We start from the raw sequence: 57671 nt of genomic DNA on the forward strand, positions 1-57671 counted from the left end.
CTATGCCGGAATTGTTGCTGTTGTTTGGATACTAGAGCCAATGATGTATTTTCCGATTTTAGGTGTCTCTGGAACGTACATTAGTTTTCTCACAGGGAACGTAGGTAATATGTGCCTACCTTCTGCTGCCGCTGCTCAAAATGCAATTGGTGCTGAACCAGGGACAAAAAAAGGAGAAATTACGGCAACCCTCGGTATCGGAGCAGCCTCATTAGTAAATAAGATGTTTCTTATTCCGATTATTCTTGGTGGGTCAGTTCTTATATCTGTAATTCCAGAGAATATCCAGCAAATTTTCCCCCTTATTTTACCGGCGATCTTCGGTGGAGTATTGGCCCAGTTCGCAATTAAAAAGCCAATTTACGGAGTTATCGCATTAACGATTGGGCTTATCGTCAATTTAACACCGCTTGTTGTTTATATAAAAATGTTACTTTGTCTCGTGTTAACTGTCACCATTTGTATTTTAATAGAAAAGAAAAAAGAAGCTAAGGCATAATAAAGGAGTGGGTCGTATTGAGTAAATCAAATTTATTGCAATGGATAGAAGAGAATAAAGACACTTTCACAGACATGGCACAAAAAATTTGGGACAATCCTCAGCTTGCGTACGAAGAAGACTATGCTGCGAATGTACAAATGACAGCATTAAAAGAGGCTGGTTTTCACATACAAACTCCTGTTGGCGATCTTAATACAGCATTTATCGCTGAATATGGGAGTGGCAGACCAATTATAGGCCTGCTAGGTGAGTTCGATGCTTTACCAGGACTTTCTCAACAAGCTAGTTATGTGAAAGAAGAGGCTGTCCCTGATGGGCCCGGTCATGGTTGTGGCCATAATTTACTTGGTACTGCTGGTGTGGAGGCTGTTATCGCCGTAAAGGAAAAAATGGATCAGGAAGGGTTAATGGGTACGATTCGTTATTATGGCTGTCCAGCAGAAGAGGTTCTTTCAGGAAAAACGCATATGGTCAAAGCAGGTGTTTTTGATGGTTTGGACTCTGCACTCACATGGCATCCTGGCAATTCTAATACGGTTATGAATATGAGTATGCAAGCGATGGTCTCCGTTAAATTTCATTTCAAAGGGATTACTGCACATGCTGCGGCAGCACCTCATGCGGGCAGAAGTGCACTTGATGGTGTAGAGCTCATGAATGTCGGAACAAACTACTTACGAGAACACGTTCAAGATGGAACACGAATCCATTACGTCATAACAAATGGAGGGATGGCACCTAATATTGTTCCTGAAGAAGCGAGTGTCTGGTACTTTTTAAGAGCAGCTTCAAAGGATCAGGTGGATGACATTTTCAGAAGAGTAAAAAATATCGCCAAAGGGGCGGCGTTGATGACTGAAACAGAGGTGGAATCTGAAATTTTGGCGTTCCCTTACGATACCCTTCCAAATGATAGTTTAAATGAATTAATGTACAGTAATATGGAAGAAAGCGGTTCACTTGTCTTTACCGAAGATGAACAATCATTTGCAGAACAGTTGGTAGAAACGATAAAAACAAAAAACACGACTGGGACATTTGGTAATCAAGTAGACGGCTTACTCCCTAAAAACTTCTTCTATGATAAACAGCTAGCTGGAAAATCCATTCAAGGTTCAACCGATGTAGGTGACGTGAGCTGGATCACGCCAATGGGGATGATTAGCACGACATGTGCGCCTGTTGGTGTCCAACTTCACTCCTGGCAGGCTACTGCTTCTTTTGGAACATCCATTGGCTATAAAGGTATGCACTTAGCCGCAAAAACAATGGCCTTAACAGCTTATGATCTATTATTGAATAAAAACAATGTGCTCGAAACAGCAGCCGAAGAATTTAACGAACGCACAAGAGGGAAGAAATACAAGGCTGGTATTTAAAGGATTGAGATCGGTTCTATTGTTATTCCTTATTGAATTTACGAATAAACCGTCGAAACAAAACCAGAAAGCGGGAGAGGAGCCCCGCCTTCTGGTTTTGTGGATTTAACTATTCGATCAATTTGAACACGAACCGTTCACCCGGTTGAATGCAGTCAATTAATAGGAGGTCCTCTTTTACAACGTGACCTATAAGATTTACAGCTGAATCAGCTGGTAAATCGCTTTTTACGATCTGTAACTCTCCTTGATACCTTCCATACTGTGCGTTGTCGATCGTAATGCTTCCTCTCATACGAGCATGATTCTTGGTTGAGTCAGCTGGTTGAATGTTCATTTTTCCTTTTTGAGCATAAGACCTCGATGTTTCTGAACGAATGACATCTCTTGCGGGGTCTAGTCTTTGGCGGTGCTCTTGATTTAAAATGGTTTTTTCATTTTCTGTCATTGGTGAAAAGGCAGCTCTCAACGTTACAACACCGTCATCTTGATAGTGACGAAAGATCTCGCTGCTTTCTTGAGAAATTTCAGGGTCACCAATGAAAACATGATCGATTTCACACGAATCCCATAGTTCCTTTGCTGCGGCAAAAGGAGAGGTGGTGCGGTGTTTTTCTAGCGTTGGAAGCCCCTTTTGTAATGGACCGCGAAATACTAAATCTCCAGGTACAAAGGCCATCGTAGTAAAGCCAAGCGAGTGCAGCCATTTATTCGTTTTTATAAAGGCTTCTTTATCTAACCCTGTTTCTGGGCGCGGGTAATAGTTATGCCAAACTTCACTGTTTTCTTTTACCAGCCCTTGTGAGAATAAATCATCAATGAATTCTTGTGTTAATGTACTCGCATTAAGACAAACGGTCATTTCCTTTGAAATGTTGACGATGGATTGAGCGTCAAACCCATAATCGACTCGCAGACCTGTAATCCCTTTTTGGAGGAGGTCACTAAGATTGTCTAAATCGACATGTAAGTGCGATAACGACGCGGGTGAAACGTCTGCGATCAGCCCCATTTCTAATTCCTTTGTTTGTTGACCTAAACCTTCGATCGCGTTGATATACATCGTAGGGTCGTCTTCTGGAATATGCAAAGAGGTAAAGACCGACCGGAACCCTGCTTGCTTCATTCTTTTTAAATAGTCCTCTTGGTAGCGTTGAGATTGTTGACCTAAAAAAACAGATACACCTTTCAAAGCAACCCCTCCATTTCGTAGATTAAGATAAAAAAGCTAGAAAGGCTGTACCCATAATGATACAGCCTTTCTTTTTTCAAAAAGTTATTGAAGGTTTTCAGCCATTTCTTCTTTATATCCGAATAAATAGGTGAATAAAAATCCGAATGCATAAGAAATAACGAGCCCTAAGAAATACATAAAGTATTGATTATCTGCAATTAACGGAATAAGGGACAAACCTGAAACGCCAATGCCTAAAGAGGAAGTAGTCATCAATGCTTGGAAAGCACCACCGATCGAAGCGCCTAAACAGGCCGTGATAAATGGGCGTCCTAACGGAAGTGTTACCCCGTATAGTAGTGGTTCGCCAATTCCTAAGAAACCAACTGGAAGGGCACCTTTGACAGTGTTTTTCAAGCGTTGACTTTTTGTTTTGACTAAAACAGCAATCGCTGCACCGACTTGCCCGGCTCCTGCCATAGCTAAAATGGTGAGAAGCGGAGTGGCTCCGTGTGCGCTAATAAATTCTAAGTGAATCGGTGTTAGCCCGTGGTGCATCCCTACCATAACAAGAGGGAGGAAGGTACCTGCTAAAATGGCCCCTGCAAAAACACCACCAATATCAAGTACAGAGTTAATTCCCATTGTTACGCCGTCAGCGATCACTCCACCAACAGGTTGAAGGACGACGATGGTTGCAACACCGACAAGTAAAACAGTGATAAAAGGTGTTAGTATAATATCTAAAGAACTTGGTACGACTTTTCTAATTCGTTTTTCAATGAATGCCATAAACCATGCTGCTAATAATACTGCGAATAAACCGCCCCGTCCAGGAACAAGCTCTTCACCAAACAACGTGATGTTCTCGAGTGCGGGGTTAATAATTAAAATCCCGGCAATCGCTCCTAATGCAGGAGTTCCGCCAAATTCTTTCGCCGTGTTCCACCCGACTAAAATGCCGAGGTAAGTGAAGATTCCTCCGCCGATTACGAGTAGGATTTGGAGCCAAGTTGTTTCTGGGTCGGCTCCGGCATTTTGTGCAAAACTGGCTCCACCATTAATTAATCCGGACGCTACAAGAGCAGGAATAAGTGGAATAAAGATACTGCCGATTCTTTTTAGGAAGTTCTTAATTGGCGTGTTATTCTTTTTCTTGATCGAGCTTTTCATATCTTCTGCTACGTGGTCTGAGTTTTTCACTTCACCGAGAGTAAGGCCTGTAATGTTACAAAGCTGTTCTGCTACTTTATTAACAGTCCCTGGACCGACGATCACTTGAAGTGTATCATCCTCGACGACACCCATGACGCCTTCAACTTTTTTAAGTTCTGCTAGATTGATTTTTTCATAGTCATGGACTTCCATACGAATACGAGTCATACAGTGGGCTACTCGTTTGATGTTGTCTTTCCCGCCGGTATGATCTATAATCCCTTGCACAATCACATCTTCTTTTTTCATAATAAATCAATTCCCCCCTTATCTTTATTCTTGAATTGCGTGTTTCACAAATCCGTTTGCTTCTTCTAGCTTTTCTTTTGCTTCGTTCTGGTTGCAATCTGCCAAAATCATGACAATGGCAACTTTTACAGTACCATTTGCTTCTTCAAGTTTGTTTGAAGCTGTTGTTTCATCAACACCTGTGGCTTCCATAATGATTTTCTGTGATCGCTTTCTTAATTTCTTATTTGTTGGCTGTAAATCAACCATTAAATTTTTATACACTTTCCCCAGTCCAATCATTGTTGCGGTAGAAATCATGTTAAGAACGAGTTTTTGCGCTGTACCCGCCTTTAATCTCGTTGAACCCGTTAAGACTTCACTTTCAGTAGCGACTTCGATTGGATACTTTGCTTCACGTGAGATTGGTGCACTCTCATTACAAGCGATGCTTCCAGTCACTGCGCCCACTTGCTTCGCATATTGTAATGCACCAATGACGTAGGGAGTACGACCACTTGCGGCAATTCCAACCACGACGTCATTTTTATTGAGTTTAATAGATTTTAAATCTTCTTCTCCGAGAGTGAGAGAGTCTTCTGCTCCTTCAACAGCATGGATGAATGCTTTTTCTCCTCCAGCTATTAACCCAACGACGAGGCTGGAGTCTACCCCAAACGTCGGAGGGCATTCTGCAGCGTCAAGAACGCCTAAACGCCCACTCGTTCCAGCGCCTACATAAATAAGGCGTCCCCCGTTTTTAATTCCTTCTATTGTCTGATCTACGAGCATTGAAATTTCATTTAATTGCTTTTGAATGGCTTCTGGAACACGACGATCCTCTTCATTCATAAGGCTTAAAATTTCAAAGGTCGTTCTTTCATCTAGATCCATTGATTTTTCATTACGCTTTTCAGTACCTAATTTTTCTAACATAACAAACCTCATTTCTAAAAATACCATTTTGAATACGCTTTCATTATATGATTTACGAAATTGAAAATCAATATATTTTTTATATTTACTGAAATGTAATTTCAACCATGCGAAAAGAAAAGCATGGGAAAGGATCCCATGCTTCAATGTTTAGCGCCTTTTTTCTCTCGTTTTTTCACGTGACTTGTCAAACGCTTCTAATAAATCCTCGCCAATTCGATGAAAAATAGACACGTATAAGCTGTCGATAAGGTTTAGCTGACTTGTTCTTGATGCAATACTTCCTATTCGTTGTTCCACTTCAATATCTGGCATTAGCAATTGGATATCGGACTGTTTATAAAGCGGGGAAGTATTTGAGGATGTGATCGCAATAAGCATGATTCCCCGTTCTTTCGCATAATTGGCCAGTTCCATGACCTCTTTTGTTTTCCCCGATGTACTCATACAAATGAGAACATCTTCAGGACCCATCATCGTAATGAAAGGGACCATATAATGATAATCTGAGGAAGCTAAGGAATGAAACCCTAGTCGCATAAATTTGTATTGTCCATCAATACACGATGTGAAAGAACCTCCGACGCCAAACAAAGCAATTTTCTTAGCCTTACTCATCGTTTCTACAGCCTTAGAAAATTCCTGAGAACTTATCGTATTAAACGTCATTTCTAAAGCCATTTGGTTCAGTGATGATACTTTCTGAAATAACATCGGCGGTGAGTCATCAGAATCTAAAAGAGAAGCACTATTTACATAAGCCTGTCCTCTCGTCAACTCTTTTGCAAGGGCTAGCTTAAACATGCGAAAACTATCAACACCTACTCTTTTACAAAAACGAACGATACTGGCTTCACTCGCATGAGCTTGCTGGGATAATTCTTTCGTCGTCATATTAGGAATGAACTCTGGATTCTCCAACACATATTGGGCGACTTTCTTTTCTGCTGTTGAAAAAGAAGATAGTTGTTGTTCAATCTTCATCAAGACCATCGTCTGGTGCATTATTATCACATCTTTTTAAAGAATTCTTGTTTATATTGTTTGTTCAAATTTTAACACGCACTTATATTATTATTGTTTTTACCAATGAAATCAAGTTGACCTTGTTAAACGTGAAACAAATGACGGGAAGAGCTCTTGGGTCTTAAAAGTCCATTTTCATAAGACTAGGAAGCATGTCTATACCGATTTACTAGATAATGAATATACCTGATAGTATGAGGAGGTGAGGAAAAATGGTCAAAATATATTTAGATCCTGGCCATGGGGGTTCTGATTCAGGAGCTACCGGAAATGGGATGCAGGAAAAGAACCTTACCTTAGATATCTCTCTACGAATTCGTGACATTCTCGAAAACAACTATCAAGATGTAGATGTCAGAATGAGTAGAACAACAGATACAACGCGGAGTTTAAGCGCGCGTACGGATGATGCAAATAATTGGGGAGCCGATTACTTTTTATCGATTCACGTGAATGCATTTAATGGATCTGCACAAGGGTATGAAGACTACATTCATAGCAGCTTATCTGATTCCTCTCAAACAGCACAGCTGCGTGATATTATGCACGAAGAAATTATGAAAGTGAACAACCTTTCTAACCGTGGAAAAAAGAAGGCGAACTTTCATGTGTTGCGAGAGACAATTATGTCAGCGATATTAACTGAGAACGGGTTTATTGACAATGCGGATGATGCGGAGAAATTAAGTGATTCAAACTGGCGGCAAACCGTTGCCCAAGGTCATGTAAATGGTTTAGAAAGGGCGTTTGATTTACAACGAAGCAACAACAGTCTGCACAGAGTAATAGTCGATGGCGTTCAAGAAGGAGCTTACGGAGAAGAGCAAAATGTGTTGAATGCGGTTCAACGTCATTTGGGCTCAGCAGATAGAATAGTCGTGGAAAGAGTGTGAAAGACGCTTGAGGAAAAATTCCTCAAGCGTTTTTTTCGTCATTCTACTTCAGAGATGGTTATTCTACCAAAAGCAGCGCTAATTCTGTTTGAAATGAACTTTATTCTACATAAAAGTGGATTAATTTTACACAAAAGGGGATTAATCTACATAAAACAGGATTAATTTTACACAAAAGGGGATTAATCTACACAAAACAGGATTAATTCTACACAAAAGGCGATTAATTCAACATAAAACACCACTAATTCTACAAAAGAACGATGCGCCCACTCGCTCAAAAAAAATTTCTGTTGAAAAATAACGTAATTTCTACAAAAGAGAAAGAACCACTGCTGAAATGATAATTCTACTCAAAAGAAGATTATTCTACCAAAAGCAGCGATAATTCCGTTTGAAATGAACTTTATTCTACATAAAAGGGGATTAATTCTACACAAAAAAAGATTAATTCTACATAAAACAGGATTAATTCTACACAAAAGGCGATTTATTCAACATAAAACACCACTAATTCTACAAACTAACGATGCCCCACTCGCTCATTGTTGGGGAAAATGAAACAATAAGGTACGATGTAGATGACGAAAACATAAAGGAGCAGATCCCATGATACTTGAAGTCATCGTGCAACACCCTGAAGAGGCTAGAGATGCTGAAAGATATGGTGTTGATCGTTTAGAATTAGTGACATCAATTGGTGAAGGTGGCCTCACACCAAGCTATGGCATGATCCAAAGAGTTATAAAGCAAGTGAAGATCCCAGTTCAAGTGATGGTCAGACCTCATAGTCGGTCCTTTGTCTATACAGAAGAAGATTTGCAAATTATCAAGGAAGACTTGGGCGTGATGAGGAAAATCGGTGTTCAAGGGATCGTGTTTGGCTGTCTCGATCGCAATGGGAATATTGATGAACAGACGCTTCATCAAGTGTTAGAAATTGCAGAAGACATGGATGTGACATTCCACCGTGCTTTTGATGGAGCGAAAGATTTAAAGAGTGCTTATCGAACACTTACTAAATATAAACATCAGATAAGTCGCGTGTTAACTTCTGGAGGGCAAGAGGCTGTTAAAGAAACAGCTCCTTTAATAACGTTGATGGACCTGCAAAAGGAGTTGGATGGGCCGGAAATCTTAGTTGGTAGCGGGCTCAAACAACCGACTTTTAAGGAGGTTGCTCATGCAATAAAAGCGAACGAATACCATTTTGGTTCTGGTGTGAGAGTGGATGGTTCGTTTGCAAAGCCGATTGATGAAGCGAAGGTGAAGTGGTTTCGTGAAGTGGTAACTAGTGAAGTATAATCGATCGAGATACGTAACACTGAAGTACTTTTAAGAAAAAGCGTTGCCTAAGTATTTTTGGGCAGGGCTTTATATGTTTAGATTCATTTTAGTCTAATAGGTCGTATAGGTTTTTGAGAGAATGAGTTAAAATCTTTCATTCTCTCATTTTTGGGGTTAAAACTGCTGAGAACAGTCATTGCTCTTACTACTCTTCCCTCTCAATGGATCCATTGAGAGGGAAGCGCAATCATATTTTCCCTATAAATTCCTTCCTTTTTCTCCTCACTCTATATGATAAAATTATAGGAAAATCGACAGAAATTGGGTGGTCAAAAGTTATGTTGAGAAACTGGCTTCGATGATCTTTCATCATGCAATGAAATCCCCGGATAAAGAGTACGAAGACATTGTAGAAGGTTACTTTATTGTAGGAAAAATTGAGCAAGGCAAGCTCTGGGTAGATGAAGCGCTTGGCGAGCGGGAAAGCATTGGCCCCATTACGGTCACAAGAGAAATTTCAAGCCTATGTCAGGAAGGTTGGAGTATCTACCTTGTACTTGGTGAAGATAAAGGTAAATGGTATATTTTAGAAAGCGGAAATGTGTACCGTATTAATGAAAAGAGGGTGTCTCTGGAGAAACCCTCTTTTTTAAGAGCTAAGAATTTGTAAGAGGGCAGCTACCTTCACGCCGCTCGTCTCAAGGGAAAAGCATCCTTGAGACTTTAAAACATGCGAGCTGACGCTGTTTTTAATAAAAGACCGCTATGCGGTTTTTCTTAATAGTTATGAAAGCATAAAAATCTACGTTTCGATGTCTAGCTCCAGGCGCCACCGGCTCGTGTCAAATAACCTGCCCGATTAAAAGTAAAAAGCACTTTTTATCGGACAGAACATTTGCATGTCGCCGATTAGCAGGCGCCTTGCGCTTTTCTTTAAATTACAACTGAGGATCTTCGTAATAATAATCAACCGGCTGTGGGGCAACTTGAGAACGCTCTAGTGCTGGAGTATCCGGTCTTGCGGCGTGGTATACAGCTGCGCCGACGATCTTTGTGACATCTTCAAGCTTGTCGATGTCGATGTTTTCTATCGTATCGTCCGGTGTATGATACCATGGTTCAAGTGGCGTATGAATAAATAACGCTGCTGGGATGCCTCGTTCGTAAAACGGTACGTGGTCACTGCGGCCAAGCATGCTAAACGGAGGGATATCATTTTGAGACACGCGCGCCCCTGCAGATGCAGCGAGGTCAGTAACCGTATTTTGCTCACCATCAACGGTAAACATCGTTAAGTCACCAGCATCGGCACTACCGATCATATCTAGTTGGAACATCCCAACTGTTCTTTCGACTTCATCTTCTGTCATTGTCGAAGCGTAGTGACGAGAACCAACTAATCCTCTTTCTTCAGCGCCAAAGGCAATAAAGCGGATTTCGCTATCGACTGGTGCATTGGACATAACACGAGCAAGCTCTAGTAATGCTCCTGTTCCAGAAGCATCATCGTTTGCACCAGGAGATCCAGGAACAGAGTCATGGTGGGCACCGACGATGAGCATTTGTCCACTGTCTTGGTTCGCATTGTTTGGTGTTTTTGTCGCAATGACGTTGTAGGACGTGAACCCTAATTGATCAAAGGGCTGGATTTCAACGTTGTCATAGCCATAGCTTTCAAACTCTTCTACTAAATAATCAACCGTTTCAAGTTCAGCGTCGGTTCCCGCTACACGAGGTCCGATGTTTTCAGATAAATGGTAAACGTGGTCATACACGTTATCGACATCTATTTGTTTAATGATCCGGTTATCGAAGGCTTGCCCCGCTTTATCATTCGGTGGTGCGGCAAAAGTGGACATTGGAATCATTGAAAACATCAACGCAAAAACGGCAACGACCATCATATGTTTTTTTATCATTGTCTAGTCCCCTCTCTTAAGCTTTCATCTTCGTTTAATAGGTAGTCTTTTGTATTCATAGACTTCGCACGGTTTTTATTTCCGTTTTGTCCTGGTATATCCTTACGGGCAAAATCATAAATCGCAGAACCGATAAGTTCTCCTGCCTCTTGGATGCGGTCCTGGCTAATTTTATCGATTGTATCAAATGGCGTGTGATACCAAGGCTCAAGTGATGCTGTTTCAGGCTCTCTTCGAATAAAGTTAGCAGCATCAATTCCCGCTTCGTAAAACGCAACGTGGTCAGAAGCTCCGCGCTCAAAGAGTACAAGGGTATCATTATCTAATCTTTCAGCTGCAGCACTAGCAGATTGCCAAACTTGGTTCGGAGCGCCGTCTACGACATTGACATAGAGACTAGTCGCATTCTCCCAATTCGTACCGACCATATCTAAGTTAAAGTTGGCAGCACTTCGGTTGATTTCGTCATCAGATAGCTGACTTACATAATATCTCGATCCTACTAAACCGATTTCTTCAGCTCCGGCAAAAATGAAGCGGATTTCTTTTTCAGTTGGGTAGGCCTCCATAATTCTTGCAAACTCTAAAACGACTGACGTTCCAGAAGCGTTGTCGCTTGCACCTGGAGAGTACGGTACGCTGTCATAGTGAGCGGTTACGTAAACAATCTCAGGATCTTCGACTGGCTTTCCTTTAGGCTCTTTAACCGCGATCACGTTTTGTGACGTTTGATCTGTCACTGCGCTGATTCGTAGGGAAGCTGTAACGTCGTCTTCAGAAAGAAGCATTTCTCCATCTGCTTGAGTGACTGCGACTACAGGAATAGACGCTTCGTTTCCACCTAAGCTCGGTGTGGGAGGGACGAGACCTTCAGCATTGTCATAAATAATGACACCTGCAGCCCCCGCTTCTGTCGCATTGGCAGCCTTTTCCCAGAAACTAAACTCTCCTCGTTCAATAAGGGCAATGTTGCCTTCTACATCAGCCGGGAAATCATCTTCATAACCGAGACCGGCATGGACAACTTGCCCACTGACACCCTCTCCGTCGGTTGATGCGGAGCCAGTTCCAATGCGAATCGCGAGTTCATCATCGGAAAGTGACGTTTGCAAATGTCCTTCTAGACGATCGGCAATATCAAACTCCTGCGTTGAAACCTCATAGCCATATTGCTCAAGCTCACCTTGAATGTAATCGGCTGATTCTCGTTCCTCGTCGGTTCCAGCTACACGAGGGCCGATCTCTTCGGCTAAGTGAGAGATGTGGTTCATGGCACGATCAGAGTCGAACCTCTCAGTAATTCGCCGGTCAAATGCTGAACCCGATTTACCGGGAGCTTCTGCGTAAGCCGTTGAATCAGAGACAACTCCTGCACCCTGAGGAACAGCAAACAACCCCGAAAAGGCCATCAGTGCTCCTAAAAAAACAAGCGTGATTTTTTTAGTCATAAAGTGAAAACCTCCTATTTTAAATGTAAAAGCGCGTGGTTTGTAGGAAACCAGCTATTGAAGTTGAGAGAAACGTTTAAAATGGGAGCAGATCTCTAAATCGAGCTCTACTCTTGATCTTTAATACCCCCCTCTCGATAAACAAATTTAGTTAAACGAAATAATAGCTTACAAGAATATTGTCTAAAAATAGGGTAATCTTGCCAATAGGACAAACTACCTTTTAATCGGAATATTGAGATAATTATAGGTGGGTTTGACTAGGCCGTAAGGATGAAAAGTTAAAGTGGGGGGTTCTACCAAACGGTGTTACTTTCCGCTGAATTTGTGGTTCTACTTAAAATGAAGATTATTCTACCAAAAGCAGCAGCTATTCTACATGAAGTGGGATTGATTCTACACAAAATCTAGATAATTCTACCAAATGTTGTGCTCGCAGTTTTTAAACGTTAAAGAATCAAACATCAATATATGATGTAATAACCTTATTTTTTATGTAATTTATTAATAACTTCTTTCCTGCGAATTGACTTCGTAAAAGTCTTTACATAAGGTTAACGAAAAATAGTGAGATAATTCAAAAATCATTTGTGAACATTTGAAGGTTAATTCGTGAAAGCGTTTTTATATGGTGGATTTTGTGCGAAGGGGGTGGAAAAAGGTAGATGGTAGTGATCTAGGTGATATGGAGCTCTAGTTTTATTATTCAAATTTGAGAATGAGGGTGGTTATAAGTGATGAGACAAAGGTTATTATTGGTGTCGTGTTTCGTTTTGTTATTATTGATCGGTGTTTTTCCTAGTATAAGCATGGCTTCTGCTCCAGAGTCTTCATACTGGTATCCAGAAGATTTACTAGAATGGGATCCGAATGATGATCCGGATTCAGAATTTAATAGGAGTTCGGTACCACTAGCTGAAAGAGATAGCTTTTTTCCAATTAATGATACACAGCAAACAGATGCTAAATTAGTGGCGCTATCAGCGTTAAATCAAAATACGAGCGGTGTTCCTTCGCAAGGTGGGAGCGATTTTTTTGCGAATACATTTAGTTTTTGGCAGTACGTGGACCTTATGGTATATTGGGCGGGCTCTGCAGGAGAAGGAATTATCACTCCACCTAGTGCAGACGTCACGGACTCAGCGCATCGAAATGGGGTACAAATATTGGGGAATGTATTTTTCCCACCTAAGGTCTATGGAGGTCAGGAAGAGTGGGTTGAGCAAATGTTAACACAGCGAGAGGACGGCTCTTTTCCTGCAGCGGATCAGCTTTTAGAAGTCGCAGAGTATTATGGTTTTGATGGATGGTTTATCAATCAGGAGACAGAAGGTGGCAATGTAGAAACAGCGGAGAAAATGCAGGACTTTTTAATTTATCTGCAGGATAATAAGCGAGAAGATATGCATATTATGTGGTATGATTCGATGGTTTCCACAGGAGAGATTAGGTGGCAAAACTATTTAACGGACAATAATAAAATGTTTTTACAAGACGAAGATACGAGAGTCGCAGATAGTATGTTCCTTAACTTTTGGTGGTGGAATGAAAGCCAAGAGAGCTCCTATGATAAAGCGGTTGAAATTGAGCGAAACCCGTATGATTTGTATGCCGGAATTGATGTGGAGGCAAATGGGACAGACACCTATGTGAATTGGGACAATTTGTTTCCTAAAGAGAATAACCCATTTGCATCATTAGGCATTTACCGGCCGGATTGGGCTTTTAAATCATCATCAAATATGGAAGAGTTTTATCAAAAGGAAGAAGAGTTTTGGATTGGGGAAGCAGGAGATCCAAGACATACTGAAGAAAATGAAAGCTGGAAAGGGATGGCTCATTATTTTACTGAAAAAACAGTGATAAATGAGTTGCCTTTTACTACCCACTTTAATACTGGTAGCGGTACCTTTTTTGCAGTAGACGGGGTTGAAAAAACGAGCAAGTCTTGGAATAACCGTAGTTTACAAGATATATTACCGACATGGAGATGGATTACGGAAAGTGAAGGGGAGCCATTGGATGTCGATTTTGATTGGGACGAAGCTTACTATGGTGGGAGTTCTTTACAGGTTTCTGGTTCGCTATCGAAAGAAAATGCAACCGATGTGAAGCTTTATAAAACGAAGCTGCCTGTGAAAAAGCATACAGAGATTTCACTTACCTATAAAACAACCGAAAAAGATACGAATATGCAAGTCGGTGTGAGTTTTGTAGATTCACCAGAGGAGTTTACGTTTTTTGATGTGAAGAAGAAAAGTCACGGAGACTGGAGAACGGATCGGATAAAGCTACACAAATATGAAGGAAAAGAAATCGCTGCCATTTCTCTTTCCTTTGATTCTGAGTCTGAAATCGAAGACTATCAAATGAATATTGGTGAGCTATCGGTTTACAATAAACACGATCGTAAGGAAGCTCCAGGAGAACCATCTAATCCTGAAGTAATTGATACGTCATTTGCAGATGGAATCTATGCAAACGTCCGATTATCGTGGGAGCATGATGAAGATATCCGTCACTATGAAATTTACCGTACATTATCCAATGGTGAGCGAGAGTTTTTAGGGGCGACACCGAATCAAGCGTATGCGATTTCTGATTTAAGGCGAGAAAATAAAGAAATGAATACGACGCTTGAGATCGTTGCTGTAAATGAGCATCTTGTGAGAAGTCGTCATCATTTAGAGGTTCCTTTTAACTGGCCGGACTACCCAACGCCAAATGCAGATTTTAGTGTCAGCAAAACTGTGGCACAGCCAGGAGAGGAGATCGAGTTCTACAATCGGTCTTCAGAAGTAACTGAAGAAGTAGAGTGGCACTTTGAAGGTGGGACACCGTCAACTAGTGAAGTAGAAAATCCCATCGTTCGTTTTGAAGAAGAGGGGACTTACTCAGTTACGTTGACAGCAAAAAATACGGAAGGCGAGGATGTATTAGTAAGAGAAGACTATATTACGATCACTGAGGATGCCCAAGATATCGTAAATGTCGCTTTAAATAAACAGGCGACTGCTAGCGGACAATGTGCACCAAACGAAGGTCCGATGAATGCGATCGACGGTAAAGTTACTGATAACAGCAAGTGGTGTGCGATAGGTTCTGACCACTGGTTGGAGGTAGATTTGCTAGATGAATATGAGCTGTCAAGCTTTGTTGTCAAACATGCTGAGGCTGGAGGGGAACCAGCTGCGTTTAATACAAGGGAGTTTACTATTGAGACGAGTAGTGACGGTGAACATTGGGAACCGTTAGTGTCCGTTCATAACAATACGGAGGCTATTTCTGAGCATACGATCCCGCTTACGACTGCTAGATATATCAGACTATCGGTTCAGCAGCCTACCCAAGGTGGAGATCAAGCAGTGCGGATTTATCAACTAGAAGCATATGGATATTAATAATACTAGATAGGGAAGGAAGAGAAATCTTCTTTCCTTTTTTATTGAAGATAAGGAAAGTTTATAGAGCGGACAGCTACCTTCACGCCGCTCGTCTCAAGGGCTTTTGGTAGAATTCCTTGACTTTTGTGTAGAATAAACTCTCCATTGTGTATAATAATCCCTCTTTTGTGTAGAATTCACTTACTTTGATGAAGTTGTAAAGCATCCTTGAGACTTTAAAACATACGGCGGAAGCTAACGCTGTTTTTCTTATGGAGTAAAAGCTTAATTCCAGGTGCACTCAACACATTAAAATTTTTTAGTTTTAATGCAATTTTTAAAGAACTTAGATAGATGTTATTCAATCTTTGTTAAATATAGCTATCATTATAGATAAGTAAATGAAAGCGATTTCTTGAGGGGGGAAAGCATGAGTTTAATTTTTCCGAAAGGCTTTTTATGGGGAAGTGCCACATCAGCTCCACAGTTTGAAGGAGCTTCATCAATCGGGGGGAAGTCAGAGACGGTTTGGGATTATTGGTTTAGCACCTCTCCGGAACGTTTTCATGGAGGAGTAGGGCCAGAGCGGACATCTGATTTTTACCATCATTTTGAAACCGATATTGAAAATATGAAAAAGATTAACATGAACTCATTGCGCACTTCGATTTCATGGGCGAGATTATTACCAGATGGGGAGCGGATCAATGACGAAGCGGTGAGCTTTTATCGTGAGGTTTTTAAGAGCTTAATAGCAAACAATATCAAGCCGATCGTCAACTTATATCATTTCGATATGCCGCTGCGTCTTCATTTACAGGGGGGATGGGAAAATAAAGAGGTTGTTTATGAATTTGCGTATTATGCAAAAACAGCTTTTGAGCTATTTGGCGATCTGGTTAGTGATTGGGTGACATTTAATGAGCCAATGGTACCGATTGAAATGGGTTATTTAAATGATAAACATTTACCGGCAATATACGACCTAAAACGCGCTGTGAAGGCAGCTTTTCATACGATGCTGGCTCATTCACATGCAGTAAAACAATTTAAAGAGGTAATAAAAGAAGGGCGGATCGGGTTGATTTTAAACTTAACGCCAACCTATCCGAAGAGTTCAGAACCTGAGGACGTGCAAGCGGCGAATTGGGCAGACTTATTTTTTAACCGTAGTTTCTTAGATCCTGCTGTTAAAGGGGAATATCCGGTGGAACTCATCACTTGGGCAAAGCAAATCGGTGTACTCCCGGAATACGAGTCGGATGATGTGAAAGTGATAAAAGAGAATCCCATTGATTTTCTTGGGGTTAATTATTATCAGCCTAAAAGAGCCCAACGTCCAGTAAATAAAGATCATACTAGCGTTCTCTCTCTTCATCATTACTTTGAGCCTTACGTATGGCCTGGTCGTAAAATGAATCCTCATCGCGGGTGGGAAATATATGAACAGGGTCTTTATGATATTGCGATCAATATCAGAGACCATTATGGAAATATTCCGTGGTATGTCGCTGAAAATGGCATGGGGGTTGAGGGTGAAGAACAGTTTCTGAATGAATCAGGAGAAGTGCAAGATGATTACCGAATTGAATTTATTACAAATCATTTGGAATGGCTTCATAAGGGGATAACAGAAGGATCGAATTGCTTTGGCTATCATGTTTGGACATTTGTCGATAATTGGTCTTGGCTGAACGCATATAAAAACCGGTACGGCTTGTTCAGGTTGGATATAACGACCCAAGAGCGTCATACAAAAAAGAGCGGAATGTGGTTCCGGGAACTCACAGCTTCTAATCATTTACAAAGGAAGATGAATGATGAGTGTTCTACTGACGGTTGATATAGGGGGGACGTATACGAAGCTGGCTCTCGTTTCTAACAACCTGCAGCTACTAGAAGAGAGTCAAGTAGATACGCCTGCTACTTTTCAACAACTGGTTCAGGCCCTGACTCATTATTACAAGCAGACCGTAACCAATTATCAAATTAAAGGTATCGCCATTAGTAGTCCGGGTAGTGTGAAGGATACTGGCGAGGTTCTCGGTTACAGCTCTGTTCCATTTCTACATGAGCAAAATATAAAAGTTGGGATAGAGAAGCGTTACGATTTGCCGGTTTCGATTGAAAATGACGCGAACTGTGCAGCGTTAGCGGAGAAGTGGAATGGCGCTGCATGCGATGTCGAAACGTATGCATGCATCGTAGTTGGAACAGGGGTAGGTGGCGCGATCGTGATCAATAACCAGCTCCATAAAGGGGCGAACTTACACGGTGGTGAGTTTGGCTATGCGATTATGTCCAGTGAACGGCAAGAAAACACCTACGATACATGGAGTATTGTAGGGTCGTCCTCAGCTATAACGCGCAGGTTAAAAGAGGAACCTCCTTTTTTCGATGGATGGACAGGAGAGTTAGCCTTTGAATATGCCAAGAAAGATCATGCCGAAGCAAAGAAAACAATCGATGAATTCTTTCATTCGCTAGCAGTGGGTGTATTTAACATTCAGTATATGATCGACCCGGAAAAAATTCTTATTGGAGGTGGAGTGACAAGGCAGCCTGGCTTTATGGATCAACTCCATCGGCAGCTGGATCGTATTTATGAAAACCTGTCATTTGCCTCCATTCATCCGAACGTTCAGCTTTGTCGTCATCTTGATAAAGCCCAGCTTCTGGGTGCTGCGTATGTTTGGAAAGAAAAATACGGAAAGTGGTGATAGAACATGTTTGATCGTATCGGTGGTTTTTTTACAGAATGCAGCAATTGGATTTGGCGGATGATGCTTCTCAACTGGATATGGTTTCTCCATGTTTTATTCGGAGGTGTCGTATTAGGAATATTTCCTGCAACGGTTTCATTATTTGCGACAACAAGAGAATGGCTTAACGGAGGCATCGATAAGCCGATATGGAAAAACTATCACGCGTATTATAAGAGGAATTTTTGGAAAACGAATGGCTTAGGGTGGATTTATCTTTTGGTTGGCGGCTTTTTAATTTTGGATCTCTACCTCGTCAGTCAAATCCAAGGGATGGTTGCACTTCTTAGTACACTCGCCATTATATTGTTGCTTATTGTTTATCTATTTTCCTTTCTTTATTTCTTCTCTTATTACGTTCATTTTGAGCAATCGTTTACCGGATATTTACTACAGCCGTTTATTATCACATTCATAAGCTATAAGCAGAATTTTTTAATTGGCTTCGGATTGTTTGTGGTCGGCTATTTAATTTTTCAGCTTCCCGGACTCATTCCTTTTGCTTTAGGGGTCATGCCAGCTTACTGGATTATGAAAGTATCGTTAAATCGTTATAAGCAAATGCAAGAAAAATGGGAAAATGCAGCGGTTGAAGGAGGAAAATCATGAAGAATGAAAAAACAGCGTATATTATTTCTCACTCCCATTGGGACAGGGAATGGTATATGTCATTAGAGGAACATCGGTATTACTTAGTGAAATTAGTAGATGATTTGCTGGAGTTACTAGATGAAGACCCTGATTTTCATAGTTTTCATATGGACGGACAGACAATTATGATTGATGATTACTTGCAAGTTCGCCCAGGAAAAAGCGAAAAAGTAAAAAAATATATTCGTGAAGGTAGATTAATCGTTGGTCCCTGGTATATTTTGCAGGATGCTTTTTTAACGAGCTCTGAAGCAAATGTAAGAAATCTATTTTACGGCATGAAAGAGACAAAAAAGTTGGGGCAAGAAGGTAAAATTGGCTACTTCCCGGACACGTTTGGTATATACGGTCAAGCGCCTCAGCTATTAAAACAAGCTAGCATTGATGTGGCTACGTTTGGAAGAGGGGTAACACCGACGGGCTTTAACAATCAAGTTCATCATCTTGATGACTATGCCTCTCCATACTCAGAGTTAGTGTGGGAATCGCCGGATGGTTCTTCCGTATTAGGCGTGTTATTTGCGAATTGGTACTCAAACGGGAACGAAATACCCGAAGATCGGGAAAAAGCGAAGGCGTTTTGGGAAAAGAAGCTCACAGAGGCGGAAAAGTTTGCCTCCACTTCTCATCTTTTATTTATGAATGGTTGTGACCACCAGCCTGTTCAAAAAAACATTACAAAAGCGATTAAGCAAGCGAATGAGCTCTACCCTTCTGTTAGCTTTAAGCATACTAGCTTTCAAGATTATCTGATGAATGTAAAAAAAGATTTGCCTCATACGCTGCAAGAAATCAATGGAGAGTTAAGAAATCAAAAAACGGATGGCTGGTCGACGCTTGTCAATACAGCTTCTTCCCGCATTTATTTAAAGCGGGCGAATGACCGCTGTCAAACGCTTTTAGAAAGAGTGGTAGAACCGATAGGATTGTTGGCGAACAATAAACAGTTTTTCAATGATTTTTCAGAGTACTACTGGAAGTTATTAATGGAAAATCACCCACACGATAGTATATGCGGCTGTAGTGTTGATTCCGTTCATCGTGAAATGGTGACGAGGTTTGAAAAAGTAGAAAAAGGTGCCACTAAGCTGGTGGATGAGCAATGTATGGAAATAGCCAGCACAATAAATACAAATCATCCAATTGAAGATGCGATACCGATGGTCTTGTTCCATACGAGCGGACAGCCGACATCAAAGGTGGTCACAGAAAAGGTTCAAGTAAAGAAGATTTATTTTGATGAAATGGATTTTAGATCCATTCCAGGCAAGCTTAAGTCAGAATCGTTGCCTTCTTATCATGTTGAGCTTGCGGATGGTTCAGTAACCTCTGTTCAAATAAAAGACTTGGGTGTTCGCTTTGGGTATGATCTCCCTAATGATCAGTTTAGAAAGCCTTATTATGCAAGGGAAGTAGAAGTAACATTTTTTTATCAGACAAACGTTCATGTTGGGTACGAGTGCTGTTTCTTAGTTCCAGATGAAGCTCCTTTACAAGAGGGAGAGACTGTACTGATGTGGAACCAGGATAAAAATAGCTTAGAAAATGAGCATATTGTTGTCGACATTCATCCAAATGGAAGCTATTCATTAACAAATAAACAAACCCATGAAACGTACAACCGGTTAGGAATCTATGAAAATACCGGTGATATCGGAAATGAGTATATGTATAAACAGTCTGGAGATGGAGAAGTTTTAACGACCGAAAATGCCTCAGCTTCTGTGCAAATCCTTGAAGACAGCCCATACGTTGCAAAAGTAGCGATTCATACGAGCTTTTCGGTCCCGAAAGAAGCAGATGAGAATCTACAAACTGAAAGAGAGAATCTTGTGTGGCATCCGGAACGCCGATCAGGGAGGAGTTTAGAAAGTACGGACATAACCATAAAAACGCAGCTGCTTTTAGAGAAGCAAGCAAAGGGGTTAAAAGTAGAAGTTGAAATCAACAACACGGCAAAAGACCATCGTTTACGTGCACTCTTTCCTGTCGGGAAACAGAATGTTCATCATTACGCTGATAGCATTTTTGAAATTGCAAAGCGTCCGAATGAACCAGAAAAAGAATGGAAAAATCCTTCAGTAGATCATCACATGCAGCGTTTTGTCAGTTTAAACGATGAGCAGCGCGGTTTAACCATTGCTACGAAAGGATTACATGAATATGAAATTTTAAATAAGGATACGATCGCCGTTACGTTACTTAGGTCAGTTGGAGAGATGGGCGATTGGGGTGTGTTTGAATCGCCAGAGGCACAATGTTTAAGGATAAATAAAGCGGAATTTATGATCATTCCGCATGAGGACAGTGTTCTTTCTTCTCATGCCTATTTAACGGCGTATGATTATCCTTTTACGCCTACAATGGTTCAAGTCAGTCAGCAAGACGGGGTACTCCCAAATGTGAAAAGCTTATTTACTTGGGAAGGAGAGGGGCTCGTGTTAACAACGTCAAAACAAACGGACGATGGTAGCGGCATGATTTTGCGGTGGTTTAACCCTACCTCAAGGTCAATTCCATTAACGGTCGATTGTCTTGGAGAAAAAGCGGTATACGAGTCTAACATCATAGAGGAGAAGAAAGAGAAAGTAACCGGAAAATTAGCGGGTCAACCGGTAAATCCATATGAAATTGTAACTTTTTTAGTTGAAGCCGATGTTAAATAACTTTGTTGAATGTTGATGAATAAATTGGGTTTTGCGTAGAATTCATGAGGTTTTATGTAAAAAAGATCGGGTTTTGTGTAGAATTGTTTTACTAATAGAGCCTGTCTGATAGGAGGCGTGAGTAATGGTAAATGAAAACAAAGAAATCCCAAGCTCATTTGAGCGGATCATAAATAAAGTTAATGAAGCGTATGCTGACGATTTAGAAGTTCAAAAATTATTTAAACAATGCTTTTTAAATACATTCACGACGACATTGCAGCAAGATGCTGACGGTACTTTTGTTATTACGGGGGATATCCCTGCCATGTGGCTGAGAGATTCTTCAGCTCAAGTGCGGCCTTACTTAACTGTTGCAGGTGAAGATGCTGAGGTAGCTAAGTGGTTAAAGCAAGTGATCACCCGCCAGTGGAAATATATTTTACAAGATCCTTATGCGAATGCTTTTAATCGAAAGGCGAACGGGGAAGGGCATCAAGACGACCATACCGACATGACTCCGTGGATTTGGGAAAGAAAGTATGAAGTGGATTCGCTTTGTTACCCGATTCAATTGACTTATTTATATTGGAAGGCAACGGGGGACCATGACATTTTAAATTCGACATTAAAAGAAGTGCTTAAGGTCATTTATCAAGTGTGGAAAGTCGAGCAACACCACGAGGAGCAATCCCCTTACACGTTTGAGCGGAGTGACTGCCGCGTATCGGATACGCTCCTTCGTAATGGTAAAGGAGGAGATTCTACGTATACAGGGATGACTTGGTCAGGATTCCGTCCTAGTGATGATGCTTGTCTTTACGGATACCTCATTCCAGCGAATATGTTTGCTGTTGTTGTACTCGGTTATGCCGAGGAAATGCTCGGTGCGATGAAAGAGGAAGCATTAGCAAAGAGCATGAGCGAATTAGCTGTCGAAATTAAGCAGGGCATTGAGCGCTTCGCAAAAATTGACCATCCGATCTTCGGTGACATGTATGTCTATGAAACGGACGGAAAAGGGAACGTCAATTTAATGGATGATGCCAACGTTCCGAGTTTGTTGTCGATGCCGTATTTAGGATATACATCAAGCTTAGACGACACGTACTTGAATACACGAGAGTTCATTTTAAGTCGACACAATCCGTATTATTACGAAGGCGAGCAAGCTTGTGGAGTTGGCAGTCCTCATACTCCTGATCATTATGTTTGGCATATTGCTCTGGCTGTTCAAGGGATGACGTCAACAGACCCTGCTGAGAAAAAGCGCATTCTTGAGGTGTTTAAACGAACACACGGCTCTACTTATTACATGCATGAAGGCTTTGATGCAAGTCGTCCTGAAAACTACACACGATCTTGGTTTGCCTGGGCAAACTCAATGTTTAGTGAGTTTATTTTAAGTACTGTCGGCATTCACGTCCCTGGAAGTCCACTTGAAGTGAACGGGAGGAAAAAGAATGTTTTATAAAATAGAAAAAATCGAAAACCGACTAAATGAATTAGATCGCTATCGCTACCGCCATACAAAGCAAGTCGATTCATTTTCAATGTATGAACCAAAAGCAGGAGAGGAAACACTTTTGCCGAGTGAATATTCAAATGAAAAAATGCAAGTCAACGATACTTGGTCAGGTAGAGATCGTTATGTATGGTTACATACGAAGCTTGAAATCCCAACCGATTGGGAAGCCGATAAAGTCGTGTTGTTTCTTGACTTAGGTCGAACTGGTGGCGGCAATAACTCAGGGTTTGAATCGTTACTCTATATTGATAAACAACCGTTTCAAGGTGTCGATTCCAATCATCAAGAGGTGATTTTACCGATCCCTTGTCCTGATGAAGTTGAAGTCGATATCCTTTTATGGTCAGGTTTAGAAGGTGGTGGACAACAACAAGAACAATTTTACCGATTAAAAGAAGCGTGGTATGGCATATTGGATGAAAAGGTTGATGGTCTGTACTATTTGTCTAAGGCACTTTTGGATTCAGTAAAGCAACAAGATGTTCACGACCCAAATCGTGCAGCGGTTCTAAGTCTATTAAATGACGCTTTTCATATCATTGACTGGACGATGCCTAGTAGTGAGGAATTCTATGAAACGTTGTATCAAGCATGTGATCATCTTGAAGACCGTCTTCGCTCCATGGAAAAAAAGTCCGAGGTGACCATCCATACGATTGGTCACTCGCATATCGATTTAGCTTGGCTGTGGCGAGTGAAGCATACGAAAGAAAAAGCGAAGCGGACATTTTCAACGGTATTAAGGTTAGCTGAGCTTTACCCTGATTATATTTATTTACAAAGTCAGCCTCAGCTTTATCAGTGGGTAAAAGAAGAAGATCCTGAGCTATATGAGGAGATTAAAGAGAAAGTAAAGGCTGGGCAATGGGAAGTTGAAGGGGCAATGTGGGTAGAAGCTGATTGTAATATTCCTTCTGGGGAATCTTTTGTTCGCCAGCTTTTATACGGGAAACAATTCATTAAAAACGAATTTGGAAAAGAAAGCAACACCTTATGGCTACCTGATGTTTTTGGGTACAGCTGGTCCCTTCCCCAAATCTTAAAAAAATCAGGAATCGACACCTTTATGACGACAAAGATTAGCTGGAATCAATACAACCGTATGCCACACGATACATTTAAGTGGAAAGGGATTGACGGTACGGAGATTTTAACTCATTTTATTACAACACCCGAGCCAGGTCGTGAAGAGGATTCCTGGTTTTATACGTATAATGGTGTGGTTACTGCTGAAACAGTGAAAGGGATATGGGAGAAATACCGAAATAAAAATATCAATAATGACTTGTTATTGGCGTACGGATACGGTGATGGCGGCGGCGGAGTGAACCGGGAAATGCTTGAAATGAAAAGGCAATTCAATAAGATCCCAAGTATGCCGAATGTCGTATCTACGAAGGCTGATGCGTATTTTTCTAAGCTCCACGAAAATATTTCCAATACGAATGAGTATTTACACACGTGGGATGGTGAATTATATTTAGAATATCATCGTGGGACCTATACGAGCCAGGCAAAGATGAAAAAGCAAAACCGCAGGCTCGAGAACGCTTATCGTCAAGCGGAGCTCTTATCATCGTGGGATGCTATGTTAATAGGATGGGAGCAGTACCCTTCGACATTAATCGAATCGGGCTGGAAAAAGATTTTGCTCAATCAGTTCCACGATATTATTCCAGGCTCTTCTATTCCAGAAGTTTACGAGGATGCTGACAAAGACTATGAAGAAGCGAACAGCATTTACAAAAGCTTGATTGAACGTCACCACCATGAAGCAATGGAGCATTCTGAGCAGCAATGGTCTGCGCTTAACCCGCATCAATACGCTAGCCCGACTCTAGTAACAGTACCAGAGAATAAGGTTGGTGAAGATAAAGCCTTTGCCATGAAAGGGCGAATGCTGCCTTCTCAAAAGACGGAAAATGGAGACTATTTAGTTTTACTAGAGGACATTCAACCGTTTTCTTATCACGCGATTCAAGCGGTGGATGCAAAAGCGTCAGCTGAGAAGCCATTAAGTCAGGTGAATCTTGATGAGCGTACTTGGGAGACGCCAGCGTACATGATCGAATGGAATGAATGGGGACAGTTAACGAGAATATATGATAAACATGAACATAGGGAAATCATCCCGCACGGTGAAAAAGGAAACGTGTTTAAGCTGTTTGAAGATAAGCCGTTAGCGCACGATGCGTGGGATATTGATTTATTTTACATTGAGAAGCCTTCGGTGATTGATGAGCTTTCAACCTATGAAATCATTGAGAGTGGCCCGTTAAGGACGACATTGAAGTTTGCATGGAGCAGACCTCATGTTGAGATCGTTCAATATGTGCACTGTTACAACCACTCACAGCGAATTGATTTCGAAACCGAGGTAAACTGGACGGCGCGACAACAATTATTAAAAGTAGAATTTCCTGTTGATATTCGCACGTCAGAAGCCATTTTTGATATTCAATTCGGAAATGTGAAAAGACCGACTCATTGGAATACGTCATGGGATATGGCGCGATTTGAAACCGTCGGCCATAAATGGGCAGCGCTTGCAGAGCCTTATTACGGTGTAAGCTTAATGAATGACAGTAAGTATGGGTATTCAGTAAAGGATCACGTCCTCTCTTTAACACTATTAAAAGGTGCGATTCACCCTGATCCGAAAGCAGATATCGGCTTCCATCAATTTACGTATTCGATTTTCCCTTTTCGTGGTGAAGGCAATAAGCGAGAGGTTGAAAGAGAGTCAACGTACTTAAATACAGACATCAAAGCGGTTGAAGGGGAGCATAAAAAACCTTATGATCGCTCACTCGTAACCTTATCAAGTGACCAAGTCGTTGTCGATACAATCAAGAAAGCAGAGAACAGCAATCGCTTAATCATTAGGCTGCATGAAATGGAAGGCGCTCGCGGCGTCATTGATTTGACGACCGGGTACAAAGTAACCAGATGGCGAGAAGTTAACTTAATGGAGGACATTGGCTTAACAGAGTATCTTGATACGCCAATGACGTTAACTTTTTCTCCGTATGAAATCAAAACAGTCGAAGTTGATTTATCAACGGAATAATGACGGTAGGGGCAGAGGCTAAACGAGTTAGTCTCTGTTTCGCTATAAGAGGATGTTCAAAAAGTTCGGGATGTGACAAAATGAAAGCGCTTATTCGGTTTTTAAAAAAGTTAAGTGGCAGGATGTTTTACCGAATCTTTTTTACTTATTCAACGATCATTCTTTTTTCGATGGCTGCGTTATTTTTCATTCTTTCAACGTTTTATACGGATTTTATTATTCAACGAGAAATTGATCGCCATAAAACCGTGATGAAGGATATTGAGTCAGAAATACAACGTAAGCATTTTTTTGTTACGCAAGGTGTTCGTCAGCTATATCTAGAAAAAGATCTGATTGAGGACTTAGCATTTGCCTTACAGCACGACTATCAGGAGTATCTTGGTTATCGTCTTGATAAGTATTACCAAAGTGATTCCTTTGTTCCATATAACTTCGATGTTTTTATTAGGAACTATTTTTCAAGAGACTCCGATGTCATTGCAGCTGTAGTTCGAAACGATATTTACGAAACGGAATATGAATATTTATATAATCATGGGCTTTGGAGTAAGAGAGCTTATATGGAGTCTGGACCTGGACTAGAGGATGACCATTATTTCAAGGACTTTTACGTCGTCAGGCAACAAATCAACGACCCTATTTCATTAGACCGGCTAGGGACGATTGATGTGTATTTTTCGTATGACAGCATCAATCAGCTCCTATCGCTAAGAGACAATCCGATTGAGAGCTCCTTTATGCTGTTTGATGAAAACATGAATGAGTATTATTCTTTTGGTCCTGAACAGGAAGAGGTGAAAAATTCCCTTTCCTATAATGCTATTCAAGAGGGTTACGCTGAGATCGACCAGTACCTTGTTCAAGGTTTCGTAGATCCGGAGAGTGGCTTAATGATTACCTCTGCGATCCCCAAATATGAGATTACGCAATTATCTTCTTATCGATTTACGATTTTTATTATTATTTTACTTTTGTCTTTATTTTCAATTGTCCTGCCTTATATATCTTTAAAGAGCTATTCAAAGCGCGTCAAGCAAATTGAAGAAAAAATGGTCGAGGTGCAAAACGGAGATTTAGCTGTTCGCATCCATACGTCGAGGGTCGACGATGACTTAAATACGATTTCACGAACATTTAATGAAACGTTAGATCGCTTAAATGATTATATTAACAAAGTCTATTTTTCAAAGCTTAAGCAAAAAGAAGCCGAGCTGGCCAACCTTCAGGCACAAATTAACCCGCATTTTTTATATAATACGCTAGAAACAATTCGAATGAAGTCGTTAGCTGAAGGTGGAAAAACGACCGCCAAAATGATCGTACAGCTGTCAAATATATTCCGGCACTCTTTGCAAACAGCAGAATTAGTGACGATTCAAAATGAGCAAGATCATGCCTATCAATATCTTGAGCTATTTAAAATTAGGTTTCCTGATCAATTAACAAGCGAATTTCACATTGAAGAGCAAGTAAGGAGCGCCTATGTTCCACCGTTCATTTTGCAGCCATTAATTGAAAACTATCTTTTACACGGTTTAAAAAGAGACAGGCTAGATAATCGAATTGTCGTCGCTATTTTTAAGAAAAGGAATCGGTTATATATTGCATTGGAGGATAACGGAAAAGGGATTGAACAGTCCGAGCTAGAAAGCATTCAACAAAGATTAAAGAATGTTGAGAGCTCCTCCGACTCTATCGGATTAGGGAATGTGAATCAGCGAATTAAACTGAAGTTTGGTGATAAGTACGGGATCACAATTGATAGCGACGCAGGAAATTACACGAAGGTACTTGTAACCCTTCCGCTAATAAGTGAGGTGTAAAAAATATGTTGAAGGTGATGCTTGTTGATGATGAACCACTGATTGTTGAAGGAATGAAAAACATAATAGAGTGGGACGCGCTAGGTTTCGAAGTCGTTTCTACTGCTAAAAACGGAAAAGAAGCATTCGAAAAACTACAACAGACACAAGTGGATGTCTTGATTACAGATTTACAAATGCCAGAACGATCGGGACTCGAACTTATCGAAGCGGTAAAAGAAGAAAATGACCAAATAAAAACACTTGTATTAACCGGATTTCAAGAGTTTGAGTTAATAAAAAAAGGGCTTAGTTTAGGCATTGAAAATTATTTGTTAAAGCCGATTGATGAAGATGAACTCGTGTCATCGCTCTTGCATATTAAAGATAAGCTGAACCGAGCGTCCTTAGATGAACAGTCTCATTTAGTGTTAAGAGATCATGCCGTTTGGCGGTGGATTACGGGAAAAATGGAAAACGAAGAATTTGAAAGTAGAATCTCTCTTTATCCCTCGATACAAGTGAAACCGCAATTTTGGTTATGTTTAATAAAAGCAGAGTGGGAAGAGAAGGGAGGCGATTACCTCCATTCTTTACAATTGCAATTTGAGCGTGAAACAAGAGCGATAGCAGTTGTGACACCATCTGGAGATGTCCTATTACTTTGGAGTCACGTTCAATCTGAAGAAGATTGGAAGCATGACTACGATATGATGGTCAATATCGTAGAGGAAAGAGGAGAGGAAGGTGAATTCATTTTTGCAAGTAGTGATAAAATGAGTGATGTCTGTGAAATACCAAAGGCCTATCGAGAATTGGAAAAAACGTGTGAGCTAAAAATGCTGCTCCCAAAAAAAGATCATCAAATGGCCGACCAGCTTTATTCAGGTAAGGTCACTCATCAATCAAGCAATTATTTACGCCCGGATATGCTTGAGCAGTTGGCGAATCATCAGTATAGTGATGTAAAAGCAACGATAGAGAAGGCCTTAACGCATTTTGATCAAAGAAACCAGCCACTCATGATGAAAAGTATTTTGCTGGAACTTTTTTATCATGTTAAAAATCATTTTTTTATCCCACTTGAATATGAAACCTATGTGAAGATGGTTCACCAGATTATGTCGATTGATACGATGAAAGAGGGAATGGACGTTTTAGATCGTTGCATAGAACTCATAGAATATGTGCCAGTTCAAAAAAGTCAGCAAAAAAGCCCGATCATTGAAACAGTATTACATTATATTCATCAAAACTATGCGGAAGACATGTCGCTTAAAACACTGGGTCACCAATTCCATGTGAATTCAATCTATCTTGGACAGTTGTTTCAAAAAGAAATAAAGTGTTCGTTTACAAAATATCTAAATAAAATTAGGATCGATCGCTCGAAACAATTATTGCAAAATTCTTACGAGAAGGCCGGCAAAATCGGAAAAAAAGTCGGGTATGCAGATGCCACCTACTTTTATAAGCAATTTAAAAAGCTGGAAAAAGTAACACCAACAGAGTGGAGACACCAAAATAAGTGACTATACGCGATACGAGAGAAGGAGATCTTCGAAACAGGAGGTCTTCTTTTTTTGTGTGATGATGATGCAGGAAGCGCAAATTATGCTGGAAAGTACAGAAATTTTTTAATTGTATTTATTTTTAACAGTAAATCTAAGTTATCTTAACTTTTAAGTGTTGTAAGGGTTTTCATATAATTAATGTAAGAGGAAGTTCATAAGTGGAAAACGATTTTTAAATAAAAAAGGTAGAGAGGGGGAGCACAATGCAGCGTATGAAACAATTCGGGGCAAATTTATATAAAAGTCGCGTCTGGCTTTTGATGACTTTACCGGGTCTTATTTGGTTTTTAATTTTTGCTTATTTGCCGATGTTTGGTCAGGTTATTGCTTTTAAGGATTTCAGGTTCCATCCTGATGGATTTTTTGCAAGTGTGATTCATAGTGAGTGGGTGGGGTTTGATAATTTTAAGTTTTTATTTAGTACGAATGACGCGTTTATTATTACTAGAAATACAATTTTATATAATCTCGTTTTTATCGTTTTAGGGATTGTTCTGGCAGTTGGCGTGGCGATTATTTTAAGTGAGCTTACGAAACAGAAGTTTGCCAAGATCTATCAAACGGGCATGCTATTTCCTCACTTTCTTTCATGGGTTGTTGTTAGTTATTTTGTTTTTGCTTTTTTAAGTGTTGATCGAGGCTTCATGAATAATATTTTGACGACATTTGGTATGGATCCTATTTCATGGTATAACGAATCTACCTTTTGGCCTTACATCCTTGTTGCAGTCAGTCAATGGAAGGGTGTAGGATTTGGCAGTATCGTTTATTTAGCGGCGATCGTCGGGATTGACCGAAACTATTACGAGGCTGCGATGATCGACGGGGCAAGTAAATGGCAGCAAATTCGTCATGTTACGATTCCGATGATTATGCCTCTCATTATTATTTTAACGATCTTAAACATTGGGAACATTTTCAGCGCTGACTTTGGATTGTTCTATCAGGTTCCACGTGACTCAGGGCCGCTTTATTCGGTAACCAATGTTATTGATACTTACGTTTACCGTGGGCTTATGTCGATGGGCGATATTGGAATGAGCACAGCCGCAGGATTATATCAAGCAACGGTAGGCTTTGTTCTCATTTTAATTACAAACTATGTTGTTCGAAGAGTGGATGAAGATAGTGCCTTGTTTTAAAAGAGTCAACGGGAAAGGAGGGGGCTTTAGTGGAAAATTTGCCTAAAGTGACGAAAAAGGTTCCGGGGAATGTTTTAAATCAAAAGAAGAAACCTGAAAACGTGAGAAACTATAACCCTTATGGTTTTACTGGAAAAACGAGTATATTCATGCACATTTTATTATCCTCTTTCGCTTTTTTGTGCATATTCCCATTCATTTACGTCATTATTATTTCACTTACGAGTGAGCAATCTTTAGCTGTACACGGGTATAGTATCATTCCGAAAGAATGGAGCTTGGATGCATACCGGTATTTATGGACGATGAAAGAACAGCTGCTCCGTGCTTATGGTGTGACGATTTTTGTAACCGTGGTGGGAACGCTGATAAGTGTATCGATTATCGCTCTTTACGGGTATGCGATATCTAGAAAGCAGTTTATGTACCGAAAGCAATTTACCTTTCTCGCATTTTTTACGATGCTTTTCAGTGGCGGGATGGTGCCCTTTTATATTGTCGTCACCCAATTCTTAGGTTTGAAAAATTCAGTCTGGGCGTTAATTTTACCGCTTGCTGTAAACGCTTTCTATATTATTATCATGCGCACCTTTTTCCAACGCTCCGTACCAGAGCCTATTTTAGAATCAGCGCGAATAGATGGGGCGGGGGAGTTTCGGATCTTTTTTCAGATTGTTTTACCTCTCGCAATTCCCGCGATTGCTACGATTGCGCTTTTCAGTACACTCGCATACTGGAATGATTGGTTTAATGCGCTGTTATTTATCGACAACCCGAACTTAGTCCCATTGCAATCTTTGTTAATGAAAATAGAAAATAATTTAGATTTTATCCGTCAAAACGCGATGATCAGTAGTCAAGATTCAGCCTTACTAAATTCAATTCCACAAGATTCAGCTAAAATGGCGATTGTCGTTATTGCGACACTACCGATTGCATTATCGTACCCTTTCTTTCAAAAGTATTTCGTTAAAGGGCTTACCATTGGTGGAGTGAAAGAATAATCGTTGGTCGTAAAAGGGAGACAGTACTATAACGTTCTCTCTTTTTGATAAAAGCTCTTTGGCATAGATTGTTGTTTTATATTGATAAATCGAAGGAGCGAAAGCGTCCGCCTGTAGCGGGTTTGAGCGATAATTTGATCAAAAAGCAACAATCTTTTAGAAAAGAGCTTTGATAAAATATCATTATAACAAGGGGTGGGGGAAGAAGATGATGAAAAAAGCAAGTCTATTGTTGGTGATGATTTTTGGCATTGTCGGACTGTTGGCAGCTTGTGGTGGAGAAGAGGAAAGTTCAGCCGAAGAAGCGGATGGCACTGACAACGAAAACGACTCGTCGACGGAGCTAGAGGAAGTAGAACTAAAATGGTATTTGATTGGAACGCCTCAGCCGGACGTTGATAAAGTCATGGAAGAAGTAAATGAATATACGAAAGAGAAAATTAACGCAACGATTGATTTGAACTTGTTAGATTGGGGAGATTTTGACGAGAGAATGCAAGTCATTACCGCTTCAGCTGAAGAATATGACATTGCGTTTACTAGTTCATGGGCAAATAACTACGCGTTAAACGCACGCCGTGGAGCCTTTCTTGAGTTAAATGATTTGCTTGATGAGTACGGGCAAGACATGAAAGAGTTAATTGATCCGCAATTTTTAGAAGGTGCGGAAATTGACGGCTCTCTTTATGCGATTCCAACGAATAAAGAAGTAGGACAGCAAGCTGTACTTACATTTAATAATGAGCTTGCAGAAAAACATAATTTAGATGTTTCGAATGTGAGCTCTATAGAAGATTTAGATCCACTTCTAGAAGTGATTAAGGAAAATGAAACCGATGTGTCACCGATTGCAACGTTTGACGCTTATCTGCCATTTGATTCGATTTTGCAAGAGGAAATGCCGTTCGCGTTTCGCCTTGAAGGAAACACAGATGAAGTGGTGAATATTTACGAAGAACAAGAGACGATGGATACGTTAAACACGATGCATGATTATTATAAAAAGGGCTATATTCGTTCTGATGCTGCGACAAGTACAGACTCTTGGCCTTTAGAGGCAGGGAACTGGTTTGTTCGTAAAGAATTGTACCAGCCGTATGCAGAAAACCTTTGGACTCGTTCTGCAGGCTATGAAATTGTGGCACAGCCGCTTCACGAGCCTTACGTGTTTAACAATTCAGTAACGGGGTCTATGCAGGCGATTTCAGCAACATCTAAAAACCCTGAAAGAGCGATGATGTTCTTAGATCTGTTAAACTCTGATCCTTATTTGCGTAATTTGATTGATAAAGGGATTGAAGGCGTTCACTACGAGGAATTAGAAGACGGGTCGATTAAAGACTTACCAGCGCGTGTAGAAAGATACAATATGCCAAGCTTTGCGATTGGGAATCAGTTAATCTTAAAGCTTCATGATGATGAGCCGGAAGACAAATGGGAGGCTTTTGAGGAGTTTAATGAAGAATCGGTCCCATCACCGGTATTAGGATTCTATTTTGATTCTAATCCAGTTCGAACAGAGATTGCAGCGATTTCTAACGTTACGAGTGAGTATGCCCCAGCATTACTCAAAGGTGCTGTAGATCCAGAAGAATATTTACCGGATTTTAATGAAAAGCTTTATCAAGCTGGACTGGAAACCGTATTAGAAGAGATTCAAGATCAGTATGATGAGTGGAAAGGAAATCAATAGAATACTAAAAAGCCGAGGCCCTGTTGGAAAGATCCAATAGGGTCTCCTATAATGGAGGGAGCAAGATGTTAAGAGGGGCAATTGAAGCTGGTGGCACTAAGTTTGTTTGTGCTGTTGGGAATCAATCAGGCGAAATCGTCGATAAAGTAACCTTACCTACGAAAGGACCTGAGGTGACATTACAGGAAGTATACCGCTTTTTTCATAAATATCCGATTGAAGCATTGGGTGTTGGCAGTTTTGGCCCAATCGATTTAAATAAAAACAGTGATCGCTATGGTTATGTATTAAATACACCAAAAGTGAAGTGGAAAAACTTCCATTTTCTCGGTGAACTGGAAAGTCAGTACAACGTTCCCGTTTTCCTTGATACCGATGTGAACGTAGCGGCACTCGGTGAATTTACATGGGGAGCGGCAAAAGATGTCACAAGTGCCTTATACATCACGGTTGGCACTGGAATTGGTGCTGGGTTTGTTAAGGATGGTCAAACACTTATAGGGAAAAATCATCCGGAAATGGGGCATGTTTTTGTTCAAAAGCACAAGGACGATTCGTTCAAAGGATGCTGCCCTTATCATAATGCCTGCCTTGAAGGGCTTGCATCAGGACCTGCTATTAAAGAAAGGTATGGAGTCGAAGGGCACCTTCTAGGGGAAGAATGTCATGTTTGGGAGCTTGAAGCATACTATCTGGCCCAAGCGATTATGAATTATACGTTAGTTTTATCGCCAGAACGCATTATTTTAGGTGGCGGTGTGTTAAAGCAAGAAGGGTTGTATCGGCTCATTCGTAAAAAAGTAGCAAATCTCATGAATGGGTATGTCGACATCGAAAACATGGATGAGTACATCGTTCCCCCACAATTAATGGATGAACAAGGGATTAAAGGGGCTTTGGCATTGACCGGGGGTTAGAGGGTAAAAAGAGAAGAAATGAAACCTTATAAAGGTAAACCTACAAGGTAATTATTCATTCCCATGTAGGTTTTTTAGTGATAATTGAATAGCATTGAGGTGGTCATGCAGTCTGTTTTTATCGTTAGCTCTTTGTTGGGGGATGTTGATTGGTTCTTAAATTACGTAGGTCGCTCACAAGCTTTAGATACATTTCATATTGATTTATTTGTCATTTTAAAAGCTGGAACCGTTTATTAACTAAAGGAAAGAAAAACTGAATCACATGCTGAAAGAGGAAAACTAATAATGCTTAAATTTAAAATAGTTGAAATTATTTCATAATTCATCTGTTTAAAAAGTACACAACTTAAAAAAATATTTTCTCCCATTTTTTGATTAATACTTATTGTAAAAAGCGTATCTTATTGCAGCTCCGTTGGTCTGCATCTGCTCGCTTTCCGCGGACGAACCGCCAAGCCTCCTCGGGAAAAGCGCCCTGCGGGGTCTCGGCTAGTCCGTTTTTCCGCAGGAGTCTCGCGGGGCTAAAGAGACTCTCCTGTCGTACAATAGACATGAGGGGTTTGGGCTCAGAATTATGAAACCTGTAAAAATTTATCGAACTTAATAATTGAATATTCTCACTTATATAGGTAAAATTATGGAAAAGTAGGTAATATATAATAAAAGTCTCGAAGGATAACTAGACAATATAATAGATTAAGAGGGGGTGTGTATCGGTTGTTTACGTTATTGAAGCAACGTTATTTTCTGAAATTTTGGACTGCGCAAATTTTTACGCAATTGGGAGACGGGCTCATACGTACGGTGATTATTTATCTTATTGCCGCAACGACGAATGACCCCTTGATGGTAGGGTTAGTTATTTTTGCACAGATGCTACCGGTAGCTGTGTTTGGTGTTTTTATGGGTTCTCTGCCTGATCGATTTTCTAAGCGGTGGTTATTAGTGATCTCAAATATCTACCAACTGCTAGTTGTCATTGGGATGTGGTTTGTTCAAGACAGTGCATTATTGCTTCTTGGGATGATGTTAGTGTATGGGTTCGGTATTGGTCTTTATGAGCCAACGAGATCTGCATCAATACCTAGTATTGTTAAACAAGAAGACATCCCTAAAGCAGTCGGATTATCACAAGGAAGCACACAAGCGATGATGCTTATCGGGCCTGCCGTTGCAGGGTTATTGTTTTTTGCGGGTAATTACCTCATTATATTTAGTTTAATCTCAATCACGTACATTGTGGCTACATTATTATTATTTAATTTTTCATTTTTGGATGAAACCGCTGCAGATAAAGACAGTGATAGCGGAGAATCCTATTTAGCTTCGATAGGGAATGGGGTAAAGCAAGTATTTAGTATGCCTGCATTACGTTTTCTACTGATCATTCTTATCCCCATTACGCTTGCGGCAGGGGTCTTAAATACGAATATCAATACATTGTACCTGCAAACCTTCGATGTTCCAGCCGAACAATATGGATTTTTACTGGCAGTATTTGGCGGGGGGGCCATCATTGGAGCGTTAATTGCTCCAGCATTATTGAAAAAAACACGCCCTGGTTACATGATGATGGTCGGAGTGGGTCTTCTCGGCTGCTCGATGATTGCGATTTTGCTTGTTAGCTCACTAGAAGTCCAGGTTGGTTTTTTAGCTTTATATCTCTGGTCTGTGTTTACAGGAATCTTTAATACTACATTAAATGTGCCGATCAGTGCTTTGTTTTTGCAGACGACGCCAGCGTCATTTTTAGGAAGAGGGGCTTCGTTAATGCAGGCCAGTGTTAATTTAGGCACAATGGCAGGTATTTTATTGGGTGGCTGGTTTGCTGGGTGGATAGGCTCATTGTATACGACTGCATCTGTAGGTGTGTTTTTACTTTTAACCATTATGATGATTCCTCTTTTCAAAGGTTTTCGTTACTTAAATCAAGAAGCGCAGTCAGAAGGACCTTCAGAGCAAGTGAATACGATTGAAGGAGTGCTAGGCCGAGTCATCACGATCCGTCGAAATGTAACGGATTTAAATGTGATGCAAACATTGCTTCAAAAGCGAATGAATCGTATGTTAGCTTTGTTAGCCACGCAAACGCTGACAGTGGAGCAATTATCTAATCGGTTACATACACCAACCTCTTTACTTAGCGAAGATTTACAGATGCTCGAACAAAACCAATTGGTTAAGAAAGTTGAGGAAACAGAAGATTATCACGGTGCAGAGCCGATGTATACACTTAATAAGGAACGAACGGTAGAGTTCAACTTGGACCGCTCTCTTACTTCTTATAACCAATCCGTTGTCATGAATGGCGTGAATAACTTTATAAATCCTGGGTTACATATGCTCGAAAAACAACTCAATAGTCCTCAAGATGAGCCTGGGTATAAGGTGATGTTAAGTTCTTATACAGGACGGGTCACCGCAGATCAGTGGCGTTCAACTCATCAAGAGATGATGAAAAAGGTAGATGGGCATTTAAATAAGGATGAAGGTGAGGGAGAATCTGAAGCTTTTCCACTTACTTCTGATGAATCTCAACAGGAAGGGACCTATGTATTCGTACTAATGAGCTATCGACTTGAAGATAGTGAAAAATTAAATGCTGATTCATCGAAAGAACTAGAAAGTGATTTTGATACATTTGATAGAGGTACGGCGGTGGATAAATAGGGTAATGAACCTCTATTCGGAATAGATTCTACACCAAAGACGAATGATTCTACACAAAAAAGAAATAATTCTACACAAAAAAGAATGATTTCTACAAAATACAAACTTTTTTCTACACAAAAAGGAAAAGATTAGACATGTTGAAGGGAGTAGCTTTTACCACATGAACAAACCAGTAAAAATTGAGGAGTACCGCAATGGGATTTTAGAAAATGTTCACGAATGCCTTATTTATGCTGTGGATGGGTCACGAAACACAGTGATGAAGAGAGGTGAACCGTCGCATCCGATCTTTTACCGATCTGCAATGAAGCCGATTCAAGCGATTCCTGCCTTTCAGTCCAACGTAATCGAACAATATGGATTAAATTCAAATGAAGCTGCCTTGTTTATGGGTTCACATAGGGGTGAAGAGTATCATCAAGAGACGTTAATCCGTTTACTAGAAAAACTAAACGTAAAGGAAAACGACTTCGTTTGCGGCCATGCTTACCCTTTGAACGAAGCAGCAAAACACCGTTTTATAGCGGAGCGTAAAGAAAAAAGGAAGCTGTTCCATAATTGTTCCGGTAAGCATCTTGGTTTGATGGCAGCTGCGCGTGCATACGGTTATCCGATTGATGGATATGAACAGTTAGGTCACCCTATTCAACAACACATTTTATCAATCCTCGCTGACTTATCAGAAGTCGCCGCATCTGACATTGCTTCTGGAAAAGACGGGTGCGGGTTGCCAGTACACGCTGTGCCACTGAAAAATATGGCGCTCTCGTATTTGAAATTTGTAAAGCCGGAGCTCATTAGCGATACAAAAACGGCTAATGCGGTTTCAGCGGTTGGACAGGTCATGAACAAGCATCCAGAAATGATCGCTGCTCACCGATTTACTTGCTCAACGCTGCTGTTAGACGAAAATATAATTGCAAAAGGCGGTGCTCAAGGTGTTTACTGCTTTGCATTAAAAAAAGAAAGAATTAGTTTTGCTATTAAAGTATTAAGTGGATCAGAGCTCGTTTGGTCTTTATTAGTAGCTGAACTCTTAAAGAAAATCTCGTATGACAATAAAGGAACGATTGAAGCGTTATATGAATTACGTCCGCCTATTATTTATAGTGATGGTAATGATGTCGTGGGTGAGGTAGTTGTGAGGATTTAGGAAGAGTTCTTAAACAAGCAATATTTGGAGGAGCTATGTTAATGGCAACCAATAAATGGTTCTTGTATTTAGGAGTGACATGGACAATTCTATTTGCTGGCATGAGCTTCTATTGGGCAGTGGGTGGGATGATTGGTGTTAGATCACTAGGGGGTGCAGTTTATGAAATGTCATTAAATCCAACGCCCTCGTTTGTAGCAATTGTTTGGTTGACTGGATTCATAAAATTGCTTGGGGTAGTATTACTCATGATGCTTTTAATCAAATGGGGAAATTCACGAATTCAAAAGGCGCTCTATCTCATAACAAGAATGACTGGATTATTACTGTTTTTATACGGATTACTCAATTTCATCACAATATTCTTAAGTACAGTCGGTGTTTTAAACTTTGAACTAGATAGATACGCTACCTTTTGGAGATTAGTATTTTGGGAGCCTTACTGGATGATTGGGGGTATATGTTACTTTTTTTCTATTAGAAAAACGAGAGAATGAAAAGAATAATTGCCTATCATCTTTCTTTTGTGTATTGGTATGATATCCTTTTTTTGTATGATAAATTAAATTATACCATTCATTCAAACGAAGTATAAGTCTTTTATTTTAGTATTTTTCTAGTCGTGTTTAGAAGTAGAAATAGACTGGGGGTTGCATATGATTGATTATAGAATAAGGCGAAGAGAGGGCTTTACTGAAAAAATTGGCGAACTTATTTCTATGCTTGAACATACGAGAGCTGTTACGTTGGATGAGATTACCAACTTAAGTCAGATTGATTTAGATAATATTGTGAATGAGGACGCTAATTCCATTGGGTCTCTTTTACTACATATTGCTTCGATTGAGTTTGTTCATCAAAGGATTTCATATGAGAACAGAAACTTAAGCAAAAGTGAACTTTTGAAATGGAGAACAGCTCTAGAACTTGGAGACAAAGCAAGAATTGAAATTAAAGGTCAAACCCCTTGATTATTACCTAAAAGAATTATCACAAATTAGAGAGAGTACATTAACACAGCTAAAGTCGAAGCGAGATAAGTGGTTGTACGAAGAAAATAAATGGGGAAACGGTATCCCATATATCACTATTACCTTTGGTTTCATGTTATCGAGGATGAAATTAATCATCGTGGGCAAATAAGAGCAATAAAGCGAATGCTGATGAACAATAAATAAAATAAGGGCTCAGCTACCGCGGTCTCCTTGCCGAAAAGTAGAGCCTTTTGCCTGAATTACGAACTTCCTTTCACATAAACAAAATGCAAACCACTTATAAATCAAAAGAATCCCAGCTCTCGCTTTACGAGGCCGGGATTATAAGTGGTTTATTCATCATTGTCAGAAGCGTGGTCGATAATACGGCCCTCAACTTCGTACTCAACATCTCCAAGGTCAGCCATGTAGTCGCGAAGCATTTCCCAGTCGGTAAAGCCAACGATTGTACCTCTGCCGTCATCGTATGCATTAGCGAAGACCTCAAAGCCGTCGCCACCAGTTGCAGTAAAATGATTCGTGGCTACAGTGTACATGTCGTCTTCATTTATTGTTTCATATTCGCCGTCTACTTCGATTTCAATAGAGACAACACGTTCACCTGGCTCTTCGTTGCTATCAAAGGTGATGCGGGTGCCGTCTGAGACGTGAAGGAAGGCGCCATTTTCTTCAGGGACATCGTACACGCTTGTTTCAAAGGCTTCGATTAATTCAGCACCGGATAGCTCGAGGAGCGTAAGGCGGTTGCCGAATGGTTGTACTTCAATCAGTTCTCCGACAGTGACTTCACCTTCGTCAAGAGGTTCACGGATACCGCCGCCGTTTTGCATAGCCATAATCGTGTTTTCATCAGCGGTTAGTGCGGCCTCGAGTTGAGCATCGGAGATTAAATTACCAAGCGCTGTTTCATTGGCACGGACGCTTTCTTCATCACCATCTCCGTGACGAGGGTTAGGCAGCTCACTGACTACGTAAGAACCAGCTTCCTCACTTTGTAATTCCTCAATTTCTTTTGTGTAAGGTTCGAGCATTTCTAAAGCATCAGGGTCTGGATCACGGTCTTCAGTGGCAAGTAGTTCACCGGCGGAATCGATGACAACGCCGTTTTCGTCAAAGGTTACATTCATTACGCCAATAAATTGCCCGTACTCGCCAGCTTGACCAACAACTGTCGGCTCCATTTCCTCCCCGTTTTCATTTTCGGTTACTAAGGTTGGAGCTTCTACTGCGGTGTGACTGTGCCCGCCGATAATCACATCGATTCCCTCGACTTGTTCAGCGAGTAAGAGGTCGTTACCCACGCTCGGATCACTGTCGTAGCCAAGGTGCGTTAAGGCGATAATTTTGTTAATGCCTTCAGCTTCAAATTGGTCAACCATTTCCTGAGCAGCTTCGACGTAGTCATTAAATGCCACATCGGTCGGACTGGAGATGTCGACAGTATCTTCAGTGTTAAGCCCAAAGATACCAATTTGTTCACCGTCATGCTCTAGGACAATACCATCGTAGATCATACCGCCCTCGGCTTCATGATGAATGCCTTCTCCAGTCATTCCGTCAAAGCCTTCATCTGCGGAAAAATCCATATTGGCTGCAAGAATCGGAAACTTAGCAGCTTGAATGAATTCCACCAATTCTGGGTGACCGTCCTCAGGGTCGCCGAGGTCAAATTCGTGGTTACCTGGTACAAACGCATCGTATTCCATCATATTCATAAACTCAATCGCATCTTGCCCGCGGAATTCGTTAAAATAAAGTGTACCGGAGAATACATCACCGGCATCAAGAAGAATACCGTCACCGAATTCTTCTTTCGCTTCATCTAATGTGGTTATCATTTGCGGGAACATATCGGTTCGACCGTGAATATCGTTCGTATGGAAAATGTTTAGGCTAAACGATTCCCCGTCCTGATGATCCTCTCCATCGACATTCTCGTTTACATCCTCGTTTGGTTCTTCGTTTTCATCGTTACTTAGATTCTCATCATCGCTGCATCCTACCATCAGTACAGAGGCTAACCCAATCGCACTGATCGAAGAAATCCATCCCTTATTCTTCATTCAAGTTCCTCCTTAATTTTAGAAATAGAATATTTTATGTCCGCAATTTATCTTATAGCGAAGCAGATAAAAAAACAATGCATTAGTAAGAGATTTAAAAAAGTTAGATAAATTGTCTATAAGACTTTATTCATGGCTTTTATATGGTATCACGCTGTGCCAAAAGGTCGTCGTTGTTATATATCACTCATTCAGTTAACTGGAAGATGATGTTAAACTTATAGGTGGTTAGTAAAAATAAGGAGGTGTTAAAAATGGTGATTTTAAAAGCTGGATACGGTCTAGACCCAAATGGATTTATTGTAAGCGATGTTAGTAAAGATAAAATTGACAATGTCTATGTGCCTTGCATTCGACAATCTGTCGACAGTCTTAGAAATTTGTTTCCTAATAAATTACACAGTGTTTATGTGTACGGTAGCGTCGCCAGAGGTGAAGCCATAGCTTTAAAATCAGATTTAGACCTTATCGCTCTGTTTGATGACAAACTGAGTTCCGTTAATATGGCTGAATTAAAGAACCTGGCTGGAGAACTGTCACAAAAGTATCGTTCTATGTTTCGTGATGTTGGTATTGCTGTTGCATATTACGAATATACGGTTGACCCCTCAAATTACTACGAAAATGCATTTCTTAAAGAACTCTGTGTTTGTGTATACGGAGACGATTTAGGGGAACGATTTGGTCCTTACAAACTTACATCAGAGATAGCCATGCGATTCAATGGAGATATTTGTGAGAGTCTTACTCGGACGTTAAAAAAGTTTAAAACAGCTTCAAACGAGGAGATTAAAATAATTACGCCAGGCTTCGCTCGTAAACTCATTCGAACATTCTATTCAATGGTGATGGTGCGTTCTAAGATTTGGTCGACACGACTTTACGAGCAATCAGAAGTCTTTATCCACCACTTTCCAGATAAAAAATCTATTATACTTACCCTGCTAAAATGGATAGAGGAACCACCAACGGACCGTGAGACTGTATATGAGTTGTTTAAGAGAGAGGGTGAGTGGGCTTGCGCGAACTTTGCACACGAAGCCAATATTTCTTATTGATCTACCAAGCAAAAGATAAGCAATATAATAAATCGTAAAATTCTTATGTCTCATAACCTAAAACTTTATCTTTCACTTTGCATGTTAAATTATTCAATTTAACATTTAACTGATCCGCACTAACCAAAGCTTGATAATCGTTTTCTATCTCCCCAGGTTTGTTCGCATGCCCAATAATATAGTCTTCAAAAGGAATGTGAACAAAATCAAAAATGTGTTTGAATTGTTGAATGAGGGGAAGTCCTTTTATTCTTGGAGAAGCTCCTCCAACGGCTATGACAAAAGCTTTTTTCAATGCCATTCGTTCGCGAAAGTTACGATATTCAGGTTCCCTCATCGTTTGAGACCAACGATCAATGAAGTTTTTCATGGTACCTGTCATGCTAAACCAGTAGATTGGTGTAGCAAAAACAAGAATGTCATGGTGCATCATCCGATTAATTACTTCTCGATAATCGTCTTTCACGTCAGGAAAGCCCTCTGGTGAGTGCCGCCCATCTTCAACGGGTTTAATAATATAATCCGCCAAATTAATGGTATTTGCCTCAAGCCCCCTGACTGCACGTTCGGTTAAAACTCTTGTATTCCCTTTTTTACGACTTCCACCGTTGATTACCACAATGCTCATGATAAGTTGCCTCCTTTATTTTGACTGCATTTCATTTACAGATTACACTAAAAGTACAAATCATAAAAACGGATTATTTTGATTGTTATAATCGAAAAAAACGATTAAAGGAAGACAGAACATGGATCCAAAACAGCTAAAAACCTTTTTGACTGCTGCTGAAACCCTGAATTTCACAAAAACAGCGAGCATTTTGAACTTTGCTCAATCTAGTGTAACTGCTCAAATTAAATCACTGGAAGAAAGCTTGGGAAAACCACTGTTTGAGCGACTTGGGAAGCGATTGATATTAACGGAAGCTGGGCAAAGCTTTAGAGTATACGCTGAAAAAATGGTCAAACTTAGTGATGAAGCTAGAATAGCTATTAGTGGGAATCAAGAACCGTCTGGAACACTCGTTATCGGTGCACAAGAAAGCCAGTGTACTTATCGATTACCTCCAGTGCTAACGGAATTCAAACGACTCTATCCGAAGGTAGAACTGATCTTCAAACCTGCCCATTCGGATCAACTAGCCAGAGAACAGTTAATGAAAGGGATACTTGATGCAGCTTTTATTATGGATGTTCCAAAACCAGAAGAAGGGTTAACCATTGAGGAGTTACTGAAAGAGGAAATCAAGCTGGTAACAAGTCCTGATCACCCCTTAGCTAAAAAATCAGAGGTAATTTTAAAAGATATTGAAAAAGAGACACTACTATTAACCGAAACAGGGTGCTCCTATCGCAATCTTTTAGAACAGTCTTGTCAAAGTGCCCAAGTTTATCCAGCCCATAAAATTGAATTTGGAAGTATTGAAGCGATTAAACAGTGCGCTATAGCAGGATTGGGAATTGGAGTCCTTCCTACGATGGTAGTGGTAGAAGATCTGAAAAAGAGTAAAGTAGTAGAACTGAATTGGAAAAGTGATATTCCTCCTATTTTCACTCAAATTGCGTGGCATAAAGACAAATGGTTATCACCACCCTTAGAATCTTTCATTGAATTGACTATGAATATATTGAAAAATCGCATATAACTAGAAAGAATAGCTGAGAGAGTGGCTCTTAGTTATTTTTAATCCTGCCAATATAATTGCCAGAAAATAACATAGTCATTTGCTGCGAGTACAAGATACTGCGCATTTCAAACAACATCTAATGTACTAACTTTGTGAAAAAATTTACAGGAAGCCTTAGAGAAATTTCAAGTTGCAAGGTTTGCAGCTCTTTTTTTGCGTTATAAATTGGAAAGTAATGTTAAACTAAAGGGGGTTAGTTGAGGTGAAAGTTGAAGATAAAAAGTATTGAATAAATTTCATAATTTTGAGGCCAGACAGCTTGGCGGTTCGTCCGCGGAACGCGAGCAGATGTAGGCCAACGGAGCTGTAAAAAGATACACGTTTTACTAAGTAATAATCAAGATGGGAGAAAGTATTATTTTGAAGTAGTGTGCTTTTCTGATACGAACGGGAGTTTAGTTGAAGGAAAAGTATAACCAATTGGTAAATTCTACTTTAGAAAGGTGGTTAAGGGATGAATTTAGCTAATATGTCCAGAACTGCTGTTTTAATTATTGACGTGCAAAATGCCATGTTTGACAAATCAAATCCAATCTATGACGGAGAACGGTTTCTTAGTAACCTTCAGGACTTAATAAGTAAGGCACGAACTGCAAAAATTCCTGTCTTTTATGTTCAACATAATGATGAAGAATACGTGACTGGAACCCCGTCATGGGAAATCCATTCTTCAATTACACCAAATGAGGGCGAGGTTATCATCCAAAAGTCCACACCTGATTCTTTTCATGAAACTTACCTCAATGAAAAACTTAAGGAACACGAGATCGAAAAGATACTAATTGCTGGCAACCAGACCGAGTATTGCATAGACACCACTAGCCGCCGTGCATTTAGTCTTGGCTATGATGTCACACTTGTTAAAGATGCCCACCGGACGTGGAATTCAAATACCTTAAGTGCCCAACAAATTATTGATCATCATAATGAAGTGTTGGGTAATGCATTTGTTACTCTTAAGAAAACGAAAGAGATTCAGTTTTTCGATTAGGAATAAAATTTCACTTAATCTATCGGGTTCCATTATTTTTAAGTCTGCGTAATTCGGATTGTAATTCAGCAGTTTGCCATTGCCTTGTTATCATTTTTCACATCACCAGGTCTGCTTCCTTTGCCGACCATAGAGCTAATGAATTCCAGTCCAATATAATGACAAATCAATTCAAATTGTTTTATTAGCGGAGCTGATACTTCATGTACCGGCTCATCGTTAGCGGCTGTTATGAAGTAAGCTTTTTTGGAATGAATTCTTTCTTTGTAGTGCCCCGCGTTATTTTTTTTATATTCATCAAAATGCTCAGGACTGTCATTACTGCTTACAAGAACGATCTCTTCTTTAGCTAAGGAATAATGGATGCATTTGTCGAAGTTTATTTCCGAATAAACCAAAAATGCAGAAGTTTGAATACAGTGTTTTGTATAGAAGGATTTTATCAGTCTCATAGCGAAAGAAGTTTTCAAGTTTATATTTGGGAGGCGATTAGTATGAACAGTAATATGGAAGGGAAGTTTGTCGAACAGGATAAAAACGACCTTTAAAAGGAGCTTTTCTATTGAAAAATATGCCTAAACACGATAATCTTGAAGAATTTCGCGACGGTGATTTGTATGATGCTACAAATAAATTGAAAAGTTCGGAATTCGAATTCTTCTCCAATCTTGCTCGTCAGTATGGAAGCCCAATTTTAGATGTTGCTTGCGGAACGGGCAGGCTGACCATTCCATTAGCAGAACACGGATATGATATAACGGGTGTTGATATTACGCCTGAAATGTTAGAGACAGCCAAGAAAAAATCAACACATTTAGATGGCGTTCAATGGATTCACGCGGACGTTCGAAAGCTCAAACTCGAACAGCAGTTTCGAATGATCTATACAACGGGAAACGCTTTTCAAGGCTTTTTGGACCGGCCATCCCAAGAAGGTTTATTACAGTTCGTGCACAGTCAGCTTGACAAAAATGGTGTTTTTGCATTTGAAACGCGAAACCCTGTACTTTCTCGGTTGTTAGCCGATCAAGGTAAAGTGGTGGAAAGAGAAGATAGTGTCGATGAAAAAGGAAATAAAATTAGCCACACTTGGGAACGCACCTATGATCCGATCCATCAGCTTGAGCACTTTAAGCAAACATACAAGTATTGGAAAAATAATCATGAAGTTTATAAAACGGTCCATACTCGCATTGCTATACGCTATGTCTTTCCTCAAGAGCTTAAAAGCTTGCTTTATTATAATGGCTTTGTATTGGAAGACATTTATGGTCATTTTGACAAAAGTCCGCTTCAAGATGATAGTCCACTAATGGTCTGCATTTGCAGAAAACGTTAATGGTGTACGACAGCTAGCTTCACGCCATATGCTTTGTAAGTTCAGCCTCGATTTCAATGACTCTGAAATCGAGGTCTTTTTTATGTTTAAGAAAATTTCTTTTTGAACATGGCCAGCCATACTTTTGGGTGGAAAAGGTGATGAGGGGAGCGAATTAAATTCATTACTCTAACCAAGCGGATATAAATGTCCGGATCAGAGGCTGAGAGCTCATATACCTTTTTGCTGTACCACTGTTTCATTGGCTGTGCGAGCGATCTATCCCCTGTTATATTTTGATGACGAAGCGCTTCTGTTGTAGCCATGTCCCATGGTGTTGCGATGATTTTTGAAATCTTTTTATGATAGGCTTTCGTGAAGCTTTGGTCGAGGGACGTCACGTGTTGAACCCGTCTTTGTAGCTCTATAGCTTCCATTGCAGCGACAGAAATTCCTTGTCCGAACACGGGGTCAAAGCGGCAATGAGCGTCTCCGATGACCACGAACCCTCCTGGGATATGCTTTGCTAGGTCGAAGCGTCGACGTACTTGATAAGGAATCCTATGTATTTTTATATCTGTAATCGGCTTGGCTTGTTTGAGAAAATCAAGCACATCTGTTTCGGGTAATTTATGTGCATAAGAGAAAAATTCTTCATTTGTTTGTGGCGCACGCTCATTAACGTAACCACTAAATGTTACGGAAAAACGGTCGTCTTCAATGGTTTGGATGTAGGCGCCGTAAGGATTATTAGGGAAACTTGGAGAAATTAGGAGGTTATACCAGTCTGGACGTTTTTCTTTTTTTAGACGAACTAATCTGGAAGCATAAAATAGTTGAATCCCTACCCTTTCCTCTTTAATCTCTATACCATAGGTTTTTAACCAGGATCTACTTTTGGAGCCAAACCCACTAGCATCAACAACTAGATCTGCAGAAAGCTCTTCTTCTGTTCTTGTTTTAAGAGACCGTACTCGCAAACCGCAAACTTTATTGTGCTGACGGTCTATTAGCAGCTGCTCTGACATCGTTTCGTATCTAGTTGTAATATTGGAAACGTGATTAATGCGTCTTTGTAAATGCGAATCAAGCATCGGTTGGCTTTGTTGAACCATGATTAGTTCACCTGTAAAAGGTTTTTTCCAGGATCCAAAATGATGCCATTTTAAATCACCAGTAAAATTCGTTAAAGTGCTGCCGTCCTCTATTAATTCAGAAGTAATTTGTGGGAACAGCTTCTCAATTGCTGCTTCTCCACCTTTTAATACGACGTGAGGATGGTAGCTTTGTGGGACTCTTTTTCTAGGGGCTTTCTCTGTCGGCTCTTGACCTGCTTCGATGATGGTCACTTGTCGAAAGGACTCCGACAAGGCTTTAGCAGCAATTTTTCCAGCAATACTACCGCCAATAACAATCGCGTTCTCAAACATGCTGATTCCTCCTATCTCACTTAAACGAGTATTTGAAGAGATGTATACATGATGAAACAAAATAAATTTGATGATAAAAAAATTTTTCTGCATACAAGCAAATTCGGTAGTAGGATGAGAATCGAAGGCCGATGTTCTTAATGATTTCAGCTGAAAAAGAGGGAAGGTAAACCTCGAAACAAGGCTATTGAACATTTTTGTATAGCTTAACAACGTCACAAGCCATAAATGGTATATTTGTGGCATGTTTAATGCCATCTTTTACATTCGTAAAAACTGTTGCTTGTTAAATGTAAATGATCGTTTTCAGTCATTAGCTTAACATATTTATCCATTCATTGAACGTAGAGTTTTGACCTTTAGTAAAATAAGGAAAAAAGATGAGGGAGAATGGTCTCAGACGCTGTGTGAAGTGTATGTCCATTGTGAAGGTTTAGGAATTGATGAGAGAAGAAAAGTATGGTGCTCAAATGATAAAATGAGGTAAAAGCTAAACGGAGGTCAACGGTGGATACTGTCTTCATTTTTATTTGCATTATATTAGTGGCTTCTATATTACAAACAAGTACTGGATTTGGTTTTTCGATCATGGCGACACCGTTCTTACTCATGATCTTTTTACCGCATGAAGCGATACAAATTAATATTATTTTATCTTTGATTATCTCAATGACATTAATTTTTAAGATTAGAAAGGACATTGATTTTACCATATTAAGAAGATTTACTTTAGGGAGTATAGCTGGTGTACCCTTAGGTATTTTTATCTTTATGAGTATAAATAATATGAATGCTTTTAAATTAGGGGTTAGCATCATTCTCTTAGTATTAACGTTGCTATTGGTGGGTAATTTCAAGGTTAATTCTACTAAAAATAGGGACTTTGTAGTTGGGGGTTTTTCTGGGTTTTTAACTACAAGCATTGGGATGCCTGGTCCTCCATTATTGCTTTACTTTACTGGCACAAATACTGAAAAAGAGAAATTAAGAGCCACGACGTTAGCTTTTTATCTTTTTATTTATTTTGTAAGCCTTATAATGCAAATGATCTTTATTGGAACGAATAAAGTCATATGGGAATCCAGTCTATATGCGATTCCAATCGTCTTTTTGGGATTAATATTAGGTCAAATTATTTTTAAGTGGATTAATCAGCGGGTTTTTAGAGTGTTGACCTATATTCTTTTGCTGTTTACAGGGGTTTATCTCTTGTTTGATAGCTTGAGTTTGTTATAAAGGGGTCGCTTTTGGTTGCTTTAAGAATAATTAACCTGAATTATTCTTAAAGCACCTAAATGCCCTCTAGAGTTTTGATTATATTTTGGTACTCGAATCAGCTACAGGCGGACGCTTTCACCCCAGGGCACAAGTGCGGCATCCGTTCTTCCTTCACTTCGTTCGGATTCACGGTGTCTTCTATGCCGCGGGCACGGCTTCAGCCTCCTCGACGCAAAGACCACGTCTGCGGGGGCTTCTGCTCGCGCTGTTCCCGCTGGAGTCGCCGCCTTTCACTTCTCCGAGTAGTTTTAATTAGAATCAGGATGCTTTGTATAGTCATTGGACGCGGTCAATCAGATCGTCATTCGTTTTTTTGAATTTGTTTCATTGACTCTTTCGGCATGGTCATCAGTGTGATGACTAAAATGTGTGATAGACCTTTTGCATAATGACACCCTCATTTTAATGGGTATGATGATTAACGGTATCGTTTACGGATACATGTTTTTAAACCGTTTCACTTAGATCAACTTTCTCATCAACACCTTCTCATTAAGGAGCTCCTTTTTCTATGATTTTTTCACTCATAGGGTGAAAACTGTATAAGGTCAAAAGACTATATGAGACAACCGATTCACCAAATTTTAAACAAACCTTATGAATAACCTAGAATTAACTTGGTTTCAGCTCCAAGACAGTTTGTGAAACACTACACTTAAACTATTGGGTGAAAAGGTAAATATAGAAAAAGGACAGCCATCTGTTTACATGACCATCTGTTTTAACCGATTTATTATTTACTCTTCTGCATGTAATAGAAAATACTAGAACAAACAAACATAAAACTATAGAGGGAGTATATTAGAATACCATCTTCATTAAAGAAAGGATATAAAATTAGTGAGAGTGAAAAACCAAGTAATCCGAAAGTCAACAGACCAACAAGAGTATTACCCCTGAGCTTACCTAACAACATATATAAACCTTCTCCAACTAAGCAACCAATATACGCTGTAGGAATAATGAATATGGAATGTATTATAGCAGCAACTACAAGATTTTCTATGGTAGATAAAGAGAAAATATCTCTAATTGCAAACAATACCATTAGAATAATATTTAAACTAACGGCAAAAATAATAGTTCGAATTGAAGATTTGAAATGTGACATATTATCACCTGATAACTTATTTTCATAATGTAAAAAATAAAATAGCACCATAGACTTAATACCTATGGTGCTATTTTAACAAATGCAGACCATAAAGAGGAATGGTGTTATTCAATACATTGAGGAGATTTTTTAAATAAAACTTACTTGTCCCATAGGTGGCGTGTTTGGCTTAAAAATTTAATAGAGTGAAAGAAGAACAAATAAAAAGGGTTGAAGAAAGTCAATAAGTGACGATCTTCAACTCTTTTTGGTACTACATTACTTTATTGAGTAGTTTTCTACTGCAAGGGCAATGTATGTGAACACCATTACTAGTCCTCCTCGTCAAGGATCTGCCCCTCAACGTGCTTTCGCTTTAGTACGTGCTTTGTTTTGCGGTATTCAACAGATTTGAAGATGATGTCGAAATCATAGTCGGCAGGATAAAGCTCGCTAGCTGGGATATGGAGCTTTAAGCGTTTATGGTTGACGCGACGCTTTTTTCCCTTAATTTGTACGATATAGTTCCCTGTATCGTCTGGCCCTTTGTAGACGATGCCGACTTCACCGTCTGGAGATACCGTGACATTGTCGCCTTGATCGAATATCGGAATTGCTGTTTGCTTCTTCGCCTTAGATTGTTTTCTCGCGTAGTTTGTCGTTGCAAGCTGTCTCTCATAGCGGCGTTTCTGCGTCTGATCCACGTCACCGAGCGTAAAATTACTCGTATCGGACTGGCTATCGCTTAGTTTATGTGCGCGATGAATCAGCTTTGGGTGTAAGCCAAGCTTATAAGCAATATCGAAGGCCTGGCTATTTCCGGTTTCTCCTAAGAGAAGGCGGTAGGTCGGTTGAAGCGTATCGATGTCAAATGCCATCGAACCGTTTATAAAGCCCTCGTGCGTTGTGGCAAGCGACTTTAGCTCACGGTAATGTGTCGTTGCTAAGATCGTCGTTCCTTTGGCAAAAAGTTGCTCGAGTATTACCTGTGCAAGTGCCATTCCTTCATTCGGATCGGTACCAGATCCCAGTTCATCAACGAGGACAAGCGTTTTATCGTCTGCGCGTTCTAAAATATTGACAATGTTTGTTAATCGCGAGCTAAATGTACTTAAATTTTGCTCGATGCTTTGACCGTCACCAATATCGACGAACAATTTTTGAAACACGTGGAGTGACGTCTTTTCCCCAGCTGGAACCATGAGACCTGTTTGTGCCATCAATGTGAGAAGTCCGACGGTTTTTAACGCTACTGTTTTTCCTCCTGTATTCGGACCTGTGATAATAAGTGCTCGCTCGTCAATCCCTAGCTGAAGCGATAGCGGTACGGCATGCTCGCCCAAGAGTGGGTGACGTGCAGCATCGACGTGAATCGTATAGGATTCATTAAGCTGCGGAATGACGCCGTCGATCGAACGACCGTATTTAGCTTTGGCGAAAACAACGTCATAATGATGCATCGTTTCCATTGCGATATGGAGATCATTTTCTTTTTCTAATACAAGCGCGGTTAACGTATAGAGGATCTTTTCTACCTCGTGCGTTTCTGCCATGACAAGGTCGTTCATTTCCTCGTAAATGTTTGCTACTTCTGCAGGCTCCATAAAAACAGTGGCTCCAGATGCAGACGTGTCCACAATGTTGCCGGCTACTTTAGAGCGGTACTGTTTTTTTATGGGAATCGTAAAATGTCCGTCTTTTTCAACAACGATACTTTCTTGAAGATAAGGTGCCAGCTTCTTTGAACGACACATTGCTTCTGCCTTCTCCTTAACTTCCGCTTGCTTCATGCCTAGGTGACGGCGGATCGTGGCTAGTTCTGGTGAAGCATGGTCATCAATTTGACCGTGACGCAGGCTGCGAGCGATTTCGTCTTCAATATCGTGCATATCCCCGATGGACTGAACGTAGTTTGCGACGGTGGGCGCTACTAACACTTTATCGCGCATGAATGTCGTAAGCTTACGACAATGCTCAAGGAATGAGAGTACACGCTGAAGTTGGCCTGGTTGTAAGAAAATCCCTTTATTGGCCTGTTCGAGGTAGGCTGTCACCTCATCGAGAGAGTGAATGGGAATGCTCGAGCTGATTGCTAATATACGTGATGCCTCGGACACCTCGTCGAGCATATGCTCAATGTGTTTTTTGACAAGCTTTGGCTCACTGGTAAGGATTATTCGTTTTGCTCGATCTGTATGCGCAAACGAAGCGACTGTATTTAAGATTTGGTAATAGTCAAGTTGCTGTAAAGATGTAGGGTTCATAGAGGAACCTCTTCCTTTCTAGTATAAAAATGTACACAAAAAACGCCTCAAGCAGTCGCTTGAGGCGTTCGGTCGCCCTTCACGTTGAACAGACGCACCTAAAAAAGGGTAGATGCGTGCTGTATGATTGCTTGGTTCTTAACAGGTACGAAAAGGCAGGTTAAATAAACCGACACGAGGTCGATTTTATTTCCTCTTCGTACATATCCAATTACGGATTAGTTAAGAACGCTCACACTCATAAAACATACTCCTTTTTCGCACCATCCTTCCAGGTGCTCAACGTAAAGGTTGTGTAGTTGTTTGCATTATACGCGTAAAGCTTTATTTTGTCAACGATGGATTGGGGTGAATTTACGAATATTTTGACGATTACGGATGTATAACGACAATTAAGTCGTTTAAAAATCTAGGCTTTATTTCATAATAGCACTCGTTTGATTAACAAAGTTCTCTCACTATTTATTTGATTTCTTCAGCCAACTCCAAAATAATTCCCTCTGGCCCACGAACGTAGCATAATTTATAAGCGTTTTCATAGTATTGTATCTCACCAATAAGTCCAGCACCTTTCTTTTTCAATTTGGCAACAAGGGCTTCAATATCTTCAACAGTAAAGGCAATATGCCGGATACCCAAAGTATTTGCCAAAGGAAGCTGTATGCCATTTTCATCTGATGGCGTGTGAAATTTTACTAGTTCTATATTCGTCTCACCGTCTGGCGTTCGCAACATTACAACTTCCTCTTTAACGTCTTGAAGCCCTATTATCCGCTCCACCCACTCGCCTTCCACTTCTCCTTCTCCCAGCATTTCAAGGCCAAAGTCAAGGAAAAACGCTTTCGCGGCAGGAAGATCATTGACGATTATACCTACATGATCTATTCTATTGACCTTCATATCTCATACCTCCTGTTGATTTTGCAATATCCTGTATTTGTTTTCTTCAGCTTATCACACAGAATGGCTATGGACTTCTTTTCTATTGCTAAGACAAATCTTTTTTTTAGTCTTTACTTTCAAATGGCCCGGCTGTTGAATAGAATGACTTGTATTTTTTTACAACTTTATTTTTTAAAAACGACTGAATGAATTTCATCATTCTGAGCCCAGGCAGCTTGGCGGTTCGTCCGCGGAAAGCGAACAGATGCAGGCGTACGGAGCTGCAAAAAGAAACGCTTTTTACAAAAAAGTAATAATCAAGATGGGAGAAAGTATTATTTGGAAGTAGTGTGCTTTTTTAAACAAATGAATTATGAAAGTGATTCGACTTGTAAATTAAACAACTTTTTTGTCCATTAACACCAAACATTGTTTTACGGAACCACAAGTGCGATTGTCAGGATCAGAAAAGTTCATTTATAACGACCATCTTGGTACAACCCACCAAAGCTCCAATTTTGTTCATACGGATTGACTCACACTGTACGACCGCATAGCAAACTCATTTGATAATAAAAATATCCATTAATCACATTTATTTACATTGTATATACTCTCGCTGGAGTCACCACCTTTCGCTCCTTTGATTTATCAATAAAAAACAACAATTTATGTGAAAAGAGCATTAATAAACTGATATATTGAGCCCTTTTTACACAAGGGAGCTTTAATGGAATAAGGGATCAACCCAAATTAAATATAGAAAAAAGCGTATTTTGATCAGTCTCAAAACACGCTTTTCCTATATTATTTCAAGGATACACCAGGTTTAAGGATAAATCGGGTGTTTTTCTTATTTATAAACTTTAACCGTTACTTCTTGTACACCATAGTTAATGGCATCCTGCTGGTCTGGAATAAAGATGTCGATTTTGTTGCCTGTAATCGCACCGCCAGTATCTCCAGCAATGGCATCGCCATATCCTTCTACCCAGACTTTAGAGCCTAGTGGAATAACTTCTGGATCAACAGAAACGACTTTTTTATCAGGATTTTCTAGCAGGTTAAGTCCTGTTGCTGTGATTCCTGAACAGGCGTCACAAGTTGCCGTATATGCAGTAGCTGTCATCGTTAGTTCTTGTACCACTTCTTTATCAGCTTTTTCCTCAGCATCCGTTGCTTCTTCAGTAGGTTCTTCGTTTACAGTGTCCTCAGTTGTTGCTTCTTCAGTAGGTTCTTCAGTTGCAGTGTCCTCAGTTGTTGATTCTTCAGCAGGTTCTTCAGTTACAGTGTCCTCAGTTGTTGATTCTTCAGCAGGTTCTTCGTTTGCAGTATCTTCAGTTGTTGTTTCTTCAGCAGGCTCTTCAGTTGCAGTCTCATCAGCTGGAGCTTCTTCTACAGGTTCCTCAGTTCCCGTTTCTTCCGTCTGAACTTGGTCTGCTTGACTTGGATTTCCTTTTACATAAATATCGATTTCGTCACCTGCATAGATTAAATCTGGATTCTCAATCGAATTCCATTCAGCTAATTTAGGATAGGTTATCCCCTCATAATTTTGGGAAATCCCCCAAAGTGTATCACCTTTCACGATTTTATAGCGTTCAGCAATCGCTACTTTTAGTTGATCGTTTGGGAAAATAAGATCGTTTGATAGATTGTTCCATTCTTTCAATTCGTCTATGGTTATGTCATTTGCCTTAGCAATATCCCAAAGCGTGTCGCCTTTTTGTACCGTTACTTCTGCAGCAGAGGCATTTGCAGTTAAACTAAACGTACCTGCAAGGGCCGCAGCGGTTACCAAAGAAACCAGTGTTTTTTTCATACTAAATACCTCCGAAATTTTATGTAGAAAGTTTAAACTGATCATTATCGTATCATGTAATTGCTAGATTAAAAGAACAGAAAAATAACATTTTCGTTACAGCCATAACGCAAATATTAATGTCTAATTACAATACTCCCTAATATTTCAAGGTAAAGGAATACTATTCTAATAAAGGTTTTTTAATCCAATGAAGAATCACATTTACTTAATTTAGGGGTCTCGGCAGAAAAGCGTGGCCTAATCAATCTATCTAAGGGTAGGGGGTGCTGATATATGAAGGATAACGTTTTGAAAGCTTATTCAACTCTGGCAAAAGATTACGAGAAAAATGTAGATACACAGATGAATGGAGCTTGCGGCTCTTGATGCCGGCTGTGCGGCAGGCTGGTATACAGAGCAATTACTTAAATTGGCGCCAATGTTACTGCCATTGACTTAAGTCCATAGGTGGTTGGAGCGACTAAAAGAAGGTGTGCTACATAATTTAAGTGATTCTGTATCTACTCCAAATAAATAAGAACTTATGAAGTGGACGAAATGGCCCTTTGACTTGAGCGTTATGTCGTGGAAACGGTGATTGCTATATCATTTTGTAGAACCAAGGATACACGGATCAATAGGAAATAAACCCTTAGAGCGTTAACGCTTTAAGGGTTTATTTCTGTGAGGAGGTCTACCGTATTATTAAAATATCTTCTCGTTAAATCAGTAACGGCCTCCAGTGGTGGTGTCATCGTTTTATCTTTATGCCAAGCTAAACAAGCTCACGTATTAACTTGCTTTTTCATAATCGGTATCCATATTTCGCTTTTGAAAGTTGATGAGGTTATATCTTTATCCTCATTCCACAAAATTTCCGGCCCTTTTATTTGCTCATAATTTGTGGATGGAAACCATTCGGAATAAATGCGTCCCCAAACATCTTGCAGCGTATCAGGAAAGGGGCCGATTGCCTCGAATACAGCCCATGAGCAGGCGGGAACGTCAAGTTGTGTTAGGTCATCTGGACACTCCTTCGTTGTTGCCACACCAATATAGTGATCAAGCTCTCCTTTTTCCTCCATTCGACCTTCAGAAAAGTTAGTAGAGGCATTAAGCATTCCTGTAGGTTCGACATTAGACAGCTTTTTAAGTTTATCGATCGTTGCATCATCTAAGCTTTCCCACATAGAGGCAATCTCTGGATTAACTCCGTGGAATATGATAGGAACTCTTTTCTTCATTCCAACTAGACGGAACGCCTCTTTTTTTTCGATACGATAGTTCATTTCACTTCCTCCTTTTATTGATAACTGGAAGGTCATTTGCGAATAGGCTTTAAGTGAATGAACATTGGTTCTAGCTTCTGACGGTGTTACCCGATGCAACTGTTGAAAAGCTCTGGTAAAAGAATCGGGTGAGTTGTACCCGTATTTCATCGCAATGTCAATGACCTTTACATTGCGATCTTGAAGCTCAAATGCTGCAAGAGTAAGGCGTCTCCGGCGGATGTACTCCGACAGCGTAATACCTGCAAGAAACGAAAACATTCTTTTAAAATGATACTCTGAGCAAAAAGCTAGCCTTGCTACCTCTTTAAAGTCAATATCGTTCGTAAGGTTATCTTCAATATACACTAATGCTACATTCATGTTTTTAAGCAAATCCACTCATATGACCTCCTTCACCAATAGAATAACAGGAGCTGAACGTTTCCACCCGACATTCCGTGCACAACAATGCAGGGGTTATCTTCTCTCTTTAAATGAACTTCGCTTGATCACTTTCGTTTAAGTTCGTTTACATACCCCAATCTTGAACCCATTGTGTAGGGAGTTCTAAACCTGCTTGTTTAAGGGCGACAAAATATTGCCCTTGATGAATCCCTTCATGTTGTACGGCTGTATTTTGAAATTCCATAGTTGATATATACTCCGTACTCATTTTAATTCGTTCAAAAGTTGTTTGATTAAGTTCAACAGCTAATTCATTCATACTTCTTTCCAATTCATCCATTAGATTATATTCATTTGAAGGTAAATGACCAGGAAATTGTATGACCCCCGTTTTTAACCCATCACGATATACATCCCTTACACGGACGATATGGATAAATAGTTTCCTCAGTGTTCCTAATTCTACGATTAATTGTTTATCCCAATGGATTTCTGGAGTCTCTATTGCTAACAGGTTCGTCATTTTAGCTGCATACAAAAAACCGCTTGCATTCATATCGCTACTCGCCCCCTTAGTGAATAAATGCTATGTTTTAACTCTTCCTATATTTCCGTTCGTTGAAGGAGACTTGTTAGATCTTTGGTACTCCAATAACCAACAATCTTGAAATTCTCCTCGTGATATTCATGTTTGGGAAGAATCCGAACCTTTTTAAAGCTGCATTTTTCGTAGCATTTTAACGCACGCTCATTCCTTTTTTGAGGATCCATTACTACTCGATCAGCTTGTTTTCGTTCTATTAAATATTCCACTATAGCTTTAACTAACAGGGTTCCAATTCCTTTATTCCAGTAATTAATTTCACCAATAAATTGGTCGATTCCATAAATGGTTTTTGCTCTTTTATAATGGTCGATTTTACTCGTCTTTCATTTAACTGATAATATTGTATGTTCCCTATAGCTCCCCCCCTCGAACTCGACTATACATTTAAAAACATCATCACCAAGGTTATAAAACTTCTTATTAACTTTCTCTAAATCAAACGGTCTATCTCTTCCTTCATAAAACTCAAGGACTGACGGATTGGAAAGCCATTTCGTTAATAAAAAACGATCCT

44 protein-coding genes and 1 pseudogene (2 of these 45 running past the window's edge) are annotated in these 57671 nt (G+C 40.1%); 28 read left to right on the forward strand and 17 right to left on the reverse strand.

Translation table 11 applies throughout. From position 1 onward, the window contains the following. Together CDZ94_RS15880 and CDZ94_RS15885 are read left to right on the forward strand one after the other, a co-directional pair. Positions 1 to 499: the 3' portion of a small-conductance mechanosensitive channel gene (locus CDZ94_RS15880; RefSeq protein ID WP_096438680.1), read on the forward strand. It extends 209 nt beyond the left edge of the window; the window shows 499 of its 708 coding nt (coding positions 210-708); its start codon lies beyond the left edge, outside the window; it ends in the stop codon at positions 497 to 499. Positions 500 to 516: 17 nt separating this feature from the next. Further along, a complete protein-coding gene (locus CDZ94_RS15885; RefSeq protein WP_096438682.1) occupies positions 517 to 1881 on the forward strand; it encodes an amidohydrolase in 1365 nt (454 codons plus the stop codon). A 109-nt stretch (positions 1882 to 1990) separates the two neighbouring features. Here CDZ94_RS15885 and CDZ94_RS15890 read toward each other — a convergent pair whose 3' ends face one another. The 4 genes from CDZ94_RS15890 to CDZ94_RS15905 form a co-directional block, all read right to left on the reverse strand. Beyond that, complete coding sequence (locus CDZ94_RS15890; RefSeq protein WP_096438684.1) at positions 1991 to 3073, reverse strand: DUF871 domain-containing protein; 1083 nt, start codon at positions 3071 to 3073, stop codon at positions 1991 to 1993. A gap of 84 nt (positions 3074 to 3157) precedes the next feature. Beyond that, on the reverse strand, positions 3158 to 4519 hold the full coding sequence (locus tag CDZ94_RS15895) for a PTS transporter subunit EIIC (protein WP_096438686.1): 1362 nt from the start codon (positions 4517 to 4519) through the stop codon (positions 3158 to 3160). 24 nt (positions 4520 to 4543) lie between these two features. After that, on the reverse strand, positions 4544 to 5434 hold the full coding sequence (gene murQ, locus CDZ94_RS15900) for an N-acetylmuramic acid 6-phosphate etherase (protein WP_096440920.1): 891 nt from the start codon (positions 5432 to 5434) through the stop codon (positions 4544 to 4546). Positions 5435 to 5584: 150 nt separating this feature from the next. Then, positions 5585 to 6439, reverse strand: a complete 855-nt coding sequence (locus CDZ94_RS15905; protein WP_198520774.1) for a MurR/RpiR family transcriptional regulator — start codon at positions 6437 to 6439, stop codon at positions 5585 to 5587. A gap of 233 nt (positions 6440 to 6672) precedes the next feature. Here CDZ94_RS15905 and CDZ94_RS15910 point away from each other — a divergent pair, with 233 nt between their 5' ends. The 3 genes from CDZ94_RS15910 to CDZ94_RS15920 all read left to right on the forward strand — a co-directional run bounded on the left by CDZ94_RS15910 (position 6673) and on the right by CDZ94_RS15920 (position 9310). Continuing rightward, entirely contained in the window at positions 6673 to 7353 is a 681-nt protein-coding gene (locus tag CDZ94_RS15910; protein WP_096438688.1) for an N-acetylmuramoyl-L-alanine amidase family protein, read from the forward strand. 609 nt (positions 7354 to 7962) lie between these two features. Next, the gene (locus tag CDZ94_RS15915) at positions 7963 to 8658 is read left to right on the forward strand and encodes a copper homeostasis protein CutC (protein ID WP_096438690.1); all 696 of its coding nucleotides are present in this window, start codon (positions 7963 to 7965) and stop codon (positions 8656 to 8658) included. 340 nt (positions 8659 to 8998) lie between these two features. After that, positions 8999 to 9310, forward strand: a complete 312-nt coding sequence (locus CDZ94_RS15920) for a hypothetical protein (protein ID WP_096438692.1) — start codon at positions 8999 to 9001, stop codon at positions 9308 to 9310. A 268-nt stretch (positions 9311 to 9578) separates the two neighbouring features. Here CDZ94_RS15920 and CDZ94_RS15925 read toward each other — a convergent pair whose 3' ends face one another. After that, positions 9579 to 10559 carry a M28 family peptidase gene (locus tag CDZ94_RS15925; protein ID WP_096438694.1) on the reverse strand — a complete coding sequence of 327 codons (981 nt, stop codon included), beginning with the start codon at positions 10557 to 10559 and terminating at the stop codon, positions 9579 to 9581. After that, complete coding sequence (locus CDZ94_RS15930) at positions 10556 to 12007, reverse strand: M28 family peptidase (RefSeq protein ID WP_096438696.1); 1452 nt, start codon at positions 12005 to 12007, stop codon at positions 10556 to 10558. Before CDZ94_RS15930 ends, CDZ94_RS15925 begins: the two co-directional genes overlap by 4 nt. A gap of 737 nt (positions 12008 to 12744) precedes the next feature. Between CDZ94_RS15930 and CDZ94_RS15935 the strand changes: the two genes are divergently transcribed. The 18 genes and pseudogenes from CDZ94_RS15935 to CDZ94_RS16015 all read left to right on the forward strand — a co-directional run bounded on the left by CDZ94_RS15935 (position 12745) and on the right by CDZ94_RS16015 (position 39188). Continuing rightward, a complete protein-coding gene (locus tag CDZ94_RS15935) occupies positions 12745 to 15408 on the forward strand; it encodes an endo-beta-N-acetylglucosaminidase (RefSeq protein ID WP_096438698.1) in 2664 nt (887 codons plus the stop codon). A gap of 412 nt (positions 15409 to 15820) precedes the next feature. After that, on the forward strand, positions 15821 to 17233 hold the full coding sequence (locus tag CDZ94_RS15940) for a glycoside hydrolase family 1 protein (RefSeq protein WP_096438700.1): 1413 nt from the start codon (positions 15821 to 15823) through the stop codon (positions 17231 to 17233). Further along, on the forward strand, positions 17211 to 18110 hold the full coding sequence (locus CDZ94_RS15945) for an ROK family protein (RefSeq protein ID WP_157911773.1): 900 nt from the start codon (positions 17211 to 17213) through the stop codon (positions 18108 to 18110). The genes CDZ94_RS15940 and CDZ94_RS15945 overlap by 23 nt, the downstream gene beginning before the upstream one ends. A gap of 6 nt (positions 18111 to 18116) precedes the next feature. Beyond that, entirely contained in the window at positions 18117 to 18761 is a 645-nt protein-coding gene (locus CDZ94_RS15950) for a YesL family protein (protein WP_096438704.1), read from the forward strand. Further along, positions 18758 to 21469 carry an alpha-mannosidase gene (locus CDZ94_RS15955; RefSeq protein ID WP_096438706.1) on the forward strand — a complete coding sequence of 904 codons (2712 nt, stop codon included), beginning with the start codon at positions 18758 to 18760 and terminating at the stop codon, positions 21467 to 21469. The genes CDZ94_RS15950 and CDZ94_RS15955 overlap by 4 nt, the downstream gene beginning before the upstream one ends. Positions 21470 to 21593: 124 nt before the next feature. Further along, positions 21594 to 22922, forward strand: a complete 1329-nt coding sequence (locus CDZ94_RS15960) for a glycoside hydrolase family 125 protein (protein ID WP_096438708.1) — start codon at positions 21594 to 21596, stop codon at positions 22920 to 22922. Further along, positions 22912 to 26046, forward strand: a complete 3135-nt coding sequence (locus CDZ94_RS15965; RefSeq protein WP_096438710.1) for an alpha-mannosidase — start codon at positions 22912 to 22914, stop codon at positions 26044 to 26046. The genes CDZ94_RS15960 and CDZ94_RS15965 overlap by 11 nt, the downstream gene beginning before the upstream one ends. Before the next feature lie 80 nt (positions 26047 to 26126). Further along, positions 26127 to 27872 carry a sensor histidine kinase gene (locus CDZ94_RS15970; RefSeq protein ID WP_198546727.1) on the forward strand — a complete coding sequence of 582 codons (1746 nt, stop codon included), beginning with the start codon at positions 26127 to 26129 and terminating at the stop codon, positions 27870 to 27872. 5 nt (positions 27873 to 27877) lie between these two features. Continuing rightward, the gene (locus tag CDZ94_RS15975) at positions 27878 to 29383 is read left to right on the forward strand and encodes a response regulator transcription factor (RefSeq protein ID WP_096438714.1); all 1506 of its coding nucleotides are present in this window, start codon (positions 27878 to 27880) and stop codon (positions 29381 to 29383) included. Positions 29384 to 29637: 254 nt separating this feature from the next. Next, positions 29638 to 30567, forward strand: coding sequence for an ABC transporter permease (locus CDZ94_RS15980; protein WP_096440924.1), 930 nt, complete (start codon positions 29638 to 29640; stop codon positions 30565 to 30567). 101 nt (positions 30568 to 30668) lie between these two features. Beyond that, positions 30669 to 31571: a carbohydrate ABC transporter permease gene (locus CDZ94_RS15985; protein WP_425352566.1), complete on the forward strand. Its 903-nt coding sequence runs from the start codon at positions 30669 to 30671 to the stop codon at positions 31569 to 31571. A gap of 208 nt (positions 31572 to 31779) precedes the next feature. After that, entirely contained in the window at positions 31780 to 33264 is a 1485-nt protein-coding gene (locus CDZ94_RS15990; RefSeq protein WP_096438716.1) for an ABC transporter substrate-binding protein, read from the forward strand. A gap of 65 nt (positions 33265 to 33329) precedes the next feature. Beyond that, on the forward strand, positions 33330 to 34181 hold the full coding sequence (locus tag CDZ94_RS15995) for an ROK family protein (RefSeq protein ID WP_096438718.1): 852 nt from the start codon (positions 33330 to 33332) through the stop codon (positions 34179 to 34181). A gap of 105 nt (positions 34182 to 34286) precedes the next feature. Beyond that, on the forward strand, positions 34287 to 34421 hold the full coding sequence (locus CDZ94_RS21865) for a hypothetical protein (protein ID WP_280951861.1): 135 nt from the start codon (positions 34287 to 34289) through the stop codon (positions 34419 to 34421). 480 nt (positions 34422 to 34901) lie between these two features. After that, positions 34902 to 36854 carry an MFS transporter gene (locus tag CDZ94_RS16000; RefSeq protein ID WP_157911774.1) on the forward strand — a complete coding sequence of 651 codons (1953 nt, stop codon included), beginning with the start codon at positions 34902 to 34904 and terminating at the stop codon, positions 36852 to 36854. A 163-nt stretch (positions 36855 to 37017) separates the two neighbouring features. Next, positions 37018 to 38010, forward strand: a complete 993-nt coding sequence (locus tag CDZ94_RS16005; protein WP_096438722.1) for an asparaginase — start codon at positions 37018 to 37020, stop codon at positions 38008 to 38010. A 41-nt stretch (positions 38011 to 38051) separates the two neighbouring features. Further along, the gene (locus CDZ94_RS16010) at positions 38052 to 38507 is read left to right on the forward strand and encodes a DUF3995 domain-containing protein (RefSeq protein ID WP_096438724.1); all 456 of its coding nucleotides are present in this window, start codon (positions 38052 to 38054) and stop codon (positions 38505 to 38507) included. A 159-nt stretch (positions 38508 to 38666) separates the two neighbouring features. After that, positions 38667 to 39188: pseudogene (locus CDZ94_RS16015) on the forward strand (DinB family protein). Between the two features lie 149 nt (positions 39189 to 39337). On the opposite strand, the gene CDZ94_RS16020 reads toward CDZ94_RS16015, so the two are convergent. Continuing rightward, positions 39338 to 41068 (reverse strand): bifunctional metallophosphatase/5'-nucleotidase, encoded by a 1731-nt coding sequence (locus tag CDZ94_RS16020; protein WP_198520772.1) that lies wholly within the window; start codon positions 41066 to 41068, stop codon positions 39338 to 39340. Between the two features lie 254 nt (positions 41069 to 41322). Between CDZ94_RS16020 and CDZ94_RS16025 the strand changes: the two genes are divergently transcribed. Beyond that, positions 41323 to 42126, forward strand: a complete 804-nt coding sequence (locus CDZ94_RS16025) for a nucleotidyltransferase domain-containing protein (protein WP_096438726.1) — start codon at positions 41323 to 41325, stop codon at positions 42124 to 42126. Between the two features lie 43 nt (positions 42127 to 42169). Here CDZ94_RS16025 and CDZ94_RS16030 read toward each other — a convergent pair whose 3' ends face one another. After that, positions 42170 to 42754 (reverse strand): flavodoxin family protein, encoded by a 585-nt coding sequence (locus CDZ94_RS16030; protein WP_096438728.1) that lies wholly within the window; start codon positions 42752 to 42754, stop codon positions 42170 to 42172. A gap of 121 nt (positions 42755 to 42875) precedes the next feature. On the opposite strand from CDZ94_RS16030, the gene CDZ94_RS16035 reads away from it, so the two are divergent. Together CDZ94_RS16035 and CDZ94_RS16040 are read left to right on the forward strand one after the other, a co-directional pair. Beyond that, complete coding sequence (locus CDZ94_RS16035) at positions 42876 to 43772, forward strand: LysR family transcriptional regulator (protein WP_096438730.1); 897 nt, start codon at positions 42876 to 42878, stop codon at positions 43770 to 43772. Between the two features lie 496 nt (positions 43773 to 44268). Continuing rightward, the gene (locus tag CDZ94_RS16040) at positions 44269 to 44805 is read left to right on the forward strand and encodes a cysteine hydrolase family protein (RefSeq protein ID WP_232735651.1); all 537 of its coding nucleotides are present in this window, start codon (positions 44269 to 44271) and stop codon (positions 44803 to 44805) included. A 65-nt stretch (positions 44806 to 44870) separates the two neighbouring features. Here CDZ94_RS16040 and CDZ94_RS16045 read toward each other — a convergent pair whose 3' ends face one another. After that, on the reverse strand, positions 44871 to 45257 hold the full coding sequence (locus CDZ94_RS16045) for a hypothetical protein (RefSeq protein ID WP_096438732.1): 387 nt from the start codon (positions 45255 to 45257) through the stop codon (positions 44871 to 44873). A gap of 119 nt (positions 45258 to 45376) precedes the next feature. Here CDZ94_RS16045 and CDZ94_RS16050 point away from each other — a divergent pair, with 119 nt between their 5' ends. Further along, complete coding sequence (locus CDZ94_RS16050; RefSeq protein ID WP_245415788.1) at positions 45377 to 46144, forward strand: class I SAM-dependent methyltransferase; 768 nt, start codon at positions 45377 to 45379, stop codon at positions 46142 to 46144. An 86-nt stretch (positions 46145 to 46230) separates the two neighbouring features. Here the strand turns inward: CDZ94_RS16050 and CDZ94_RS16055 are convergent, their stop codons facing one another. Further along, positions 46231 to 47553: an NAD(P)/FAD-dependent oxidoreductase gene (locus CDZ94_RS16055; protein WP_096438736.1), complete on the reverse strand. Its 1323-nt coding sequence runs from the start codon at positions 47551 to 47553 to the stop codon at positions 46231 to 46233. 507 nt (positions 47554 to 48060) lie between these two features. On the opposite strand from CDZ94_RS16055, the gene CDZ94_RS16060 reads away from it, so the two are divergent. Further along, positions 48061 to 48789 (forward strand): sulfite exporter TauE/SafE family protein, encoded by a 729-nt coding sequence (locus tag CDZ94_RS16060; RefSeq protein ID WP_096438738.1) that lies wholly within the window; start codon positions 48061 to 48063, stop codon positions 48787 to 48789. 1467 nt (positions 48790 to 50256) lie between these two features. Here the strand turns inward: CDZ94_RS16060 and CDZ94_RS16070 are convergent. The 7 genes from CDZ94_RS16070 to CDZ94_RS21930 form a co-directional block, all read right to left on the reverse strand. Next, positions 50257 to 52188: an endonuclease MutS2 gene (locus CDZ94_RS16070; RefSeq protein ID WP_096438742.1), complete on the reverse strand. Its 1932-nt coding sequence runs from the start codon at positions 52186 to 52188 to the stop codon at positions 50257 to 50259. A 462-nt stretch (positions 52189 to 52650) separates the two neighbouring features. After that, a complete protein-coding gene (locus CDZ94_RS16075; RefSeq protein WP_096438744.1) occupies positions 52651 to 53088 on the reverse strand; it encodes a VOC family protein in 438 nt (145 codons plus the stop codon). An 835-nt stretch (positions 53089 to 53923) separates the two neighbouring features. Next, positions 53924 to 54892 (reverse strand): LysM peptidoglycan-binding and 3D domain-containing protein, encoded by a 969-nt coding sequence (locus tag CDZ94_RS16080; RefSeq protein ID WP_198546728.1) that lies wholly within the window; start codon positions 54890 to 54892, stop codon positions 53924 to 53926. Positions 54893 to 55659: 767 nt separating this feature from the next. After that, positions 55660 to 56544, reverse strand: coding sequence for an AraC family transcriptional regulator (locus CDZ94_RS16085; protein WP_096438748.1), 885 nt, complete (start codon positions 56542 to 56544; stop codon positions 55660 to 55662). Between the two features lie 130 nt (positions 56545 to 56674). Then, positions 56675 to 57106, reverse strand: a complete 432-nt coding sequence (locus CDZ94_RS16090) for a DinB family protein (RefSeq protein ID WP_096438750.1) — start codon at positions 57104 to 57106, stop codon at positions 56675 to 56677. Between the two features lie 47 nt (positions 57107 to 57153). After that, complete coding sequence (locus tag CDZ94_RS21925; protein ID WP_342587643.1) at positions 57154 to 57468, reverse strand: GNAT family N-acetyltransferase; 315 nt, start codon at positions 57466 to 57468, stop codon at positions 57154 to 57156. A 12-nt stretch (positions 57469 to 57480) separates the two neighbouring features. Further along, positions 57481 to 57671, reverse strand: partial view of a hypothetical protein gene (locus CDZ94_RS21930; protein ID WP_342587632.1) — the 3' portion only. Its footprint extends 46 nt past the window's final position; only the last 191 of its 237 coding nucleotides appear in the window; its start codon lies off the right edge, out of view; its stop codon occupies positions 57481 to 57483.

This window comes from Alteribacter populi, assembly GCF_002352765.1.
In the GTDB taxonomy this organism is placed as follows: domain Bacteria; phylum Bacillota; class Bacilli; order Bacillales; family Salisediminibacteriaceae; genus Alteribacter; species Alteribacter populi.

Excerpts from the sequence above, each read along its gene's own strand:
- CDZ94_RS15895 (WP_096438686.1), bottom strand. The coding sequence starts at position 4,519 with ATGAAAAAAGAAGATGTGATTGTGCAAGGGATTATAGATCATACCGGC.
- murQ (WP_096440920.1), bottom strand. The coding sequence starts at position 5,434 with ATGTTAGAAAAATTAGGTACTGAAAAGCGTAATGAAAAATCAATGGAT.
- CDZ94_RS15905 (WP_198520774.1), bottom strand. The coding sequence starts at position 6,439 with ATGCACCAGACGATGGTCTTGATGAAGATTGAACAACAACTATCTTCT.
- CDZ94_RS15910 (WP_096438688.1), top strand. The coding sequence starts at position 6,673 with ATGGTCAAAATATATTTAGATCCTGGCCATGGGGGTTCTGATTCAGGA.
- CDZ94_RS15915 (WP_096438690.1), top strand. The coding sequence starts at position 7,963 with ATGATACTTGAAGTCATCGTGCAACACCCTGAAGAGGCTAGAGATGCT.
- CDZ94_RS15920 (WP_096438692.1), top strand. The coding sequence starts at position 8,999 with ATGATCTTTCATCATGCAATGAAATCCCCGGATAAAGAGTACGAAGAC.
- CDZ94_RS15925 (WP_096438694.1), bottom strand. The coding sequence starts at position 10,559 with ATGATAAAAAAACATATGATGGTCGTTGCCGTTTTTGCGTTGATGTTT.
- CDZ94_RS15930 (WP_096438696.1), bottom strand. The coding sequence starts at position 12,007 with ATGACTAAAAAAATCACGCTTGTTTTTTTAGGAGCACTGATGGCCTTT.
- CDZ94_RS15935 (WP_096438698.1), top strand. The coding sequence starts at position 12,745 with ATGAGACAAAGGTTATTATTGGTGTCGTGTTTCGTTTTGTTATTATTG.
- CDZ94_RS15940 (WP_096438700.1), top strand. The coding sequence starts at position 15,821 with ATGAGTTTAATTTTTCCGAAAGGCTTTTTATGGGGAAGTGCCACATCA.
- CDZ94_RS15945 (WP_157911773.1), top strand. The coding sequence starts at position 17,211 with ATGAGTGTTCTACTGACGGTTGATATAGGGGGGACGTATACGAAGCTG.
- CDZ94_RS15950 (WP_096438704.1), top strand. The coding sequence starts at position 18,117 with ATGTTTGATCGTATCGGTGGTTTTTTTACAGAATGCAGCAATTGGATT.
- CDZ94_RS15955 (WP_096438706.1), top strand. The coding sequence starts at position 18,758 with ATGAAGAATGAAAAAACAGCGTATATTATTTCTCACTCCCATTGGGAC.
- CDZ94_RS15960 (WP_096438708.1), top strand. The coding sequence starts at position 21,594 with ATGGTAAATGAAAACAAAGAAATCCCAAGCTCATTTGAGCGGATCATA.
- CDZ94_RS15965 (WP_096438710.1), top strand. The coding sequence starts at position 22,912 with ATGTTTTATAAAATAGAAAAAATCGAAAACCGACTAAATGAATTAGAT.
- CDZ94_RS15970 (WP_198546727.1), top strand. The coding sequence starts at position 26,127 with ATGAAAGCGCTTATTCGGTTTTTAAAAAAGTTAAGTGGCAGGATGTTT.
- CDZ94_RS15975 (WP_096438714.1), top strand. The coding sequence starts at position 27,878 with ATGTTGAAGGTGATGCTTGTTGATGATGAACCACTGATTGTTGAAGGA.
- CDZ94_RS15980 (WP_096440924.1), top strand. The coding sequence starts at position 29,638 with ATGAAACAATTCGGGGCAAATTTATATAAAAGTCGCGTCTGGCTTTTG.
- CDZ94_RS15990 (WP_096438716.1), top strand. The coding sequence starts at position 31,780 with ATGATGAAAAAAGCAAGTCTATTGTTGGTGATGATTTTTGGCATTGTC.
- CDZ94_RS15995 (WP_096438718.1), top strand. The coding sequence starts at position 33,330 with ATGTTAAGAGGGGCAATTGAAGCTGGTGGCACTAAGTTTGTTTGTGCT.
- CDZ94_RS21865 (WP_280951861.1), top strand. The coding sequence starts at position 34,287 with ATGCAGTCTGTTTTTATCGTTAGCTCTTTGTTGGGGGATGTTGATTGG.
- CDZ94_RS16005 (WP_096438722.1), top strand. The coding sequence starts at position 37,018 with ATGAACAAACCAGTAAAAATTGAGGAGTACCGCAATGGGATTTTAGAA.
- CDZ94_RS16010 (WP_096438724.1), top strand. The coding sequence starts at position 38,052 with ATGGCAACCAATAAATGGTTCTTGTATTTAGGAGTGACATGGACAATT.
- CDZ94_RS16020 (WP_198520772.1), bottom strand. The coding sequence starts at position 41,068 with ATGAAGAATAAGGGATGGATTTCTTCGATCAGTGCGATTGGGTTAGCC.
- CDZ94_RS16025 (WP_096438726.1), top strand. The coding sequence starts at position 41,323 with ATGGTGATTTTAAAAGCTGGATACGGTCTAGACCCAAATGGATTTATT.
- CDZ94_RS16030 (WP_096438728.1), bottom strand. The coding sequence starts at position 42,754 with ATGAGCATTGTGGTAATCAACGGTGGAAGTCGTAAAAAAGGGAATACA.
- CDZ94_RS16035 (WP_096438730.1), top strand. The coding sequence starts at position 42,876 with ATGGATCCAAAACAGCTAAAAACCTTTTTGACTGCTGCTGAAACCCTG.
- CDZ94_RS16040 (WP_232735651.1), top strand. The coding sequence starts at position 44,269 with ATGAATTTAGCTAATATGTCCAGAACTGCTGTTTTAATTATTGACGTG.
- CDZ94_RS16045 (WP_096438732.1), bottom strand. The coding sequence starts at position 45,257 with ATGAGACTGATAAAATCCTTCTATACAAAACACTGTATTCAAACTTCT.
- CDZ94_RS16050 (WP_245415788.1), top strand. The coding sequence starts at position 45,377 with ATGCCTAAACACGATAATCTTGAAGAATTTCGCGACGGTGATTTGTAT.
- CDZ94_RS16055 (WP_096438736.1), bottom strand. The coding sequence starts at position 47,553 with ATGTTTGAGAACGCGATTGTTATTGGCGGTAGTATTGCTGGAAAAATT.
- CDZ94_RS16070 (WP_096438742.1), bottom strand. The coding sequence starts at position 52,188 with ATGAACCCTACATCTTTACAGCAACTTGACTATTACCAAATCTTAAAT.
- CDZ94_RS16075 (WP_096438744.1), bottom strand. The coding sequence starts at position 53,088 with ATGAAGGTCAATAGAATAGATCATGTAGGTATAATCGTCAATGATCTT.
- CDZ94_RS16080 (WP_198546728.1), bottom strand. The coding sequence starts at position 54,892 with ATGAAAAAAACACTGGTTTCTTTGGTAACCGCTGCGGCCCTTGCAGGT.
- CDZ94_RS16090 (WP_096438750.1), bottom strand. The coding sequence starts at position 57,106 with ATGAATGCAAGCGGTTTTTTGTATGCAGCTAAAATGACGAACCTGTTA.